General features: G+C 40.7%; 58 protein-coding genes (2 of these 58 running past the window's edge). 35 read left to right on the top strand and 23 right to left on the bottom strand.

From position 1 onward, the window contains the following. On the top strand, positions 1-631 hold the 3' portion of the coding sequence (gene araD / locus ACE2AL_RS17775; RefSeq protein ID WP_206083403.1) for an L-ribulose-5-phosphate 4-epimerase. 68 nt of this gene lie to the left of the window's left edge; 631 of the gene's 699 nt are visible here — the last part of the coding sequence; its start codon lies beyond the left edge, outside the window; its stop codon occupies positions 629-631. Between the two features lie 187 nt (positions 632-818). On the opposite strand, the gene ACE2AL_RS17770 is transcribed toward araD, so the two are convergent. The 7 genes from ACE2AL_RS17770 to ACE2AL_RS17740 form a co-directional block, all read right to left on the bottom strand. Next, positions 819-1,862: a tyrosine-protein phosphatase gene (locus ACE2AL_RS17770; RefSeq protein WP_272539339.1), complete on the bottom strand. Its 1,044-nt coding sequence runs from the start codon at positions 1,860-1,862 to the stop codon at positions 819-821. Between the two features lie 13 nt (positions 1,863-1,875). Beyond that, the gene (locus tag ACE2AL_RS17765) at positions 1,876-2,727 is read right to left on the bottom strand and encodes a PTS system mannose/fructose/sorbose family transporter subunit IID (protein WP_206083405.1); all 852 of its coding nucleotides are present in this window, start codon (positions 2,725-2,727) and stop codon (positions 1,876-1,878) included. Further along, positions 2,724-3,515 carry a PTS sugar transporter subunit IIC gene (locus ACE2AL_RS17760; protein WP_206083406.1) on the bottom strand — a complete coding sequence of 264 codons (792 nt, stop codon included), beginning with the start codon at positions 3,513-3,515 and terminating at the stop codon, positions 2,724-2,726. The genes ACE2AL_RS17765 and ACE2AL_RS17760 overlap by 4 nt, the downstream gene beginning before the upstream one ends. Positions 3,516-3,560: 45 nt before the next feature. Further along, complete coding sequence (locus ACE2AL_RS17755) at positions 3,561-4,034, bottom strand: PTS sugar transporter subunit IIB (RefSeq protein ID WP_206083407.1); 474 nt, start codon at positions 4,032-4,034, stop codon at positions 3,561-3,563. A gap of 9 nt (positions 4,035-4,043) precedes the next feature. Then, entirely contained in the window at positions 4,044-4,475 is a 432-nt protein-coding gene (locus ACE2AL_RS17750) for a PTS mannose transporter subunit IIAB (RefSeq protein ID WP_353165856.1), read from the bottom strand. A 187-nt stretch (positions 4,476-4,662) separates the two neighbouring features. Beyond that, positions 4,663-5,514, bottom strand: a complete 852-nt coding sequence (locus tag ACE2AL_RS17745; protein WP_375083735.1) for a MurR/RpiR family transcriptional regulator — start codon at positions 5,512-5,514, stop codon at positions 4,663-4,665. A gap of 192 nt (positions 5,515-5,706) precedes the next feature. Next, a complete protein-coding gene (locus tag ACE2AL_RS17740; protein ID WP_375083734.1) occupies positions 5,707-7,200 on the bottom strand; it encodes a UxaA family hydrolase in 1,494 nt (497 codons plus the stop codon). 239 nt (positions 7,201-7,439) lie between these two features. Between ACE2AL_RS17740 and exuR the strand changes: the two genes are divergently transcribed. Then, entirely contained in the window at positions 7,440-8,201 is a 762-nt protein-coding gene (gene exuR / locus ACE2AL_RS17735) for a transcriptional regulator ExuR (protein ID WP_206083411.1), read from the top strand. Here exuR and ACE2AL_RS17730 read toward each other — a convergent pair whose 3' ends face one another. The 3 genes from ACE2AL_RS17730 to ACE2AL_RS17720 all read right to left on the bottom strand — a co-directional run bounded on the left by ACE2AL_RS17730 (position 8,202) and on the right by ACE2AL_RS17720 (position 11,712). Beyond that, a complete protein-coding gene (locus ACE2AL_RS17730) occupies positions 8,202-8,936 on the bottom strand; it encodes a Crp/Fnr family transcriptional regulator (RefSeq protein WP_241016810.1) in 735 nt (244 codons plus the stop codon). It lies immediately after the preceding gene. Between the two features lie 158 nt (positions 8,937-9,094). After that, positions 9,095-10,405: an MFS transporter gene (locus ACE2AL_RS17725; protein ID WP_206083413.1), complete on the bottom strand. Its 1,311-nt coding sequence runs from the start codon at positions 10,403-10,405 to the stop codon at positions 9,095-9,097. A gap of 194 nt (positions 10,406-10,599) precedes the next feature. Next, the gene (locus tag ACE2AL_RS17720; RefSeq protein WP_206083414.1) at positions 10,600-11,712 is read right to left on the bottom strand and encodes a mandelate racemase/muconate lactonizing enzyme family protein; all 1,113 of its coding nucleotides are present in this window, start codon (positions 11,710-11,712) and stop codon (positions 10,600-10,602) included. Positions 11,713-12,053: 341 nt separating this feature from the next. Here ACE2AL_RS17720 and ACE2AL_RS17715 point away from each other — a divergent pair, with 341 nt between their 5' ends. Beyond that, positions 12,054-13,370: a polysaccharide deacetylase family protein gene (locus ACE2AL_RS17715; RefSeq protein WP_206083415.1), complete on the top strand. Its 1,317-nt coding sequence runs from the start codon at positions 12,054-12,056 to the stop codon at positions 13,368-13,370. 40 nt (positions 13,371-13,410) lie between these two features. On the opposite strand, the gene ACE2AL_RS17710 is transcribed toward ACE2AL_RS17715, so the two are convergent. From ACE2AL_RS17710 to ACE2AL_RS17670, 9 genes are all read right to left on the bottom strand, one after another. Beyond that, positions 13,411-14,514: an acyl-CoA desaturase gene (locus ACE2AL_RS17710; RefSeq protein WP_206083416.1), complete on the bottom strand. Its 1,104-nt coding sequence runs from the start codon at positions 14,512-14,514 to the stop codon at positions 13,411-13,413. Continuing rightward, a complete protein-coding gene (locus ACE2AL_RS17705; RefSeq protein ID WP_272539336.1) occupies positions 14,504-15,628 on the bottom strand; it encodes a sterol desaturase family protein in 1,125 nt (374 codons plus the stop codon). Before ACE2AL_RS17705 ends, ACE2AL_RS17710 begins: the two co-directional genes overlap by 11 nt. Further along, entirely contained in the window at positions 15,625-16,236 is a 612-nt protein-coding gene (locus ACE2AL_RS17700; RefSeq protein ID WP_206083418.1) for a phosphatase PAP2 family protein, read from the bottom strand. Before ACE2AL_RS17700 ends, ACE2AL_RS17705 begins: the two co-directional genes overlap by 4 nt. Next, positions 16,233-17,498, bottom strand: coding sequence for a F390 synthetase-related protein (locus ACE2AL_RS17695; RefSeq protein ID WP_272539377.1), 1,266 nt, complete (start codon positions 17,496-17,498; stop codon positions 16,233-16,235). Before ACE2AL_RS17695 ends, ACE2AL_RS17700 begins: the two co-directional genes overlap by 4 nt. Before the next feature lie 8 nt (positions 17,499-17,506). Next, complete coding sequence (locus ACE2AL_RS17690; RefSeq protein ID WP_206083419.1) at positions 17,507-18,310, bottom strand: MBL fold metallo-hydrolase; 804 nt, start codon at positions 18,308-18,310, stop codon at positions 17,507-17,509. Continuing rightward, positions 18,310-19,311, bottom strand: coding sequence for an NAD-dependent epimerase/dehydratase family protein (locus ACE2AL_RS17685; protein WP_375083733.1), 1,002 nt, complete (start codon positions 19,309-19,311; stop codon positions 18,310-18,312). The genes ACE2AL_RS17690 and ACE2AL_RS17685 overlap by 1 nt, the downstream gene beginning before the upstream one ends. After that, a complete protein-coding gene (locus ACE2AL_RS17680) occupies positions 19,308-20,306 on the bottom strand; it encodes a 3-oxoacyl-[acyl-carrier-protein] synthase III C-terminal domain-containing protein (protein ID WP_206083421.1) in 999 nt (332 codons plus the stop codon). Before ACE2AL_RS17680 ends, ACE2AL_RS17685 begins: the two co-directional genes overlap by 4 nt. A gap of 97 nt (positions 20,307-20,403) precedes the next feature. Beyond that, the gene (locus ACE2AL_RS17675; protein WP_353165846.1) at positions 20,404-21,288 is read right to left on the bottom strand and encodes a LysR family transcriptional regulator; all 885 of its coding nucleotides are present in this window, start codon (positions 21,286-21,288) and stop codon (positions 20,404-20,406) included. 87 nt (positions 21,289-21,375) lie between these two features. Next, positions 21,376-22,365 carry a nitrilase family protein gene (locus ACE2AL_RS17670; RefSeq protein WP_206083423.1) on the bottom strand — a complete coding sequence of 330 codons (990 nt, stop codon included), beginning with the start codon at positions 22,363-22,365 and terminating at the stop codon, positions 21,376-21,378. 1,279 nt (positions 22,366-23,644) lie between these two features. Between ACE2AL_RS17670 and ACE2AL_RS17665 the strand changes: the two genes are divergently transcribed. The 6 genes from ACE2AL_RS17665 (at position 23,645) to ACE2AL_RS17640 (ending at position 29,497) form a co-directional block, all read left to right on the top strand. Next, a complete protein-coding gene (locus ACE2AL_RS17665; protein ID WP_206083424.1) occupies positions 23,645-23,881 on the top strand; it encodes a helix-turn-helix domain-containing protein in 237 nt (78 codons plus the stop codon). A gap of 199 nt (positions 23,882-24,080) precedes the next feature. Continuing rightward, complete coding sequence (locus tag ACE2AL_RS17660) at positions 24,081-24,638, top strand: fimbrial protein (protein ID WP_206083425.1); 558 nt, start codon at positions 24,081-24,083, stop codon at positions 24,636-24,638. 83 nt (positions 24,639-24,721) lie between these two features. Then, the gene (locus ACE2AL_RS17655) at positions 24,722-27,217 is read left to right on the top strand and encodes a fimbria/pilus outer membrane usher protein (protein WP_375083732.1); all 2,496 of its coding nucleotides are present in this window, start codon (positions 24,722-24,724) and stop codon (positions 27,215-27,217) included. A gap of 10 nt (positions 27,218-27,227) precedes the next feature. Beyond that, positions 27,228-27,956 carry a molecular chaperone gene (locus ACE2AL_RS17650; protein WP_206083427.1) on the top strand — a complete coding sequence of 243 codons (729 nt, stop codon included), beginning with the start codon at positions 27,228-27,230 and terminating at the stop codon, positions 27,954-27,956. A 43-nt stretch (positions 27,957-27,999) separates the two neighbouring features. Then, positions 28,000-28,518: a fimbrial protein gene (locus ACE2AL_RS17645; RefSeq protein WP_206083428.1), complete on the top strand. Its 519-nt coding sequence runs from the start codon at positions 28,000-28,002 to the stop codon at positions 28,516-28,518. 13 nt (positions 28,519-28,531) lie between these two features. Then, the gene (locus tag ACE2AL_RS17640; protein ID WP_206083429.1) at positions 28,532-29,497 is read left to right on the top strand and encodes a fimbrial protein; all 966 of its coding nucleotides are present in this window, start codon (positions 28,532-28,534) and stop codon (positions 29,495-29,497) included. A gap of 115 nt (positions 29,498-29,612) precedes the next feature. On the opposite strand, the gene ACE2AL_RS17635 is transcribed toward ACE2AL_RS17640, so the two are convergent. Next, a complete protein-coding gene (locus ACE2AL_RS17635; protein ID WP_272539333.1) occupies positions 29,613-31,259 on the bottom strand; it encodes a fumarate hydratase in 1,647 nt (548 codons plus the stop codon). Positions 31,260-32,249: 990 nt separating this feature from the next. Here ACE2AL_RS17635 and potA point away from each other — a divergent pair. The 4 genes from potA to potD all read left to right on the top strand — a co-directional run bounded on the left by potA (position 32,250) and on the right by potD (position 36,205). Then, positions 32,250-33,359: a spermidine/putrescine ABC transporter ATP-binding protein PotA gene (gene potA / locus ACE2AL_RS17630; RefSeq protein WP_206083431.1), complete on the top strand. Its 1,110-nt coding sequence runs from the start codon at positions 32,250-32,252 to the stop codon at positions 33,357-33,359. After that, positions 33,346-34,209, top strand: coding sequence for a spermidine/putrescine ABC transporter permease PotB (gene potB, locus ACE2AL_RS17625; RefSeq protein ID WP_206083432.1), 864 nt, complete (start codon positions 33,346-33,348; stop codon positions 34,207-34,209). Before potA ends, potB begins: the two co-directional genes overlap by 14 nt. After that, positions 34,206-34,991: a spermidine/putrescine ABC transporter permease PotC gene (potC, locus tag ACE2AL_RS17620; RefSeq protein WP_206083433.1), complete on the top strand. Its 786-nt coding sequence runs from the start codon at positions 34,206-34,208 to the stop codon at positions 34,989-34,991. The genes potB and potC overlap by 4 nt, the downstream gene beginning before the upstream one ends. Positions 34,992-35,155: 164 nt before the next feature. Next, a complete protein-coding gene (potD, locus tag ACE2AL_RS17615) occupies positions 35,156-36,205 on the top strand; it encodes a spermidine/putrescine ABC transporter substrate-binding protein PotD (protein WP_206083434.1) in 1,050 nt (349 codons plus the stop codon). Between the two features lie 68 nt (positions 36,206-36,273). Here the strand turns inward: potD and ACE2AL_RS17610 are convergent, their stop codons facing one another. Then, positions 36,274-36,834, bottom strand: coding sequence for an NADPH-dependent FMN reductase (locus ACE2AL_RS17610; RefSeq protein ID WP_206083435.1), 561 nt, complete (start codon positions 36,832-36,834; stop codon positions 36,274-36,276). A gap of 306 nt (positions 36,835-37,140) precedes the next feature. Here ACE2AL_RS17610 and ACE2AL_RS17605 point away from each other — a divergent pair, with 306 nt between their 5' ends. From ACE2AL_RS17605 to ACE2AL_RS17520, 18 genes are all read left to right on the top strand, one after another. Then, positions 37,141-37,713, top strand: a complete 573-nt coding sequence (locus ACE2AL_RS17605; RefSeq protein ID WP_206083798.1) for a TetR/AcrR family transcriptional regulator — start codon at positions 37,141-37,143, stop codon at positions 37,711-37,713. A gap of 58 nt (positions 37,714-37,771) precedes the next feature. Continuing rightward, complete coding sequence (locus ACE2AL_RS17600; RefSeq protein ID WP_272573989.1) at positions 37,772-38,629, top strand: transcriptional regulator; 858 nt, start codon at positions 37,772-37,774, stop codon at positions 38,627-38,629. Continuing rightward, positions 38,626-39,144: a FidL-like protein gene (locus tag ACE2AL_RS17595; protein ID WP_206083437.1), complete on the top strand. Its 519-nt coding sequence runs from the start codon at positions 38,626-38,628 to the stop codon at positions 39,142-39,144. The genes ACE2AL_RS17600 and ACE2AL_RS17595 overlap by 4 nt, the downstream gene beginning before the upstream one ends. 616 nt (positions 39,145-39,760) lie before the next feature. After that, complete coding sequence (locus ACE2AL_RS17590) at positions 39,761-40,039, top strand: BMC domain-containing protein (protein WP_004249182.1); 279 nt, start codon at positions 39,761-39,763, stop codon at positions 40,037-40,039. A gap of 20 nt (positions 40,040-40,059) precedes the next feature. Beyond that, positions 40,060-40,344: a BMC domain-containing protein gene (locus ACE2AL_RS17585; protein ID WP_206083438.1), complete on the top strand. Its 285-nt coding sequence runs from the start codon at positions 40,060-40,062 to the stop codon at positions 40,342-40,344. A gap of 14 nt (positions 40,345-40,358) precedes the next feature. Beyond that, positions 40,359-40,637: a BMC domain-containing protein gene (locus ACE2AL_RS17580; protein WP_006658501.1), complete on the top strand. Its 279-nt coding sequence runs from the start codon at positions 40,359-40,361 to the stop codon at positions 40,635-40,637. A gap of 69 nt (positions 40,638-40,706) precedes the next feature. Then, positions 40,707-42,320 (top strand): acetaldehyde dehydrogenase (acetylating), encoded by a 1,614-nt coding sequence (locus ACE2AL_RS17575; protein WP_272539330.1) that lies wholly within the window; start codon positions 40,707-40,709, stop codon positions 42,318-42,320. Positions 42,321-42,346: 26 nt separating this feature from the next. After that, positions 42,347-42,604, top strand: a complete 258-nt coding sequence (locus ACE2AL_RS17570; protein ID WP_206083440.1) for a EutN/CcmL family microcompartment protein — start codon at positions 42,347-42,349, stop codon at positions 42,602-42,604. Positions 42,605-42,612: 8 nt separating this feature from the next. Next, the gene (locus ACE2AL_RS17565) at positions 42,613-43,743 is read left to right on the top strand and encodes a 1-propanol dehydrogenase PduQ (RefSeq protein ID WP_272539329.1); all 1,131 of its coding nucleotides are present in this window, start codon (positions 42,613-42,615) and stop codon (positions 43,741-43,743) included. A 59-nt stretch (positions 43,744-43,802) separates the two neighbouring features. Continuing rightward, positions 43,803-47,234 carry a choline trimethylamine-lyase gene (gene cutC / locus ACE2AL_RS17560; RefSeq protein ID WP_206083442.1) on the top strand — a complete coding sequence of 1,144 codons (3,432 nt, stop codon included), beginning with the start codon at positions 43,803-43,805 and terminating at the stop codon, positions 47,232-47,234. A 77-nt stretch (positions 47,235-47,311) separates the two neighbouring features. After that, positions 47,312-48,262 carry a choline TMA-lyase-activating enzyme gene (cutD, locus tag ACE2AL_RS17555; RefSeq protein ID WP_225818611.1) on the top strand — a complete coding sequence of 317 codons (951 nt, stop codon included), beginning with the start codon at positions 47,312-47,314 and terminating at the stop codon, positions 48,260-48,262. A gap of 13 nt (positions 48,263-48,275) precedes the next feature. Further along, entirely contained in the window at positions 48,276-48,692 is a 417-nt protein-coding gene (locus ACE2AL_RS17550; RefSeq protein ID WP_272539328.1) for a BMC domain-containing protein, read from the top strand. Next, a complete protein-coding gene (locus ACE2AL_RS17545; RefSeq protein ID WP_206083445.1) occupies positions 48,689-49,333 on the top strand; it encodes a phosphate propanoyltransferase in 645 nt (214 codons plus the stop codon). Before ACE2AL_RS17550 ends, ACE2AL_RS17545 begins: the two co-directional genes overlap by 4 nt. A gap of 14 nt (positions 49,334-49,347) precedes the next feature. Next, the gene (locus ACE2AL_RS17540; protein ID WP_375083731.1) at positions 49,348-50,046 is read left to right on the top strand and encodes a hypothetical protein; all 699 of its coding nucleotides are present in this window, start codon (positions 49,348-49,350) and stop codon (positions 50,044-50,046) included. A 53-nt stretch (positions 50,047-50,099) separates the two neighbouring features. Then, the gene (locus ACE2AL_RS17535; protein ID WP_206083447.1) at positions 50,100-50,525 is read left to right on the top strand and encodes a multidrug efflux SMR transporter; all 426 of its coding nucleotides are present in this window, start codon (positions 50,100-50,102) and stop codon (positions 50,523-50,525) included. Positions 50,526-50,546: 21 nt separating this feature from the next. Next, entirely contained in the window at positions 50,547-50,873 is a 327-nt protein-coding gene (locus ACE2AL_RS17530; RefSeq protein WP_206083448.1) for a multidrug efflux SMR transporter, read from the top strand. Positions 50,874-51,066: 193 nt separating this feature from the next. Beyond that, positions 51,067-51,402: a tRNA-binding protein gene (locus ACE2AL_RS17525; RefSeq protein WP_206083449.1), complete on the top strand. Its 336-nt coding sequence runs from the start codon at positions 51,067-51,069 to the stop codon at positions 51,400-51,402. Positions 51,403-51,654: 252 nt separating this feature from the next. Continuing rightward, entirely contained in the window at positions 51,655-52,356 is a 702-nt protein-coding gene (locus ACE2AL_RS17520) for an AraC family transcriptional regulator (RefSeq protein WP_206083450.1), read from the top strand. Between the two features lie 9 nt (positions 52,357-52,365). On the opposite strand, the gene ACE2AL_RS17515 is transcribed toward ACE2AL_RS17520, so the two are convergent. Continuing rightward, on the bottom strand, positions 52,366-52,734 hold the full coding sequence (locus ACE2AL_RS17515) for a DUF1992 domain-containing protein (protein ID WP_206083451.1): 369 nt from the start codon (positions 52,732-52,734) through the stop codon (positions 52,366-52,368). Positions 52,735-53,189: 455 nt separating this feature from the next. On the opposite strand from ACE2AL_RS17515, the gene ACE2AL_RS17510 reads away from it, so the two are divergent. After that, positions 53,190-54,761, top strand: a complete 1,572-nt coding sequence (locus ACE2AL_RS17510) for an AbgT family transporter (RefSeq protein WP_272539325.1) — start codon at positions 53,190-53,192, stop codon at positions 54,759-54,761. Between the two features lie 112 nt (positions 54,762-54,873). Here ACE2AL_RS17510 and ACE2AL_RS17505 read toward each other — a convergent pair whose 3' ends face one another. Next, the gene (locus ACE2AL_RS17505) at positions 54,874-55,281 is read right to left on the bottom strand and encodes a DUF2628 domain-containing protein (RefSeq protein ID WP_206083453.1); all 408 of its coding nucleotides are present in this window, start codon (positions 55,279-55,281) and stop codon (positions 54,874-54,876) included. 563 nt (positions 55,282-55,844) lie between these two features. Here ACE2AL_RS17505 and ACE2AL_RS17500 point away from each other — a divergent pair. The 3 genes from ACE2AL_RS17500 to ACE2AL_RS17490 form a co-directional block, all read left to right on the top strand. Beyond that, entirely contained in the window at positions 55,845-56,153 is a 309-nt protein-coding gene (locus ACE2AL_RS17500) for a helix-turn-helix transcriptional regulator (RefSeq protein ID WP_353167765.1), read from the top strand. Positions 56,154-56,362: 209 nt separating this feature from the next. Next, positions 56,363-56,896, top strand: a complete 534-nt coding sequence (locus tag ACE2AL_RS17495; RefSeq protein WP_375083730.1) for a fimbrial protein — start codon at positions 56,363-56,365, stop codon at positions 56,894-56,896. Positions 56,897-57,027: 131 nt separating this feature from the next. Then, positions 57,028-57,671, top strand: the 5' portion of a protein-coding gene (locus tag ACE2AL_RS17490) for a fimbria/pilus outer membrane usher protein (protein ID WP_375083729.1). 1,837 nt of this gene lie beyond the right edge of the window; only the first 644 of its 2,481 coding nucleotides appear in the window; it begins with the start codon at positions 57,028-57,030; the stop codon falls past the right edge of the window.

The following is a 57,671-nucleotide window of genomic DNA, read 5'->3' as shown; positions in this document are numbered from 1 at the left end:
GTTCACATGGGGGAACGTGAGTGGCGTTGATCGTGACGCAGGGTTAATGGTGATTAAGCCATCTGGCGTGGATTATGAAACCATGCAGGCTGAAGACATGGTCGTCGTTTCATTAGAAACGGGGAAAGTGCTCGAAGGGAAATACCGCCCTTCTTCTGACACAGACACACATTTGGCGCTTTATAAGGCATTCCCAGAAATTGGTGGCATTGTGCATACTCACTCGCGCCACGCAACTATTTGGGCACAAGCAGGGCAACCATTAAGCGCGTTAGGCACCACACACGCTGACTATTTTTATGGTGAAATTCCGTGCACGCGTTTAATGACTGAAAGCGAAATTGCCGGTGATTATGAAAGGGAAACGGGCAACGTCATCATTGAAACCTTTAGAGAAAAAGGCATTACAGCAAAAGATGTTCCTGCGGTACTAGTCAATAGCCACGGCCCGTTTGCATGGGGAACGAACCCTGATAACGCCGTGCATAATGCGGTCGTTCTGGAGGAAATTGCCTATATGAATTTATTTACTCGTCAATTACAGCCTGCGGTAGGGGCAATGCAGCAAGAATTGTTAGATAAGCATTATTTACGTAAGCACGGCAAAAATGCGTATTATGGTCAAAAGTAAATTTTCAATAATTCATATTTAATAGAATAGTTAATGATGATCTTGAGTATTTAATCATTATCGTTATTTTTTAAATAAAATAGCCACAAAGAACGATTCAGTGTGGCTATTTTGTCATTTTGTGAAAATGAAATTCCCTAGCGTTTAATCAGCTAAATTAATCAACTCTAATTTTTTAAAATAAAAATTAATCTAAATAAATAGATTTTAATTTTTTGATATCGTTATCGGTAAATTTAAGCTCATTTTTAATATAAGCTTCAACTGAGCCTGAGATTTCTTCCATTGCATTAAAGACTTCAATAATAAACGCCTCTTTGGTATCAATTAATGAAAGTAAATAATCCAAAACATTTTGGTCTTGTGTGATCTTTCGATAACCTGCCATTTTAATTTCATTGCGCGCAAGCCGATTAAAATGGGTCACCATGTAGTCTTGCACAATGGTTTCTTTGGGCACGCCTAACATTGAAAGGATCAACAACGCGCCATAACCTGTTCGGTCTTTGCCGCCTCTACAGTGTTGAATACTCGGGCTATTATGCTCATCAAGCAACACCTTAACCATTTGGTGGAAAGCAACTTTGGATTTCTCGCTGACAACAAATTGGCGATATTGCTCCAATATTTGCAACCCATCCCCGTTAACCATTTCTTTGGGAATATGGTGGATAACGCTCTCAATCAACGCTTTGTCTTCATTATCTGGCGAGGCCGCAAACTGCGCGGCAAGTTCTGCGGTTTGTGCTGTTGCATCTAAATGATAAGTTTTATCTTCACCAATATGGCAGTTGGGAAATTTATTGATTTCATTCTGGGTTCGATAATCAATAATACTTTTAATGCCGAGGTGAGAAATATAGTTTTTTGCCTGCTCACTTAAATTAAACAGGTGATTAGAGCGGTATAACATCCCCCATTTGACCTGCTTCCCTTCCGTTGTGGTATATCCCCCAAAGTCACGAAAGTTATTTAACCCTTCAATGGGTAAGGTTCGTTCAGCAAACAGTTGGCACCCACTTTCGGTTTGCAAGATAAAATAAATACGTTGTTTGGCATTAAAAGGGTCGTGCACAGTCAGTGCACTTTCCAGTTTATCGGTAATAAAATTTTCGGGGCGAATTTGTGTATTCGCCTCATCAGTCCAATATAAAGCCGCTGGTGAGCTGGGTATTTCACTGAATTTAATTTCCAGCGTGGACGCGTTAATTCGATTTACTGCGATTTCCATATATTTTCCTTAATCATCCTAAAATTCCAAACATAGAACACACCACGCCGAGAACCATAATGGCCACAATCAATGCAACTGTGTGTTTCCCCTGTAACCGACGGACTAGGAAGAAAATACCGAGTGCAAACAGTAGGGTAAGTAAGTTAGGGATAACTTTGTCAAACATCTCTTGCACTTTGATGGATTGCTCACCCACGGCAATAGTTAGCGGGGTGGAGAGTTTGACGGTAGTCGCTATCAAGGAGCCTAGGACCATCACCCCGACGACGTTCGCTATATTGGTAATACGTTGAATAATATTTGATTTTTTCGATTGCTCGATTAAATCAACCCCTTTGTTATACCCGTAATGAATAAAGAAATATTTGGTACCGATGTTGACGATGTTAAACAGTAGGAACATCAGTATCGGGCCGATAATATTACCTTGAAGTGCAAAGGCCGCACCGATACTTCCGCAGATTGGCAACCACGTAAATTTTAATAAACTGTCTCCAAGCCCTGCAAAAGGCCCCATAAGACCAGCCTTCACGGAAACAACGGCCTCTTTTTCTTCTTCAGTGGTTTTTTCTTCTAATGCCGCGGTCACACCGAGGATCAGTGCCCCCGCGTTTATTTGAGTATTAAAGAATTCAAAGTGGCGTTGCATCGCTTTAATACGTGTTTCTTGGTCGGCTTTTTCATACAGCTTATCGAGTACTGGCACCATGCAATGGGCAAAACCAATGGTTTGCAGCTTTTCATAGTTATAGGAAAATGACATGGTCTGAATTCGCCAAAACATCCCATTTAACTCTTTTTTCGTGAGTTTTTTCTGTTCAGAAGCCGTATCTGAAACAGTATCGGTAGTGATATCGGTCATAGGTCGTACTCCTCTTCTTCATTTTTCTGGGAGGTTTGAGTTGTTTTTTCTTCTGGTGCTTGGCGCATGCCATTAGCGAACGCCATGTCATACAGGACGGCGAAAGCCAGGGCGATAAAAGTAATTGGAATGATTGGCAGTTTTAAATAGGTGGTGAGCATGAATCCGAGTAGGAAAAAGAACCACATTCTGCCTTTGAGTAACATCAATAACAGGATACAAATACCGACGGCTGGGATCAGTTTAGAAGCCACGCCCATACCCGTTAGGATACTTTCTGGAACGGCATTTAAGATACTGTTGACTAAGTCACTACCGAAGTAGACGGCGATAAAACATGGAACTGCCCGAATGAAAAACCACAATGGTGTTGAAAAATAATGGACTTTCGTTAAACCGCTATAGTTACCATCGAGTATCGATTTACTGGCCCAGACGTTTAAGAAACTGGCAAACGAGCGCCAAATGATCAGTAATTGCTGACATAAAATGGAGACAGGAACGGCGAGGGCAATACCTGCTGCAATCCCACCATTTGAAGCGATACCCAGCGCAACACCAATAATTGAACCAGCAATAATATCAGGTGCAGAATATGCGCCCACATTACCAATACCCATCCACATTAACTCTAATGTGGCACTGATCGCTAACCCTTGAACCATATCGCCCATAATAATACCAGCGACAGTACCCGTTAATAGTGGGCGTCGGAGCATTTGTGGACCAACATCATCCAGCGAACAAATCCCCGCCCAAATTGCGATTAAAATGGCCTCAACCAACATAATAGGCTCCTTGCTTATTATTCAAAATAAGCATAATTAAATGAATTAATTGAGTAATGTTTTCAATTCAACAATCGGGTCTTTTGGCACCATCTGAATTTCAACGGCCACGTTATTGTTGATTAATGACTTAAAGGCTTGTTCTTCTTCAGGTGTCACTGCAACGGCGCGGGATAAATTGCGGCGTCCTTCTTGCATTCGCATTCCGCCCACATTGAGTTTTTCAAGTTTTAAGCCATTCTCAACCAGCTTGTTCACATCGACGCTGTTGGTGAAAAGCAGCATGGTGCGGCGTTTGATTTCAGCTTTTTTTAATACCTCGATAAATTTGTCAACGCCAAAAACGACCACTTTCAAATCAGGTGGTGCAGCCATGGTGAGAACAGATTGCTGTACGCTATCATTGGCAACTTTGTCATTCACGATAATGACTTGTTCAATATCGAAGTTTTTTACCCACGTGGTAATCACTTGTCCGTGGATCAGTCGGTCATCTATACGAGCAACATTAATTGGCATGGTTTACTCCTAAAGTTCGGTTTCATCTTGAATTACAGGTTTAAGTTGTTCACCTACATTAATGCAGCTGTCTGGGAACACTTCATTGATAACTTGATGAATTTCATGTAAAGGCAAATCGCGATTACTTAAAATCTCAAGGAAAGTAGGGACGTTGATCCCGCAATACAGCGCAACATCATTTTGTGTTAACACCAGTTCGCTGGCTAAGTTGCACGGTGAACCACCGAGCAGGTCAACTAAAATGAGCACACCATTGCCTTGGTTGATTCGCTGATAGGTATCGAATAATTGCTTTTTGACCTCATTAATATTGCTTTCTCTTTGGATGGATATCACGCTGATATCTTCCTGAGTGCCAATTAACATTTCTGCACACTCCAGTAGCCCTTGTGCAAAAGGGCCATGGCTTGCCAGTATGATGGGTAGTTGAGAGCTCATTTTTTCCCCTTTATATCTTGCTTTTTATTTTAGTAATAAAGTTACTTTTATATATTTATTTCTAAGTAACAATATCACAAAAAAGAGGAATGAAAAGGATTAGCCAGCAAGAAAGGGTCAGTTTTGTGAGCGAGATCGAAGTGGCGATATCGTGCCACCTCGAGAAGATGAAGAAGAGAAATAAAAATTAATTGTTGCTATTTAAGCGTGAGAAACGCTCTGCACGGGTGCTAATTTGCTTTTGGATACACTCATCATACTGATTAATAAACAAGTTAGTAATCAACATATTAATGACAGTTAGCTGTGAAATTTTTGAGCGAATAGGGATAATCCGCGAGATATTTTCGGTTGATGTGGTATGTAAAATGGTTTCTGCCAAGGAAGAGACTGAGCTTTGCCCCATCTTAGTTATGGCGATAGTTGGCACCTGTAATTCACGGGCTAATGTGAGTAACTTAATGCACTCGTGGTTTTCACCTGAATGGGAAATCACAATCACCAAGTCATTTTTATCTAATGTATTCACGATGCTAAATTGAATACTGTAGTCGAGGTGGCAATTCACGTCTTTTTTAATTTTAATGAGTTGATATTCAAACTCTTTTGCAACTAATCCACTGCTGCCTGCGCCGTAAATAACTATTTTTTTACTTTTGCTAATCAGCGCATTAGCCTGTGCAAATGCATTAAGATTCACTAAAGCACAGGTTTCTTCTATCGATGACTTTTCGATTTGGCTGACTTTAAAATTCACCGTTTCCATCGAATCATTAATATCAATATCTTCTTGTAGCAGCGTGCCGTATGATTTGTTGTTTATCGATGAAATTAAATCAATTTTTAGCTCGCTAAAGCCTTGGTAACCAAGCTTATGGCACAGGCGCAAAATAGTGGTAGTGCTGACTTTGTTTTCTTGTGCCAAAGATTGAATGCTAATACTTTGCATGTTTTTTTTATTAGCAATAATGTATTCAGCGACCTGCTTTTCCTTGGTTGATAGGCTGTCTCTGGCTTCCCTAAGTTTTAGATCTATCATCGTTCACCTTGCTAATAAATTGAAAATCGTTATCTCAGCGTGATCCTACCATATCTTAAAAATAGCGAAATGATGACTTTTCTTTATTGTGCGCAAGTGAATAACAATGGGTGATTATTTACATTTAGGAGAAAAATAATGAAAGGGTCCCTATTGCTTCACAACAGCAAAACAATAGGGATGGACTTGATATTAAAGTGTGACACCCATTTTGAAAATGGCTAATTCACGAAAATCGTTGATTTCATTTTTGGTTTGTTCGCCATTGACGATTTTTACCACAAGCTGAATAAAATCAGCCAGTAATTGATCCATGGATTTACCGTTTAACAGTGCGCCTGCGTTAAAGTCAATCCAGTGGGGTTTTTTCGCCGCTAACTCATTGTTTGTCGCAATCTTTAACGTTGGTACGAAACCGCCATACGGCGTTCCACGACCAGTGGTGAATAACACCATATGGCAGCCTGCAGCACCCAATGCACTGGTTGCAATGGCATCGTTACCTGGTGCGCTCAATAAGTTGAAGCCAGGTGTTGTCAGGCGTTCACCATATTTTAAGACGTCCATTACTTGGCTGGTTCCCGCTTTTTGCGTGCAACCAAGGGATTTTTCTTCAAGGGTTGAAATACCACCTGCTTTATTACCTGGTGATGGGTTTTCGTAAATAGGTTGGTCATGGGCGATAAAATACTGTTTGAAATCGTTGATCATTTCGACCGTTTTTTCGAAGGTTTTCTCGTCATGGCAGTGGTTCATTAAAATTTGTTCTGCGCCAAACATTTCAGGTACTTCCGTCAATACAGTCGTCCCATTATGGCTCACTAAAAAGTCAGAAAAACAGCCTAATAGTGGGTTTGCAGTGATCCCCGATAGCCCATCGGAGCCGCCACATTCGAGGCCAAATTTCACTTCACTGAGTTTGCCTGCAACACGTTTATCTTGCCTAACAATTTGATATAACTCATTAAGATGCTCAACGCCTGCTTCAATTTCATCTTCTAATTGTTGGCACACCATAAACTTAACGCGGCCTGCATCAAATTCACCGAGGGTCTCTTTAAAGGCTGCAACTTGGTTATTTTCGCAACCAAGTCCAATCACTAATACGCCCCCTGCGTTAGGGTGCTTGACCATATCTTGCAAAATTGTACGAGTGGTTAAGTGGTCATCCCCCAATTGGGAGCAGCCTAAGGTATGGTTGTATAAATACACTCCATCAATATCATCAGGGTTGCCATTTTGTTTTTGGAATCGCTCGATCATTTTGCGGGCGAGGGCATTGACACAACCCACCGTTGGGATCACCCAAATCTCATTGCGAATCGCTACTTCGCCATTGGCTCGGCGATAGAGTCGGACATCAGGATCAGCCACGGTTGCAGAAATTGCATTATGCTCAGGGTGATATTCATAATCATTTAATGCGCTAAGATTGGTCGCGGTATTATGGGTGTGCACATGCTCCCCAGTGCTAATGTCTATGGTGGCGTGGCCTATTGGCGCCCCATATTTCATGACATTTTTGCCTGTTTTAATGGCGGTTAAGGCAATTTTATGGCCGCGGCTCACATCTTCTTTCAATGTAATCGATTGATCTTCAATCGTGAATGTATCCCCAGCGAACCTATCGATTAGTGTGACGGCGACATTGTCATTAGTGTGTATTTTAATTATTTCTTTTTGCATGTTTTGCTCCCTGAGCGGTACATCGGACTGAAAAGATCAGTAGGGTAACTATCTTCAATTTTGCTGCCTAATTTTCATGCATTATACGATCTGGTTTATAACTTTAAAAGGTGTTATACCAATTTTGTGGTGAAATTATTTCTTGGCCATATTCTTGCTTCCCCATCATTGAGTTATTTCGTTATACTAAAGCCATAAAAGCATTGCCGAGTTAGGCCATACTGCAAAAGGAGAAAATCATGAGCTCAGCTGAGAGCGAACCGCGCCTGTACCAGCAAGTGGCTGCACTGGTTAAAGAACGTATTGAAAATGATGAGTACCCTGTTGGCACTAAACTACCCGCAGAAAGGCTATTGGCAGACGAAATGAATGTCAGTCGCACAGTGATCCGCGAAGCTATTATCATGTTAGAGGTGGAAGGATATGTGGATGTTAGGAAAGGCTCTGGTATACATGTTATCAGCAATCGGTCTAATAACTCTGTCAATACTGAGGGCGGCTTGGAGTTTAGCCGCTGTGGGCCGTTTGAATTATTGCAAGCAAGGCAGTTGATCGAAAGCCATATTGCGGAGTTTGCAGCGACTCAAGCCACCAAAGAAGATATTTTAAAACTGCTTGAAATTCAAAAGAATGCGCGTAAAGAGGATCGTTTTCGTGACTCAGCGTGGGATCTGGCATTTCATATGCAAATTGCGGCTTCGACCCATAACAGCGCGATGGTGGTGATTGTCGAACAAATGTGGAGCCAGCGGTTACTTAACCCGTATTGGTTAAAACTACATGAGCACATCGATAACCGCTCTATTGAAAGTTGGTGTGATGAGCACGACCAAATCTTACAAGCGTTAGCCCGTCGAGATCCAAAAGGCGCAAGGCAAGCCATGTGGCAGCATTTGGAAAATACCAAAAAGATGCTATTCAACGCCACTAGTGATGACTTTGAATTTACCATGGATCGCTATTTCTTTGCGGATAGCCCACCCGTTGACCAAAGCGACTAGCTAGTCTTCATCATCCTCTGAAATTTGCTTTAATGCGGGAAGGTTGACTAAGACAATTTTCCCGTATTTTGCATCAATCCAGCCTAATTTTTCCCATGCTACCAAGCGCTTATTGATAGTTTGGCGAGTGGTATTAATAATGGTCGCAAGGTCATCTTGAGTAAGGTATAGACTCAACTGAGTGCCTTTTTCATGGGGTTCTCCATATCCTTCCGCTAAACTCAGGAGGCGCTTTGCAAGCCTCGCCGAAACAGAAAGTAGGGCGCTGTCATTGATAATGGTGAACGCATTGCGGATTACTTTACAGAGCAGAATATTCAAAAACTGATAGAAAACAGGGTGTTTTTCCAAGATCAGAGAAAGATCTTTTGGGGAAATGGTCAGCAAGATTGTTGGGCTAATGGCTTTTGCATCGTGGGTACGCGCCGATTTATCTAACATCGCAATTTCACCAAACCAGTTGCCTGGGGACAGGTAGCGAAACACACATTCACGTCCATCGGTGGAGATCGAACTGACTTTTACTGAACCTTGGATGACCGCATACAACCCACGAGCGGGGTCGCCTTGGTAATGAACCATCTCACTATCATTATAAAAACGCAGTGTAGCGCACTCCATTAGCGCACTAATCAAATAGTTTGGTAAGTTACTGAACCAGCTATTGGTTTGTAAAACGTCTAGCACATCATCATGCGTCATAACTAACTGACTGTTTTGTACAACAATGTTCATTTGAATGCTCCCTGCATGAATCGCGAACTTTATCATGGCATTGGGTGGGGTTATGTTCAATCATGAACAACAGCAACAGGTAATTCAATGGGTTTGATCTAAAAATAGAAAATCCCGAGCCACCAAAGATGACTCGGGGGAGCTCACATCAATCGAAATTAATCTTCAAATTTCTTTTCGATGCCGAGTTTTTTTAATGTGAGGATTAATAGGCCCCCGATAAAGGCGACTAAGGCAATGAAATATAAGCCAGCTCGTGCGGATTCAAAGGTGGTTTCTGCCCAGACCCTTAAGTTTGGTGCCACAAAACCGCCTAAGTTACCTACCGAGTTAATTAAAGCGATACCCGATGCCGCTGCCGTTCCGCCTAAATAAGCCGATGGGAAGCTCCAGTACAACGGTTGCATCGCTAAGTGACCCGCAGCAGCCACACACAATGCAATGATGGCAATCACTGGGATGCTATCGAACAAGCCAGATACAGCAATCCCCGCAGCGCCTAACATAAAGGTAATTGCAGCCACTTTACGGCGTTCTTTTAAACGCTCAGAAATACGGGGTACATAATACACTGCGATAGCGGCACATAATGGTGGAATTGCTGTCACAAAGCCGACCAACACACCCACTTTGCTACCTAGCAAGGTTGCGATTTGTGTTGGTAAGAAGAAGTAAATGCCGTATCCACAGACCTGAACAGTGAACCAAATCAAGCACAGGTACAGAACGCGCATGTCTAGCAGGGCACTCAGCGCACCTTTCGGGCTGTGGCCTTTTTTCGCGTCTTCTTCTAATGCAAGTTTTGAAGCAAGGGCATTTTTTTCATCATCTGTCAGCCATTTTGCTTTTTCTGGGCGGTCATCAAGGTAGAAGAATACCCAGATCCCGACAAGAGAAGCTAATAAACCTTCCACAACAAACATCAATTGCCAGCCGTATAATCCGAAAGCAAAGGATGAGCCCTCCAAAGCAAGCAATGAGCCTGATAATGGGCCACCAATAATAAATGCTAATGGCGCACCAAACAGGAAGTAGCCAGTGACTCGAGCACGGATATTTTGTGGGAACCAGAAGGTTAAATATAAAATAACCCCAGGGAAGAAGCCTGCTTCACTCACACCGAGTAAAAAACGCAAAACAATAAACGTGGTTTCATCATGGGCAAACATCATTGCCGCAGAGATTAACCCCCACGTGACCATGATGCGTGATAACCAAACTCGCGCCCCAATGCGGTATAACAAGATATTACTCGGTACCTCAAACAATGCGTAACCGATAAAGAAAATCCCTGCGCCGAATGCATAAGCGGCGTCGCTTAACCCTGTTGTTAGCTGAAACTCTTGTTTAGCAAAGCCAATATTTGAGCGATCTAGGTAAGCTAATATGAACATTAATACCACCATTGGTATTATTTTTCGTATCGCTTTGCTGGTCGCTGATGATAAGTGGTCAATATTGGTGGACATGGTTCACCCCAGTATTTTTTATAAGGTAATAATGATGTTATCTATTCATTTTTATTACGTGTTTAGCCCACCACTGAGAAATCAGCAGAGTAGAGTATAGAGCTATTAAATAGGTAATTTAAATGAATAATTCTTGTTATATATTTCCCTTTCCTTTGCTGTGAATAATTAAAATATCAGGAAAGGGATTTTTATTATTTCACGTTAAATTTTGCTAATGCTTCTGGTTTTAACGTTGTTCCTGCGCCTGGTGCGGTTGGGGTGCTGTACACACCATCAACCACTTCCACGGGATCAACAAAGCAGTCCAGTGTCCATGGAATAAATTCCAATAATGAACAGGCAGGGTGCGCCATCACGAGATGCAACTGTGCTTGCATCATATCGCCATGGTGCGGAGTGACTGGCAGGTTAAATGCCATACCTAAGTCGGCAATTTCCCATACTGCGGTTAAACCACCACAACGAGTTGCATCGGGTTGTAAGTAGTCAACAGCGCCAGCGAGTACAAATTCTTTAAATGAATCATTGTGATACAGTAATTCACCTAAAGCGATTGGCGTATCCATATAAGCGGCTAATTGCTTATGGCTCGCCACATCATCGTGCCACAGTGGTTCTTCAAACCATTTGATATTGAAATCATTTAAACGGTGGCCATATTGTTTGGCGATGCTGATATCCCATTTACCATTTGCATCAACCATTAAGTCAATATCGTCGCCGATTGCGTTGCGAACAGCTTCGATACGTTGTAAATCTTCGCGCGGATCAGGTTTACCAATCTTCATTTTTATCGCTTTAAAGCCTTCTTCGAAGATCATTTTTTTACAGTCATCGACAAGGTCGTCTTGGCTGCGAACTAACCAGCCGCAGTCGGTATTGTATGCATTGACTTTATTATGTTTAGAACCACCAAATAATTGCCACAGAGGTTGCTGCGCGGCTTTGGCTTTTAAATCCCACAGTGCGATATCAATGGCGGAGATAGCCATTTGCATTAAACCACCACGTCCCACCCAAATATTGGTTGAGCTACGAGTAAGTTTACGGTGCAAATAACGCACTTCGTTCGGGTCTTCACCCAGTAACATTGGGCCAAAAACATCTTCAATAATGGTGGTAATTAAACGGTCTGTTGTAATATCTGCATGTGTGCCAGTGTGGCCATAGCCCACTAAACCGCACTCTGTTTTAATCATCACACCAGGCATCCCCCAGTGGGTAATGCTGTGGGTTGAATCGCCAATCAGGTCATTAGTGACCGGAACGTGCATGATAAAGGTGCTAATTTCTTTTATTTTCATTGCTATTCCCAAGTGTTGAAAAGTACTTGAAAGTCAATCTAGCAGTGAGAATTGGAATTAACTGTCAAATGATTTACAGATTGTGCCAATGCCGCGTTTTTAAATGATAAATATGAGCTAGATCTCTTTATTTTGTATGATAACTCATAAAAAAACTTAAAATTGGTATAACAACTTTATTTGGAACACTGAATTTTGAAAAGGAAAGTTTGAAAAGTGAATAACAATGTCACTAATTTATTGTTTTTAATTAAAAATAAAAATTTTTATCAAAGTATAGGGTTACTTATTGAGTAGGTTTAGAATAATTACGGTAAAATTCAGCGGATGATGGATAACAAATGTGTAAACGATTTTTTTTGCTGTTTTGCGTGTTATTTGTAAATTCAATTTCTCAATCGTTAGCGGTTGAGATAAGCAATACCGACGATTGGAAGCTTGCAGATATTCCGCCTAAATTAGTACAAACGAAAGAAAATGAAATTATTTTTTCGCTCATAGCAGGTGAAATGAGAGCAGTCGCTGAGTTAAATGCAGACCATGGTTTTTACGCTTATTCCCCTGCAGGGGACTATTGTGCGCTGCAATTCGGCAATGATTATGCCTTTGTTAAAACTAGCTCTTTTGCGAATAAAAAGCCGCGTTATGCACCAGATGCAGACCGACTCAATGATTTGCAAAACCCGATTTATGATTATTTGGTTACGCATCAAAAAACCCCAGTTTACCGAACAACCGACAGCAATAGCCCACAAATAGCTTCTTTGTGGGATAATTTGCGTTACCCTATTTTGGCTCGCATGATTAAAACCGATAAAGCGGGTGAGAAGACGGCATGGTTAACTATTCGCCTTGGAGATCGTTTAGGGTATGTGCGTTTACAGGATGTCGCATTGGATAAAGGTATTCCTATCTTAACGTATCACCATATTTTGCAAGATAGCGAAAATAAACACTTTCGCCACACCTCGACGACGACATCGGCTAAGGCATTCAGTGAGCAAATGAATTACCTGAAAAATGCGGGTTACCAAACGTTGTCCCTAGAAGATGTGGAAGATTATTTAAATCAAACGGCCAATCTGCCAGGCAAAGCCGTGGTACTCACCTTTGATGATGGTTTGAAATCGGTTTACCGCTATGCGCTGCCTATTTTAAGGCATAACCAGCAGCAAGCGACGTTATTTGTGATTTCTTCACGGATTAAAACACAGCCGCAAAAGTGGTCGGCTGACTCATTACAATTTATGAGTAAACAAGAAATTAAAGATAGCCAAGATGTATTTAACATTCAGTCCCACACACATTTTTTGCACCGTTTGGATAATCACAACTCTCCCATTTTATTTAGCCGAAAAGAACATACGATTATGTTGGATTTTAAACGATCGATGAAGATTTTGAGCCACTTCGAGCCAGATCAACGTTATTTAGCTTACCCGTTTGGTGGCTATAACGCATCGGCGATGGAAGCGGCGAAAGAGGCTGGGCTACATCTCGCGGTGACGACGATACAAGGAAAAGTGAAGCTGGGGGATAACCCATTTGCCTTAAAACGCTTATATGCGTTTCGTACCGATCCACTGGATAAATTTGCCCAAATGGTAGGTAACAGCGAACAAAACGTTGTGAACCAAAATATTATTGTTGATAAGTAGCTAGCCCTTCGTAACGCACTGAGTTTTATGCTCTGAAAACTCAGTGCTCATCGAGCTGTTTGCCTGACCCCATCTCTTTTAAGAAACGCTGCTGATACACAAACAATTCTTTGGCACTAATACAGTGGTAATCCATTGAAAACTGCTTTGCGGTTTGCTCAATAATTTTTGCCAAAGCAGGGTAATGGCGATGATTCCAGTTGGGAAATAAGTGGTGAGTCAGATGAAGGTTTAGCCCGCCTAGCCAATAGGTTAGCCAGCGTGGTGTGGTTTGCCAGTCATAAGTGGTTGAAAATGTGTGGGTATAAAAACCATGAGGCATGTTTCCTTCTTTAGGTGGGGTATAGAAGGTGGCTTTTGCCCAATGGGTGCCTAGTATTAGTACAACAAATATTAATGATGCAAACATTTGGCTGAGTACGTAGGTCAAGAGCAGCGTGCCAAGGCTGATATCGTGCAAAACGATTGCGGGGATCACAATGGCCATCACCAAATGCAGTAATTTTGCCATGATAAACGCCAATATACCTTGCTGCCCTTGATGACGCATATGGGGCGCTACGCGGGTAAAGTGAAACCTGTCCATCCAATCAAAAAACCAAATGAGTGCAGGGAATGTCATTGCTGCAATCAATGGCCAATACAGGTGTTGGGCTCGCATAAAAGGATACCAACGTTGGTAAGGGGTTTGGCGTAAAACAAAATTCTCTTCAATATCCAAATCGTAATGGCGAATATTGGTATGAGCATGGTGAAAAATAATATGCCGCACGCGCCAACACTCAGGGTCTAAGCCAAGGGGAATGGTGATCCAAAAGTTGAGCCAATAATTGGCTTTGGCGTGTTTAAAAATCGCATTGTGTGAGGCGTCGTGTACTAAATTAATGGCCAATAATAAAGCGAAGCAGACAAAACAGGGGTAAAAAACAAAAAAGGCCCAAGGTGTATCGAGTAACAGTGCCGCGAAATAACTGCCTAAACAGCACAATAGCAACACGGCGCTTTTGGCATAAAAACGTCCGTCAGCAAATCGATGATCGGCATTATCATGCAAATATTGTTTAGCCGCTTTATTCAAGGCTTTTTGGAAGTCTTGATCATGGCGGTGCTGGTAACTGAGTGGCCTAAGTGGTTTAAGCGACATTCGCCACCACTATCGGTTTTCGGCCAAACCCAACTAACATCAATAAGCTGTGCAACCACAACGCACTGGTAAAAATGACCCAGAAGGCTGTCGTCCATTTCCAAATAAATACCACACAAATCAGTAGTAAGCAGGCGATAAAAAACCAGCTCATTAACCCTGATTTTCGCCCATCAGAAATCCCTGATAATGCCACGGTTCCTAGTGCCAAAAGCACAAATAAAACGACTTGTTGCAGCGTAGTGCCTTGGTAGCCATAACCGTAAAGGTAGACATAGCCGATAACTAGGGAGAATAAGAGTAATGTTCCCATTACTAAGGCAACTTGGTTTACGCGAAATAGCGGCGTTGGTTTTTGTGCGGGTTTACTGGCACGTTTAATCATCCGCCAGAAAGGTAAGTTACTGTCAATAAAAGGGTTTTCAGAGGCTGGAGTACCTTTAATACCAAAATGATGTTCAGTTTCAGGGAGTTTGGCAAACGTACCGAACAGCTTATCCCAAAAAATAAAGCTTCCTGCAAAGTTGCGATTGGAATAATGCCCTTCTTTGACGTGATGAACGCGGTGGTGCTGCGGCGTCACCATAAATTTCTCTAACCAACCCAAGCGCGGGATCAGGGCGCTGTGGTTAAAGAACTGAATGGTATAGTGCAAAATCGACACAGTAAGGAAAACCTCAAGCGGAATGCCCATTAACGCTAATAACATAAAGAAGGGGATTGATGTGAGTGATGAATACCACGAATTTCTCACCCCTAACGACAAGTTATAATGCTCCCCTTGATGATGCACAACGTGTACTGCCCAGAGTATTCTATAAGTATGGTGCAATCGGTGGAGCCAATAGAAGCCGAAGTCCCACGCTAAGATTGTAAAAACCCAAACTAAAATTGTTGGCCAGTTTTCAACAAGGTTGAAAGAGTAGTGAGTGACCACAAACCCATAGCAAAAAATTTCTAACCCTCTAAATAACCACAACATAATATGGCCAGAGTTCAGGTTGAACACCAATTCTTGCCAGCTTACCGTACCCTTTTGTGTTTTGGCGATCACTAAGCCTTCTGCGACGACGATCGCTAACATAAAAATAATGGGAAAGGTTAATTCATTCATGAGCGTTTTCTCTCTAAGCGGTATTTTGCAGCGTGGACAACCCACAGCGCGCAACAAGCCGTTACTGCTCCAGTGACAACATCAATAAACAAGTGGCGTTTTAACACCAATACGGACACGCAGATAGCGGCGGCCCATAAACAATAAGTTAATGTGCGAAATTTATATTTTACTGACCATAATGCATTCAGTACCACAAGAGTCAATGAGACATGTAGAGAAGGTAATAAATTTTGTGGGCTATCGATATCGATCAATGCCGATAATGCATGACCAGAAAATGTTGTTAAATCATATTCATGGTACAGCATCGTGGTGGGATACAGTAAATAAACTGCGCCAGAAACCAACGCACACAATTGCATGGCGAACATTAATAAACGGGCGCGCTCAATGGGGCTGCAAAAATAGCCTAGTGGAATAAATAAAAAGAACGACAGATAAAACCAAACTGCATGTGGGGAGAATGGCACGATGTTATCAACGGCACTTGGGCTTAAGATATTGGCATTCTCAACAATTTGCCCTGTGTAGTTGTACACAATGCCAACGGTTCCCCAGCCAATCAAACAATAGGTTAAGCGCTGGAATAAGACGTTGCTTGTCATTGCGGTTCCTTGCGGGTAATGCGGCGTTTTTTGATGGAAAGTGATTGTTCAATAGGTTTAGCTAATAATTCCCAATGTAACTGCTGAATATCCACGCGTTGACTGGCTAAGTAATTTTCCAGTTGTTGATGGCAATGAGCAAGTTCTTCTTCACTACACTCGGCTTGCAAGCATAAATGGTAACCTTGTTGGGTAAGCCGAAAATCCGCAGTGAGGGGTAAATTATTCACGATGACTCTCGCACAAGGATCGGCAAAAATTGTGGTCATATTACCTTGTTGATCAGGCAGTTGCAGTAAGTCATCACAACGTCCTTCAATACGTTCAATGGCAAGTTCTGGAGAGCCACAAGGGCACGGCGCTTGTTTGACCACTAATACATCATCAAGCTGATAACGTACAATCGGCTGTGTTTGGCGGGTAAAATCGGTGATTATCGGCGAAAACCGTGTTTCATCTAGCCAATTAGGTTCAATATGCAGGAAAGACTCATTTAAGTGCAGCGTGCCATGTGAGCAGGTACAACCCAGAAAGCCTTCTGTGGCTTGGTATACCTCGCCCACTTGTGGAAAACAGCGCTTAAGCTTCTCTTTGTCTTGTTGTTCAAGAACTTCTGCCACTGAAATCACTTTGTGGGTGGTTAGCTGGATTTGCTGGTGGATAATGGCATCAGCAATGGCACACAACACTTGTGCAGGTGCGACAATAATTGAGGGTTGATAGGCTTCAAGGGCGGATAGTTGCTGCTGAAAATCAGCAAAAAGGTCGTAAAACCGTAAGGATATCCAGCGGTTATTCACGCTTTCATACAAATTATTGTTGGCACGTAAAAAGAGGGCAACTCGCTCACCGTGGAATAGTCCCTTGGGCAACATTTTAGCTAACATGCTGCCAGACCAGATACTTTGTTCCTGTGGGCTCACCACGAATATGCCGCGCCGCCCTGATGTACCAGAAGATAACCCAACGCTATAACGGCCAACTTTCGGGGCAAAATCACGCGATTGCTCACTTTTTTGTGCACATTCGAGAAGCATTTGGCTTAAGAGGCCAGCGGTATTCATTTGGTCAAAATTTTCCATCATGATGGATTTGTTCATAATAGGAAATTCATGTAGAGGGCGGTCGATATAGGCACGAAAATAAGGGCTCTTTGCCAGTATTTTGTGTTTAAATTGAGCCAAACGCTTTTGCTGGTAAGCCTCTAAATCTGTGCGGTTTTTGAATGACAAACGGCGTGCTCGCCAATAGTGCCAGAGCATCGACAATATCACTGTAAATCACCTTCATGGCAGAGCTGAATAACAATATTTTGCTTATCAATTTCATGCAATTTATTCAGTGTTTCATAATACGCTTGTTTGTCATCCATGATGATATTAGCGATAGCCATCGGGCCCCGTAGTTCACGGTAATTGGTGGGCGACCATGCCGCATCCCCTGCAAGCAGCACCCATCCTGCCTCTGTTAATACGCATAAGCCAATATGGCCTGCTGCGTGCCCTGGGAGTGGCACAATTAATAAGGTTTTTGACTTATTCACAGCAAAGCCTTCACCGAGTATTTGTAATTCACAGGGGAGGGCAACACGTTCAAAGCCTTCATAAAATACGGTTCGCTGTTCAAAGTCATCAGGTAATAAGCCGCGAACAAACGCACTTTTCAGGGCGGCAAAGCCCGTTAATGGACGTGTTTTTGCCCAACCATCACCAGAACAAATAATTGGCATCTCGGGAAAATCGCGCAGCCCTGCGATATGGTCACCGTGGAAATGGGATAAAATCACACCATTAATGTCCTTCGGTTTAAGTCCGTCGCTTGCCAGTTGATTGACTAACGCATCTTTGCTTTCGAAATAAACAGGAGTTACCGTACGATAGAACCGCATGATGCCTTTGCGTGTATGATCATAAAAATGGGTGGCATATCCCGTATCAAATAACCAACGCTGATTTTCGTCTTCAATCAACCATGCACGGGCAGGGAATTTGCAAGACTTAAAACTGGCACCTTTTAGGGCCACACAGCCTGGATGTGTGCAGTACCCAACTTCATATTGGTGAATGGTTAACATCAATTCTCCTGCTGTTTTAGCCAGTTAGCGGTTAAATGAATTCCTTGCTCCATGGAATATAACGGGTAATAACCTAGTTCTTGTTGGGCTTTTTGGTTATCAAGCGTCATGGTGAAATAAGCTGCACCGAGGCTATAACGGGTGAGAAGCGGCTCTTTTCCAGTGAGATGGCTGATGCCCTCAAGTAACACAGCAATGCTATATAACAGGGGATAAGGTGCGGAACGAATTTCACACTCGAGTTGAAGCTCATGGAAAAGTTGCTGCAATGTGTGTTTTAGTGCTTGCGGCTGTTGGTTGGTAATATTATAGGTTGCGCCGCTTTGTAACGCGTCTTTATGCGTGGCCAGTTGCATGCTGTGAACCACATTCCCCACATAGGTTAAGTCAAAATGGTTATTTCCCCCGTTAGGAAGTACTAACTTACCCTGACGAGATTTGATTTGTGCCAATAGCCTCGGCAGTAGCACGCGGTCATGAGGGCCAAACAACCCACGAGGCCGCAATAGGGTATAGCGGGTATTGGGATACTGCTTAACACATTGCTGAATAGCTGTTTCCGCTAAATATTTTGTTCTCGCATATTGATTGGCGAAATGAGTATTCTGGGTGGTTTCTGTAATATCACGTTGATGGGTGAAATTGAAATAAATGGCGGGGGTCGAAATATGAATAAAACGTGCTATTCCTAGCTCACCAGCTGCGGTGGCTAATGTGTGAGTCGCATGAAAATTAACACTTTCAAAATGTTGGCGCTTGCCCCATGGTGAAGAGAGTGCCGCACAGTGCCAAATGGCATCACAGCCAGTCATCATCTCTTTTGCTTCTTGCAAAGAGAGCTTTGCCAGTTCACAAGGGGTAAATTCAGCACCCATTGTGATTAACTGTTTTCCTGCTTGTGGATTTCGCCCGCAAGCGACAACGTCAAAACCTCGCCCCAGTAAGTACTCACTAGCATTTCGGCCAAGCCCACTTGTGGCACCTGTGACTAAGATTTTCATGGCACTAATACCATGGCACACAGAGCTAAACCTGCGGCAGTACCAATTAACATCACATGTTGTTTTTCATAAAAACGGTCGGTGATAATCGCTTCGTGCAGTGCCGATGGAATCGATGCTGCAACTTGGTTACCTCGATGGCGATAGATATCAATGAGCTGATCGGATGTCACGCCAACACGTTGACGCATGTGTTCTAACGATAAATGGCTCGCTTGGTGGGGCACGACAGTATCAATTTGCTCGAGTTGTAAGTTTGACTCGGTGAAGACCCGCTGCATAAATTCTTCAATTAAGGCAGATGCCATGCGGAAAAGTTTTTTACCTTGCATATGAAACAGGAAATCATCCTCAGTCATTCCTGAACGTGGGTTTTTCCGTGTTCCACCTGCGCGAATTTCACAAAAATCAATCCCGTCAGTGTGTGTAGTGTGAGTGTAAGAAAGAATGCCACTGGTGCCATCCCCTTTTTCAACAATCACACACGCTGCACCATCACCAAAAATGAGCGATGATTCCTTATCTTGCCAGTCGATGCCCCGTGAGGCTATGTCAGCAGAGACAATGGCTATTCGTTGGTATTGGCTTGTTGCTAACATGCCCGCAGCCACTTGTAGCGCAGTAATAAAGCTAATGCAACTGGAGTTGATATCAAAGCAGGCAATACCATCATTTAAATTTGATTGTTCAAGGATGTGGGCAGCAGAGCAAGGTAATGCCTGAACAGGGATCGCTGAGGCGTTAATCAGCATATCAATACTTTGTGGTGATAACTGATTATGCTGTAATGCATTTGCAATGGCCTGTGCAGCCAACTGTGCTTGTGAATCAGTATTATTTGCATGATAGCGATATTCGATACCTGAATGTTTCTCCACAAACCCTTTTGTTTTATTGAATTTTTCATCGAGCATAGAGGAGTAAATTTTGTTTTCAGGCAAAGCAACGCCAGACGCGATGATTTTAAGTGGAGCAATTGACCTATTAGCGGACATATATAAAGTGCCTATCTAACCAAGATAACAACAATAAATATCAGAGTTCATTTATTTAATATATAGGAATTACGGAGTTCTTCTTATTGCCTATCGCTCACGGGGTTTCATGCATTTCATCAATCAAAGTGCGGAAAGTGCGTTGCCATGCTTTGGGTAATGAAGCCTGCCAAACGACATCGATTTGCCAATTTGCTGCCTCACAGTGGTGAAGAGGAATAAAGAGGATATCTTCTTGTGCAATATATTTTGCACTGTAAGGAATAAGGCTAACGCCCACTTTGGCGGCAACCAATGCAATAAGCGTTTGTATATCGCTGGCCTCTTGTAAGGGAGAGATATGTAACTCTTCCGATTGCAGGTAACGCTGAATCTGTTGGTAAAGGCCAAGGCCACGCTCTGCACGTAACATAAGCAATGGATATTGTGTTAAATAATCCCGTATCGAATTATGTTGTGCGTATTCGCGTGATATAGCGAGGGCTAAAACTTCCGTTTTTAAGGGTTGGCTAATAATATTTGTTATTGAACCATGGGAGACACGGCGAGTAAATGCAATATCTAATTGATGAGTAAGAAGATTCTCTCTCATTATATGTGATGGCATATCGTCCAACACAATGGCAACGCTAGGTAGTTTCTCCCGTAAGTGAGCAACAAATAAAGAGGCCTCTTGAAAAGATGAGATCCCAAAACCGACATTCAAAACTTTAGGGGGCTCTTCCTTGATCGTCAATGCTTGATTCAATAATTCTTGTACGTGGTTCAGGACTAATTTTGCATGGGGTAGCAATGTAAGGCCATGCTCTGTCAGCATTGCGCCGTGGCGGCCTCGTTCAAATAGCCGTAAATTGAGTTGCTCTTCTAATAACTTAATTTGCTTTGTTAATGCAGGCTGGCTTATGCATAAGCGTGTTGAGGCTTCTTTGAAATTTTTTGTATCCGCAAGAGTAATAAAGGCGCGAAGAAGTCGGGTATCCATATTTACCTCTTACAGAAAATGATAAACGCTATAGTATCTATATAATGAATAAACCACTATAGCATTCGCTATTTTACAGGGACTGATTTATTTTTTGATAAAAGGTGTTGCTTGAGATGCGAAACGAACCTGATGAATATCTGTTTCGTAACCCATTGTAGTATTAAGAATTGTGTAGAGTTCGGGACGTCGTCCCATTAACCAACGTCTCCCATTGGAGTTGGGGAGTAAGTTAAGGTCTAAATCAGCGATGACCATGTCATTTTCAGTGGCAGTCGTTTCTTGAATAATGCGGCCATAAGGGTCGATTATCATCGCATTTCCTGTTCGAACTTCGTCGTCGTCACGGCCAACGCCATTACTAAACAGGTAAAAAACACCGTTATCATGGGCGCGTGAAGGTAGCCAGCGTAATAACCAGTTTCGACCATTTTCCCCTTGAAATGCATCGATCAGTGCTTGTCGGTCTTGTTCTCTGTTTTCCCATAAATGCAGTGGTATGCGCTTCATACCATACGGGCTACTGGAGTTTGTTCCACCCGTTTGATGAGGTGCAAGGATAATATCAGCGCCAAGTAATGCAGTAGCTCTCGGGTTTTCAATCAGATTATTATCCCAACAAATCAATATGCCGACTTTGACACCCCAGGGGGTGTCAAACACTGTGTAGTTATCACCGCTTTGAATAACTGGATGCTCAAAGGCATGCAGTTTTCGGTGCGCATATAACTGCCCGTCAGGCATGCAAGCGACCCAGGTATTATAACATTTACCATTGAGGCCTTTTTCAATGAATCCAACGCCAATAAGCATATCTAATTCGATGGCACGTTGGCGAATAGGGGCTAATGAAGGGCTGTCATGCAAGATTTCACTGAGTGCATAAACGTCTTCATCAGACAGTTTTGGGACATGCCAATACCCAGTAATACACATTTCAGGGAATATGAGCATTCTGACCTTTTTTTGTGCAGCTTGCGTAATGAAGTTGTGGATACAGGCTAAGTTGTAGTCTTTATTGCCTGCTTGGTGTTGGAATTGCACCGTTGCAGCGCGAAGTAATGGTTGTCTATTCATCAATATCTCCTTTATTAGCAAAATAAAAACACGTTATTTTGAAAAAAAATAATGAGTTATTTTTCATTTTAATAACCATTGGTTATCGAAATGGAAAAACTAGTCGAATATCGATGATTTAAATTGAGTGAAAAAGTTGAAATGCATTATATTCTTCGAAAAAAAACCTCTTATTAGGTGAAATATTCTTATATAATCTGCAGGGATAAAAAATAACTTATTGATTAGCATTTAGTTATTTAACTAAAAAGCCGTAAAAGGGCTTAATTAGCACTAAAAAAGTACTCTATTCTTGTGATTAAGCGCTTAATTTCCGTCTAGACTGAGCTGGTGAATATTGTTGTTACTAGATCATCGAAGTTTTTTTACCTAAAACAGGGTGATTAACTAAGTATAAATACCTGTTTTACACTTTTTCCGTGAGCTAATTACTCAATTATTATGTTTTATTTTTGTTACTAGAAAAAAAACGTCTAATTTCATTAATAATATTTATCACTTGGTTACAATTTGTAGCAAATGTAACTATATGTTAAATAAAAGGTATTTTAGTCGCTTGGTGTGACCACTTTACTTAAAATGGCATTATTTAATGATATCGTTAACATTCCTGCTTAAGGGCGCGATAATTTGCTAGATTTACGTATTTAAAATGAGTTACCTTCTCTTAAATCAATTTTCTTATATCTCGCACTCGTTTAATGAGTTAATGAGATTTCCTGTATATTTAATTTTCAAAAACCATAAAAATTAAAATACCATTGATAGTGGTATTTTTGATATAAACTAAAATAATGTAAATTAAAAATTAATTTACATATTTTTTATGTAAAAAAGCTTATTAATCAAGATGTCTATTTTGAATAGTAAATATTTAATCACTAAGTTAAATAATCTAAAATAAACCTATATTTATCTAAGTTACCATTGTTAATGGTAATCTATATTTACTTAAAATAAATCAAAAGGTTAGTTGTTGTTTTTCTAATTATTCTATATTAAAAAATTTAACTTTATTGAGTTGTTTTTCATTGGTCACTATTTAAATTTGAAATACTCTAATATTGATAGGTTTCTCTGGCTTTAATCTATTTTATTGATCGTTATAAACAGTTTTACTTTTATATCTTCAAATTTATAATTAACTCAAATTTCGTGTTTTAATTGATTTGCAATATTTTAATTTGCATTTCAAAAGATAAATTTTTATGTTCTAAAGGTTTTTGATCTGTAATATAGTTTAGCCGTTTAATATTTTAAGTTTGTTGGGCTATAGTTGATGATAAATGTAAATCGTATTGTAGGTAGAGAAATAAGAAAAAGAAGAAAGCATTTAGGTCTTTCTGGCATTGAGCTTGCAAATCTTGTTGGTGTAAGTCAGCAGCAGATCTCACGCTATGAAAGAGGGGAGTGCAACATTAATATCGAAAATTTGCATGTATTAGCTAGTGCTCTAGAAACAGAGATGATTTGTTTTTTTATTGACGATGTGTTCTTAAATAAAGAAAGTAATTAACTAAGAAAGTTAAGGATATTCTCATATCCAATATAAAAATAATATAAAAATAAATTCAATTAAATAAAACTAATTTATTCCTTAATTAGAGGGATAAATGTTATTTTTACTATATCCTCAGCAAAAAAATATCAACTTAATAATTGTTTTAATTATTAAGTGATTGGTACATCTGTCGTCTTTTTATAGGAAAATATAAATGAAATTAACTAAAATTGCATTAGCTACAATTATCGCTTCTTCGTTTGGTATTGCTAATGCAGCACCTGTAGACCAAGGAAGTGGTATCATCAACTTCACTGGTAAAGTTATCAATGCACCTTGTTCAATCCCAGGTGATGGTACAATTAACGTTGACCTTGGCCAAGTTGCTAATAAAGTATTAGAAACTGGTAATAAATTTAGCCAAAGCGTTCAATATAATATTCAATTAGAAAACTGTGATTTAGGTGAAGTTAAAGATGCTTCAGACACAGTTATTTTCCCTGCAGTTAGCAAAGTTAAAGTGACTTTCACTGGTACGCCAGATACAACGGCAAAAGAACTGTTAGCAAATACAGGTACTTCTAAAGGTGTTGGTGTTCGTCTGATTAATGCTGATGGCGCAACAATGAAAGTGGGTGACACAAGTGTTGAATTGCCATTAGCTGACGGCCCTAACAAATTAGCATTTAGTGCACGTGTTGAAGCAAATGGTAACAAAGTAGAAACTGGTAGCATCATTTCTCAAGCGACTTACGCTTTAAATTACCTCTAATCTATACCTTAAATAACAGGCATATTTTTGCCTGTTATTTTCCCTTTTTATTTTGATTTTTTATCTTTTTGACAGGGAACATCATGTCTTTATTGCCTCAGTTTAAAATGAATAAAATATTATTTTCTATTGTATTGGCATTTTCTTTTTCAGGAGTGTCCAATGCAGTCGAATTTAATATGAATATTATTGATGCAAAGGACAGAGACAATATTGATTTAAGTCAGTTTTCAAATCCTGATTTTATCCCTGCTGGTGAATATCTTACGGATATTACACTGAATGGTAGGAAATTAGCGGGTCAACATCTAATTAAATTTATTGAAGAGAGTAAAGATAATTCAACACTCTGTGTTACACCAGAGATGGTCACTCTTTTTGCATTAAAAAAGAAAGTTCAGGAAGAACTTCTGCAAAATAATAATAACCAGTGTGTTGAACTATCTAAAAAGCTAGATATTCACTATCGATTTGATAAAGAGAACCAGAATATCTTATTTTCTATTCCTCAAGCTTGGTTAGAATATGATGATCCGTACTGGGTTCCGCCGTCCCAATGGGAAAATGGAATCGCAGGCGCATTTCTCGACTACAACCTGTTTTTAAATTACACCTCCCCTAAAAATACCAGTGAAACATTTAGCGGTAGCAGTAATGGTACGGCTGGCGTGAACTTAGGTGCTTGGCGTTTCCGTGCAGACTATCAGTATCAATATAATCGTTCTCAAGGAAAAACGAATGAACGATTTGATTGGACTCAGCTTTATGCATTTCGTGCATTACCTGAAATGGGCGCAAAAGTTTTACTTGGGGAGTCTTATTTAAAAACAGATTTGTTTGATAGTTTCCGTTTTATTGGGGCATCTCTCTTTAGTGATAATCGTATGCTCCCTCCTTCATTGCGTGGTTATGCACCACAGGTGACGGGTATTGCTAAAACCAATGCCATGGTGATTATTTCACAAAATGGGCGTGTTATTAAACAAGCTAAAGTGGCACCTGGTCCCTTTAATATTCAAGATATTACAGAAGCAGTACAAGGTACGTTAGATGTGACCATTGAGGAAGAGGATGGCTCAAAAACGACTTATCAAGTGACGGCGGCATCATTGCCATTTTTAACGCGCCAAGGGCAGCTTCTTTATAAATTGACGATGGGGCAGTCGGATCCGTTTGGGCGTTCTCAGAAAGTCGAGCCACGGTTTATTGCGGGTGAATTATCTTATGGGTTATTTGGCAATACCTCCATTTTTGGCGGGTTAATTGCCACTGTCGATAATAATAATTATCAAGCCGTCAACCTGGGTATTGGGCAAAACATGAATGTGTTTGGGGCAATATCGCTGGATATTACGCGTACCCATGCAAATTTAGATCATTTTGGTTCTTATTCAGGAAACAGTTATCGTCTGAATTATTCGAAACGTTTCGAATCCACCAACTCACAAGTCACTTTTGCGGGCTACAAATTCTCTGAAAAAGAATTCCTAACCATGCCGCAATATATTGATGCTGCTAATGGTGTTCTTGATTTTAGGCGTGATAAAAACGTGTATACCGCTTCTTTTAACCAATACATTAGCCCATTGGATTTAACGGTTTACTTTAATGCCTCACACCATCAGTTTTGGAGCAGTGAGTCGACAACAAACTTTGGAATGAGCCTGAGTAAACTGTTTAGTGTTGGGCAGCTTAAAAATATTTCAGGAACATTGTCTCTCAATAAAATTAAATACGAAGAAACCGATGACAATCAAATTTATCTGTCATTTTCAATTCCGTTAGAAAATGGTGGATCAGTGAGCTATGACGCCCAATACGCAGATAATGATCATAACTTTGGGCAATCTGTCGCCTATTACAGCCCAAATGAGCAAAATAATTACTGGAGTATGCGAGTAGGTGGCGATCAGCATGAACTCGGGCGTGCAGAACCGAATATTAGTGGTAGCTATCAACGCTCTTCCCCATATGGCGTATTAAATGTTAACGCAACGGAAAATGTGAATTCTTATCGCGCCTTTGGTGGGAGCTGGTATGGCTCTATGACAGCCACTAAATATGGTGCTGCGATGCACCGTAATGGCACAAACAATGAACCGCGCGTCATGATTGATAGCGATAACGTTGCGGGTATTTCTATTGATAATGGCGAGTCCGTCACCAACCGCTTCGGTATCGGTGTTGCAACAAGTTTGAACAGTTTTTCAAACTCGGATGTGTACATTGATATGAATACGCTGCCCGATGATGTTGATGTGAATGACAACATTATTGGGAAAACATTAACTGAAGGCTCAATTGGTTATCAAAAAATAAAAGCGAACCAAGGGAAACGTATTTTAGCTGTGATCCGTTTGAGTAACGGTAATTATCCACCTCTGGGGACGAGTGTCATCGAAGTGAATACCTCTAGGGAAGTTGGCATTATTGCAGACAGTGGTGTCGCTTATTTGACTGGGATAGACCCAGATGAAAGTTACATTGTTAAGTGGGCAAGTGGTACAAATCAATGTCGCTTGAACTTACCGAATATGACTGAAAAGAATCAAGGTAAAGTCTTGATCCCTTGCCAATAAGGAATGATGTATGAGTAAAAAGTATGCAGTTGTTTTTGGGTTTTCATTAATCTTTGCTGGCATGCAAGTCGCCTCTGCGGCAATTAATATTGATCGCACCCGTATTATTTTTCCAGGCAAAGATAAATCGATTAGCTTAGTGATTAATAACCAAAGTAAAACAATGCCGTATTTGGCGCAATCATGGATGGAAGATGCGAAGGGGAACAAAGTTTCAGAGCCTTTTACTGTTTTGCCACCTATGCAACGTGTTGAGCCGAATGCAAAAAACCAAATTAAAATTATTAAGACTGAAGGGATTGATACATTGCCTCAGGATAGGGAATCGCTGTTTTACCTGAATGTGCGTGAAATCCCTCCTGTTTCAGATAAAGAAAATGTGGTGCAAATTGCGATTCAGAGCCGTTTAAAAATGTTTTATCGGCCACCTCAAATTGAAAATAACAGCGATAAAGTGTGGGCGAAAGAACTGAAGTTTACGCATTCTGGTAGTCAGTTGCTCATTGAAAATCCAACGAAATACTACGTCACGTTGGGTTATTTAAGCCACAACAATAAGAATAACTTTCCAGGTTTTGAGAGTGTCATGGTAGCGCCATTATCAAAAGAAAGTGTTTCTGTACCAAGTGCAAGTTTTAGCCAACTTTACGCGGGATATATGGATGACTACGGCGGAATGAAAATGTTGACGTATCAGTGTGCGGCATCGATATGCCAGCTGTCAAAAGAAAGCCAATAGGATTTTAGAGATGAGAAATTATTGCTTTTCAATAGGTTTTTTCATGCTATCCCTGTTTGGGAGTCATGCATACGCAGACAGCAGCATGATGCGAGGCGACCTCAATTTTACCGGTAATGTCGTGGCTTTGCCTTGTAAAATCACGCTTTCCTCGATGGATCAAAATATTGAATTAGGCCCAATTTCTCTTAATTATTTCAATGAGATCGGGGATAGAAGCCCTAAACATGAGATCAAATTGAAATTTGATGACTGCATTTTCCCAAAGCGGGATCGTGATGACCGGGATCCTGTCGTTAGGATCATGTTCATTTCAGAACCCACAGCGAGTACTGACCGTAATTTATTTGGTGGTAAAACAATTTTAAATGGTTATGGCATTCGTTTGCTGGATAAGCAGGGCAATACAATCCCAAATGGTGAATATCGAAATTACCCAGTTTATTTCGATGATAATCAACAGATTGTGATTTATTCCATGTTGGAAAGCTATCTTTCAAGAAGTGAATTAACAGTGGGTAATATTAAAACGCAAATTACCTTAAATATTACCTATATATAAAGGTGTATAAATTATGATACACAAGTTTATTAAGCAGTATGGGTTCTACTTTTTATTCTTATTTGTTTTTATCAGCCCAAAGACATTTGCATTGGATTGTGTTGAAAAAGGGACGGGGGTTGTGATTAAACCACCTGTTCCTGTAGGGCAACTTGCTATACCAGCGGATACCCCTGAGGGAACGATTATTTGGCAATCAGACCCACTGACCGTTACGGTATATTGCGATAACGTATTGGGAAACATGGTTGACGTTGTTCATATGTATTTTAACCCGACATCACAAAAGTTAGGGACAGGTTTGTTACTTGGAGCGAACTATCAAGGTGAACAACTTGAACACGACCAGCAAAAAGTCAGTTTAGGCACACCACCGATTAGCGGTAAGCAAAATGTCACCGTGACGGTGACGTTTACTTTATACATCAAAGTGACAGGAGTGGTTCCACCATCAGGCAACTATTTGGGGGATAACCAATTTACCGTTTTCCAATTCGATGGAAGTGGGGGGATTAATACCACTCCAGGGGCTAAAAACTTACGCTATTCTATTTCAGGGCTTCAAGGGATCCGCTTTTTAAAATGTGGCGCTGATATCAAGGTTTTTCCTGAATCTCAGCAAATTGACTTTGGCCAATTGATGATCACAGAGCTTAATCAAGGTAAAGAGTTTAAAAAGGATTTTCAGGTTCAAGCGGTAAAAAGAGGGTGCTTGGATAATTTCTCCATGAATATCAATTTTGAAACCACGGATCCACTTAATGGTGAGTATGCAATTGATTTGAAAAATGGTATGAACCTTGTGATCAAGGACGATAAAAACAGCGACATTAAGTTTAATTACTTCCAGTTTTTCGGTAGTTTACCGCAAGGAAGTACATCAGTAACACGTGATTACAGTGCGACGGTAAAGAAAACGGGCACAGTAAAAACAGGTGGCTTTCAAGCATCTACGATAGTTCGTATTAATTATTATTGATAGAACTAGGGAATAAAAAAGAGCAGGCAATATGCCAGCTCTTTTATTTTACATTGCTTATTGGCGACACTAACTAACTTCAGCTAGCGTATTCCATTGGTACAGTGCAATGGCGCTATTTTATGCATTTTTGGCAATTTGTATTCTGAACTTGCTCAAAGAAGTTATTTCCCTTGTCATCAACAAGGATAAAAGCAGGTAAACCTTCAACTTCCATTTTCCAAATCGCTTCCATACCTAATTCTGGATACTCTAAGCAATTCAAACTCTTAACATATTCTTGCGCTAAGATTGCCGCCGAACCCCCGATGCTACCTAAATAGAAACCACCGTGTTTTTTACACGCGTCAGTAACGGCTTGAGTACGGTTCCCTTTTGCGAGCATTAACATACTACCACCATGGGATTGGAACAGATCAACGTAAGGGTCCATACGGTTACCCGTTGTTGGGCCTAATGAGCCAGATACCATGTCTTCAGGTTTCTTGGCAGGTCCTGCGTAATACACCATATGGTCTTTGAAGTATTGCGGTAACTCTTCGCCGTTATCTAAACGTTCTTTGAGCTTGGTGTGCGCAATATCACGCGCGATGATCAGTGGGCCACTGAGAGAAACACGGGTCGATACAGGGTGTTTACTCAATTCCGCCAAAATATCTTTCATTGGACGGTTAAGGTCGATATGAACCACTTTTCCTTCAGTTTGGGTACGCATTGATTCAGGGATATATTGCGCTGGATTATGTTCCATTTTTTCCAGCCATAGGCCGTCTTTGGTTATTTTTGCCTTGATATTACGGTCTGCTGAGCAAGAAATGGCTAAACCGATCGGGCAAGATGCACCATGGCGAGGTAAACGTACAACGCGGACATCGTGAGCAAAGTATTTACCGCCAAACTGTGCACCAAAACCAAGATGACGAGAGGCTTCTAATAACTCATTTTCTAGCTCAATATCACGGAATGCACGGCCATATTCATTACCTGTTGTCGGCAAATTATCATAGTATTTTGCAGAGGCCAGTTTTGCTGTTTTTAGCGTTGTTTCCGCTGAAGTTCCACCAATAACAAAAGCAATATGATAAGGCGGGCAAGCCGTTGTTCCCAGATTGCGCATTTTTTCAATTAAGAAATTTTTTAGCTTAGCTGGGGTTAAGGTTGCTTTTGTTTCTTGATAAAGCGCGGATTTATTAGCAGAACCGCCACCTTTATTGACGAACAGGAAGTGGTATTCATCACCTGTGGTCGCAAAGATATCAAACTGTGCGGGCAGATTAGTGCCAGTATTCACTTCGTTAAACATATCTAGCGGGGCATTTTGAGAAAAACGTAGGTTTTCGTGTTGGAAGACGTTATAAATTCCACGAGAGAGAAACTCTTCGTCATCGCAATCCGTCCAAACTTGCTGGCCTTTTTTCCCAACCACCGCAACGGTTCCTGTATCTTGGCAGTTTGGTAAAATACCTTTTGCGGAAATTTCAGCGTTACGTAGCAACTGCAGTGCAACATATTTGTCATTTTCGCTAGCTTCTGGATCATGCAAGATAGCCGCAACTTGCTTCTGGTGTGCGGCTCTTAGGAAGAATTGCGATTCATAAATTGCCCGTTCAGCAAGCAGTGTTAATGCTTCGGGGTCAACTTTTAAAATGGGTTTCCCTGCGAATTGCTCGACGGAAACATATTTATCAGAAACATGGGTATATTCAGTTTTATCCTCAGATAGCGGATAAGGTTCTTGATAAAAAAACTCTTTATTAGCCATTTTGCTCACTCACATATTAATTTCAGTGGAATATCCAAAAAATAATCACCCGTAGGCTTGTGCTTATTCTTTAATAAATTCAGTACAAAGGAACAAAGTAAAATTTATAAGTGTAATTATGAAACAAAAATCACAAAAGAAATCACGAAAAGAAACAATTTAGGCTGAAATTATACCAATTTGGCCATTATATTCAAAGGGATGCGGTTGATAATATGATGTTGGTTAAAGTTATCGAGATAAAAACCACTTCACGATAAAAATTAGATATAAATCACATAAAATTATATTTAATGATGTTTTTCTCTTTATCATTGTAATTATGAATTATTAGTTTTTAAGTATTTCATTAGGATAAATTACATTTCAAGTTGTTTTAGTAAGTTTAAACGATTCAGTTTTTGATAATTCTATTTTAATCAGTGGGATATTTTATGAGTTTGTAGCAAGTTATATTCCTCATATCTTAATTTAAGAAATAATTAAATTTTAAATGAATTTAATTATTCATCTATTAGCGACTAACTTTGTGAATTGTAAGGTATTTAGCTTAAGGGTGGAACTTAGATGTATAAGGGAAACCTATAGATAACGGCATAGTAACAATATATATCGCTATGTTGCTTATTTTTATCAAAAAACAGTTTTATTTATTGTGAATTCATAATGAAAGGCAAACGAAGTGTCGAAAATGGCTTTCAATTTATAAAAACTGTGTTTATCATGCAGGGCTCAATGAATTTGAAAAATGGCGCTACTGGTTTTGGGCTTTGCTGGGGAAAATTATTTACTCAAAATAATTCCAGTGATATGTAGGCCGCAAATGATGGCATCTCGATGAGCATACATAAGTATGTGGTTCGAATGGCAGCGTGAAGCGAGCACCCGTATCACTTGAGGTATGAAGAGAGTAAACCTCCGACAAGCTTATACAGTCTTTAACGGTGGCGGTTCTATCTGCATTATTCCTAGGGATAGAGTGTATTATAAATGACTGAGACAACCTCTCTGACACCACTCGTCGAATTAAAATCTTTAAATAAAGGTTTTGATGGCAAACAAATTATTTCTGAACTTGACTTAACCATTCAGAACGGTGAGTTTTTGACCATTCTGGGGCCTTCTGGTTGCGGTAAAACGACGGTTTTACGTCTTATTGCTGGGCTGGAAGATGTCGATGATGGTCAAATTATTCTTGATGGTCAAGATATTACGGATATTCCAGCGGAACAACGTTTCGTGAATACCGTGTTCCAAAGCTATGCTCTTTTTCCTCATATGACGGTTTATGACAACGTCGCTTTTGGCTTACGTATGCAAAAAACGCCTGCAGCCGATATTCAAAAGCGCGTTGATCAGGCACTGCGTATGGTGCAATTGGAAGATTTTGCGCAGCGAAGGCCGAATCAACTCTCTGGCGGGCAGCAGCAGCGTGTGGCAATCGCCCGTGCCGTGGTGAATCGCCCAAAAGTCTTATTACTGGATGAATCATTGTCTGCGCTGGATTACAAACTGCGTAAGCAAATGCAGAATGAGCTAAAAGCCCTTCAGCGGAAACTGGGAATTACCTTTATTTTTGTTACCCACGACCAAGAAGAAGCCTTAGCAATGTCTGACAGGATCATCGTCATGCGTGAAGGGAAAATTGAGCAAGATGGTACACCTCGTGAAATTTATGAGGAGCCTAAAAACCTATTTGTTGCTCAGTTTATCGGTGAAATTAATATTTTTGATGCGAAAGTGTTGTATCGCATTGATGAAAAACGTATTCGTGCCAATGTTGAAGGCCATGAGTGCGATATTTTCACTGAGCTCTCAGTCAAAGAAGGGCAGCATCTTAATGTACTTTTGCGCCCTGAAGACTTACGTGTTGAAGAAGTGAATGATGCAGAAAATCATCCAGGGCTGATTGGTTACGTGCGTGAACGTAATTATAAAGGCATGACTTTGGACTCTGTGGTTGAGATGGAAGACGGCAAAATTGTCATGGTGAGCGAATTCTTTAATGAAGACGACCCCGATGTTGACCACTCCTTGAATCAAAAAGTTGCTGTAACTTGGGTGGAAAGCTGGGAGGTCGTGCTGGATGATCATTCGTAAACACAAGATCCTGCAAAATGTGATCATCACTGGGATTGTCGCTTGGCTGGTCTTGTTCGTTTTCTTGCCAAATGTCATGATCATCGGAGCCAGTTTTCTAACACGCAGTGATACCAATCTAGTGGATCTGATCTTCACATGGGATAACTACATCCGTTTATCCGATCCCATGTACGCAGAAGTGATGCTGCATTCACTGAATATGGCCTTGATCGCGACATTCTTTTGCCTTGTGATCGGCTATCCATTTGCATTTATTTTGGCGAAATTACCCAAACGCATCCAGCCACTTATGTTGTTTTTGTTGATTGTTCCGTTTTGGACGAATTCGCTGATCCGTATTTATGGTTTGAAAGTTTTTTTGAGCACCAAAGGCTATCTGAATGATTTTTTGCTGTGGATTGGGATTATTGATAAACCGATTCGTTTAATGTACACCCCAGAAGCGGTTGTGCTTGGGCTGATTTATATCTTATTACCTTTTATGGTGATGCCGCTGTATTCGAGTATTGAGAAATTGGATAAGTCATATTTAGAAGCAGCTAGGGACCTCGGCGCTAATAAATTTCAGACCTTTGTGAAAATCATCATTCCATTAACGATGCCAGGTATTATTGCAGGGTGTTTATTGGTTTTATTGCCTGCGATGGGGCTGTTTTATGTCGCCGATTTAATGGGCGGCGCGAAAAACCTCCTAATTGGTAACGTGATAAAAAGCCAGTTCCTCAATATTCGTGATTGGCCATTTGGTGCCGCAACCAGTATCTTCCTGACGGTGATGATGGGGCTGTTGCTGTATGTGTATTACCGAGCGGCTAAGCTTTTGAATAAAAAGGCGTATGAAGAATGATCGGGCGTACTTTGCGGGGTGGCTTTATGGCCATCGTCTATGCGTATCTTTATATTCCAATCATTATTTTGATTGTTAACTCCTTCAATGAATCGCGTTTTGGTATTCAGTGGCAGGGTTTCTCAACAAAATGGTATGAACTTTTAAGTAATAACGACAGCTTATTAGAAGCGGCGGGTCACTCATTAACCATGGCGGTGTTATCCGCCACATTTGCCACCGTGATTGGCACATTAACGGCGGTTGCGCTATTTCGTTACCGTTTTCGCGGCAAACCCTTTGTGGGGGGAATGTTGTTTGTAGTGATGATGTCCCCCGATATCGTGATGGCAATATCGTTATTAGTGCTGTTTATGATTTTGGGCGTTTCATTGGGTTTTTGGTCGTTGCTGTTTTCGCACATTACCTTCTGTCTGCCTTTTGTGGTGGTAACGGTATATGCGAGGTTAAAAGACTTCGATGTAAAAATGCTGGAAGCCGCACGGGATCTCGGAGCGGGTGAATTTACTATTTTACGTAAAATTATTCTGCCATTGGCGCTCCCTGCGATAGTCGCGGGTTGGCTGCTTAGCTTCACATTATCGATGGATGATGTAGTTGTGTCGTCGTTTGTGACGGGGCCAAGTTATGAAATTTTACCGTTAAAAATCTACTCAATGGTCAAAGTGGGCGTCTCCCCCGAAGTGAATGCGCTGGCAACGGTGCTACTGATTATGTCGCTGGTACTTGTTTGCTTAAGCCAATGGGTAATGCGGGATAAATACGGTAAAAAAACGCAGTAACAAATGACAGGATGGCACGGCACTCTTGTTTTGCCGTGCTTTTTAAATGCCATAAGGCGAGAGGGTGGGCTCCAATTGAGCCTATAAGATATCACCCCTAAATCATTCAAGTTACAGCTTGATGCAGGCAGGGATAAAAACACGTTGTTGAGGGAAACTCAGTCATGAAAAAATGGTCCTATCTACTGGCAGCAGGCTTAATGGCTGCAAGTATTGGCACGGCGACTGCCGCTGACGATAACAAAGACGTACTGTATTTCTATAACTGGACAGAATATGTTCCCCCTGGTTTATTAGAGCAATTTACCAAAGAAACGGGCATCAAGGTGATTTACTCCACCTATGAATCCAACGAAAGCATGTACACTAAATTGAAGACCTATAAAGATGGGGCTTATGATTTAGTTGTACCATCCACTTACTTTATTGCGAAAATGAGTAAAGAGGGGATGCTGCAAAAGATTGATCAAAGTAAATTAACCAACTTTAAAAACCTCGATCCAAATTTAATCCACAAAGAATTTGACCCAAATAATGACTATTCTGTGCCTTATATTTGGGGCGCAACAGGTATTGGCATTAATGGTGAAGCCGTTGACCCAAGCTCTGTCACATCATGGGCAGATTTTTGGAAGCCTGAATATAAAAATAGCCTATTGATGATGGATGATGCACGGGAAGTATTCCAAGTCGCATTAAACAAACTGGGTTATTCAGGCAATACCACTGACCCGAAAGAAATTGAAGAAGCCTATCAAGAGCTGCAAAAATTGCGCCCGAATATCTTAGCCTTTAACTCGGATAACCCTGCCACACCGTTTATTGAAGGGGAAGTAGATGTAGGGATGTTATGGAATGGTTCCGCATTTGTCGCAAGGCAAGCAGGCTTACCGATTGAGGTGGTGTGGCCAAAAGAAGGCGGTATCTTCTGGATGGATAGTTTAGCTATTCCTGCCAATGCGAAAAATGTTGAAGGGGCTCATAAACTGATTAACTTCTTATTACGTCCTGAAATTGCGGCACAAGTTGCTGAATCAATTGGCTATCCAACCCCTAATTTAGCCGCTAAAAAGATGTTACCTGCAGAAATTGCTAACGACCCATCTCTTTACCCAAGTGAAGAGGTATTGAAAAAAGGCGAGTGGCAAAGCGATGTTGGGAATACCAATATTCTGTACGAAGAGTATTTCCAAAAGCTAAAAGCTGGCCGTTAATGGTTTAATAAATAAAAGGCGCAATTTTATGCGCCTTTTTTGTTTCAATAAGTTGTGTACGCGATAACTTATTTACTCACAGCGTTATGGGCAACAAACTGAGCAAAGGTATCCGCCCACGGTTGTAAGAAATCTTTGCTTTTCGGTGAAATATTGCCTTGCTCATCTACCATACCGTCATACCATTTCAGGTAACATTCAGGTTGGTTCATGGTTGGCATATTCAAAAAGGCAAGGCTGTTGCGCAGGTGTTGTTGGGCAATTGCCGTGCTGATATTACCGATGGAAACACCTAAAACCCCCGCAGGAATTGCATTCCACGAGTTATCTCCCCAAGGGCGAGAGCCTTGGTCAATGGCATTTTTTAATACACCAGGAATAGAGCGGTTATATTCAGGGGTGGCAAAAATAATGCCGTCACAGGCTTTAATTTGAGATTTAAAATTGGCGACAACAGGAGGCACATTTTGGTCAGCATCTTGATTGTAGAGAGGAAGGTCGCCAATGTTGATAAATTTGAATGAGAAATTTGCAGGGAATAACTTAATGATGGCTTTAGCGACGGTTAAATTATAAGAATCCGCACGTAAGCTACCCACAATAACACCAATATTATATTGTTTTGACATGGTAAAACCTCTTCTATCGACGGTTAGTGACGAATGTGACAAATAATTTGTACTTTGTCAGAATTTTATTTTACATCCATTATTAAACATCATAACCCGAATTGGCGCAAAACTAAGTTAAATTTGAAACTAGCCAAAGCAGGGGTGCAAAATAATTTTAAATTATCAATTAATTACGGGGTTATAGCCTATCTAAAATGGATATTGTGAGTCCCATTCCACTATTTTGATTTAACCTTGAACAAAACAGGGTTACTTGATTTGGGTCAAAATGAAACATACCGACTGGTCGGTATCATCCATTACATGAACAAAACAGCGCAGCACAGAAAAAAAGATCCCGTCAAACTTCAAGTGGAGTTATTAAAAGCGGCTCGCATAATTGCGGGTAGGGACGGCATTTCTGCATTATCCCTTAATGCGGTTGCACGGGAAGCGGGTGTCAGCAAAGGGGGGCTGATGCATCATTTCCCAAGTAAGCAAGATCTTATCCATGCGCTATTTTTGCAATTACTGAGCATTATGGATGAGCGTATTAGTTTCATTATGGAAAATGACATCAATACTTATGGGCGTTTTTCCCGTGCATATTTGCACTATATTGGCGAGCTTAAAGAATCAGATGAAAGTTTTCAGCTCGCGTTATTGTCGTTGGCCATGCCAAATGAGCCTGTATTGCGCAAATGTTGGCGTAATTGGGTGCTGGGTCATTTAGCAAAAGGTGACTCGTTCGATAACAGCTATTTAGGGGCGCTAGTGCGTTATGGCGCAGACGGCTTGTGGTTGTCATCATTAACAGAGGGTGAAACGTTATCAAAACAAGAGCGTGATGCCATTGTGAGTCGTTTAACGGCGATATCGTTTGAAAAGCTACCTTAATATGGATAAGTAAACACCGAAAATACCGTCATTAATATAATAAAAACATGGGGCGCCAATGAAATATAAAATCAATGCCTTCATTATATATGATGCAGTCGATGGCACTTTGTCTTTGAAAGAAGACGAGGTGGATACGCAATTGTCTATTACCGCCAATGCACTGCTTTATTATTTTATCCAAAATAGGGGTGTGGTATCCCGTGATGATGTATTAAAAGCAGTGTGGGATGATAATGGATTAGTTTCATCCAACAGTAATTTAAACCAATATTTGAGTTTATTAAGAAAAGCATTTCGCCAGTATGGTATTGAAAATATCATTATCACGGTGGCCAGAGGGAGATTGGAATTTAATTCAGAAGTGACGCTAGAACGTTTGAATGATGCTAAAATGCACCCTGCTGAATTTATTAAAAACTTGAGTGAGATAGATGCCGCTGAAGTTGTATTATCACCCATTATTGCCCCCTCTTTAATTGAACCAGAAACAATCTCAATATCCCCCGTTAAAAGCCCTGAGCCATTAACAAAGGCAAAAAAAGAAATGTGTTGGTATTTCGCCAGTGGTGCATTTTTGCTGTGCTCTATCTTGTTATTAATTATGGCTTATTTATCAAATCAACCATCTCAACCGATTAATATGACGGTGCTGGAGCATGCTAACTGCGATGTGCTTTCAAATGAAAAAATGATTAATGGCACCGTCGCACAAAATTATGTGCAAAATTTTGACAAGGTGAGAAATAACTTAAATCTTGCCTGTGTAGAAAAAGAGCGATTTGTTTTCTTTTATGGGGATAAATTACAAACTAATGGATTAGGCCGTGTGTTTTTAGCCCACTGTGCCGTAAATGAAGACAATCCTTTTAGCTATTGCGATAACTATTTCTATTATTCTTGGAAGCCATCATGAAAATATCTGGGAAAGTATTATGTTTACTGAGTGCTTTGCTGTTTATTATGGTGGTGATTTACACACAATCGGTTTTATTTTCCAATAAACAAGATGGATTAATGGTGTGTTCTACCAAAGGCATCATGCGCTTTGAAAATATGAAAGATGAAAACGTTAATGGCAATATTCATTTCAATTTTGGTGCGAATGGAAAAGGGTCTATTGTTGTTGAAGGCTATACAGACTCTAAAGCAGGGTGGCTGTATTTACAGCGCTATGTGAAATTTAATTATACGACCAAACGGGTTTCCCCAACGGAACGCCATTATAATATTAGCCAATGGGAATCGAGCGCCTCTTCCATTGATGAATCCCCCGATGTGATTTTTGACTACTTTATGCGAGAAATGTCAGATAGCCATGATGGCTTATTTCTTAATGCCCAAAAGTTGAATGATAAAGCGTTGTTATTAAGTTCAATTAACTCTCCTCTTTATATCTGCACATTAAAACCTGGCAGTAAATTTGACTAACAAAATACAGACCTAGGGCATTCAAGTTGGCCTATCATTTTGTGTGTTTTCCCGTTCTAACCGTCTTTAACTGTCTTTGAAATGGCTTACATCTTCAGTGTTATTCATAGGCTTCTTAGTGTGAACTGCTTGCCTCAAATAAGCACACTTTCCTGAGTACCTTAATATAAAAGAGCTTCTTTATTTGCGAGTAAAGCTTATAAGCCAGTGAGCCACCCCACAGTTATCATTGTGTAAATTACCCCTTGGTATCAGCTTAATAATATCCTGTTAACAATCCTACCTGATTAATCCGTAATCTATTTTTCGTGTTTTTTATTCACCAGACAGATGCGTGAATTTTTCGTTTTTTCAGCATTGATGTGTGAATTTAGGGACTAATAAATCTAATTTTTAGTTAAATATTCTAAGTATCTTCATGTTGTGGATTTATATTTTGTTTTTATTTTTCACCTCTATAGTGAATTTGAAGCCAAAGGCTGCGTTCAATTAATCACCGCGCAGACACTGTTGGCGTAAATGATTACCTCGGTTCTTCAAGAAACATGTATTCGGACACATCAACTTAAAGAGCGCGGTAAAGAAAAATGAAGAAGGCTTCTCGGAGGAAACAACAATGGGTGATGCATTAGGTCTTATCGAAACTAAAGGTTTGGTGGCTTGCATCGAAGCGGCGGATGCAATGTGTAAAGCCGCAAACGTTGAGCTAATCGGTTATGAAAATGTGGGTTCAGGTCTCGTCACCGCAATGGTTAAAGGCGACGTTGGTGCAGTCAAGGCGGCGGTTGACTCAGGTGTTGAATCTGCTCAGCGTGTTGGTGAAGTCGTGACATCACTGGTCATTGCGCGTCCACATAACGATATCAACAAAATTGTGATTAAACATAAGGCATAACTTTTTCCGGAGGAAAAAACATGGGTGACGCATTAGGTCTTATCGAAACTCAAGGGTTAGTGGCATGTATTGAAGCGGCTGACTCGATGTGTAAAGCCGCAAATGTTGTGCTGATTGGTTATGAAAATGTTGGGTCAGGTTTAGTGACGGCAATGGTGAAGGGGGATGTCGGTGCGGTAAAAGCAGCGGTTGATTCAGGTGTTGAATCGGCTTCTCGCGTTGGCACTGTTGTGACATCTCTGGTTATTGCTCGTCCTCACAGCGATATTCAGAAAATCGTCGCCCAGTATAAAGTCTCGGAATAAAAAGGAAATTACTTATGAAAGAAGCACTTGGACTAATTGAAACTAAAGGTTTAGTGGCCTGTATTGAAGCCGCTGATGCCATGTGTAAAGCAGCCAACGTCGAACTGATTGGTTATGAAAATGTCGGTTCAGGGTTAGTAACTGCCATGGTGAAAGGCGACGTCGGTGCAGTTAACGCAGCGGTGGAATCTGGTGTTGAAGCCGCAAAACGTGTTGGCACCGTAGTGACATCACGCGTTATCGCAAGACCACATAACGATATCGGCAAAATTGCGCAGCAACATAAAGCCTAAGCTGTTGGCTGATAAGTAAATAAAACAACAAGTTAATTAGTTAATTTTGGCTCCGATACGGGGGAAGACATGGTTGCATTAGATAAAGATCTGCAATCCAGACAACTGGCAAGAGAGCTAGTTAGAAACGCGAAACAAGCGCAGAAAGTATTCGCGACTTTTTCGCAGGAAAAAATCGACAGTATCGTTAAACACATCGCGATTGAATCAGCTCTTCACGCTGAAGAGCTGGCGAAAATGGCCAATGAAGAGACAGGTTTTGGTAAGTGGCAAGACAAAGTCTTGAAAAATACCTTTGCTTCAATGCGTGTCTATGAACACATTAAAGATCTCAAAACCGTTGGCATCATTAATGATGACAAAATCAACAAAGTCATGGATGTAGGCGTTCCGTTAGGGGTGATCACGGCATTGGTGCCATCGACAAACCCAACATCGACCATCATCTACAAAACGTTGATTGCCTTAAAAGCAGGTAACGCCATTGTCTTCTCCCCGCATCCTAATGCCAAAGCCTGTAGTTTCCGTACGTTAGACATTGTTAAAAAAGCGGCATTAGAGGCTGGCGCACCCGCAGGGATCGTTGATGGTGTCACAATGTTGACCCTTGAAGCGACCAAAGAGCTGATGCACAGCAAAGATGTTTCCTTAATTTTAGCGACTGGCGGGGAGGGCATGGTGCGTGCAGCGTATGCATCGGGTACGCCAACAATCAGTGGCGGTCCGGGTAATGGCCCTGCCTTTATTGAGCGCAGCGCCAATATCAAACAAGCCGTGAATGACATTATCACCAGTAAAACGTTTGATAACGGGGTGATTTGTGCGTCAGAGCAATCAATTATCGTCGAACGTTGTATTTATAACGAAGTGCACCGCGAGCTGTTAGCGCAAGGCGCTTACTTTATGAATGAAGACGAAGCGAAGCGTATGGCGTCAATGTTATTGCGGGCAAATGGCACCATCAACCCTGAAGTGGTTGGGAAAGATGCCATTACCTTGAGCCAGCGTGCAGGGTTTAGCGTACCTGCCAATACGCGTGTGCTTATTGCCTTACAAGACACCGTTTCACCGAAAAACCCCTATTCGCGTGAAAAACTTTGCCCAATCTTAGGAATGTATATCGAAGAAGATTGGCAATCTGCTTGCCATCGTGTGGTGGATTTGCTGACTAATGAAGGCTTAGGCCACACATTGGTGATCCACACTCAAAACGAAGATGTCATTCGTCAATTCTCCCTTGAGAAACCTGTTAACCGTATTTTGATTAATACACCTGCGGCACTGGGGGGCATTGGAGCAACAACCAATATTACGCCAGCATTAACCTTAGGTTGCGGTGCAATCGGTGGCGGTTCGAGCTCAGATAACGTCGGGCCAATGAACTTACTGAACATTCGTAAAGTGGGTTATGGCGTGCGTTCTATTGATGATTTAAGGCAGCCAGCACAGCCGTGCCCAGTTGCTCAGCCTGCGGCTTCAACCACAGTGAATCAATCGCAAATCAGTATTTTAGATGATGACCGTTTTCGTCAGCCAGTGACGGCTTCTGCGCCTATTTCTCATGTAGCAGACAACCGTTTTAGCACGGCGGAAATTACGCAAGCTGTTGTTTCGCAAGGTGATATCACCGAAGAAAATGTTGAGCAAATCATTAAGGCCGTTCTCGGTCGCCTAAATAAGTAATTCATTGAAATAAGGCGGTATAAACCATGATTTTGGCAAAAGTAATCGGACATGTTGTCGCAACGCAGAAATGCCAAGAACTTAGCGGAAGCAACTTATTGATGGTCGCTGCGCTGGGGGATGATCTTGAACCGTTGAAAGACCGAACGTATGTGGCGGTAGACAGCGTCGGTGCAGGTATCAACGACATTGTGTTAGCTGAAGAGTACTTCGCGTTGAACAAAGACAAATACAAAGCCATGTCAGTGGTTGCCATTGTTGAAAAGGTTTATACCAAGGAGTAAACAACAGCATGAACCAGTTTCTCATTAAACCGCGAGTTCAATTTGGTGCTAATGCACTGGATTTTATCTCACAAATGCAAGCTCAGCAGGTTTTTATCGTGACCGATAAAGCCATGGTGAAATTTGGCTTAGCAGAGGAAGTCACTCGTCGGTTAACACACTCAGGCATTGCGTTTTCAATGTATGACGATGTCCTGCCAGACCCTGATATTTCAGCCATCGTAAAAGGCATGAAAGTCATGGACGTGCAATATCCCGATGTGGTGATTGCACTGGGTGGCGGCTCAGTGATTGATGCGGCGAAAGCGATTATTTACTCCTTATGGCACACGAAAAGCGACGCCAATCGGGCAAAACCGCAGTTTATTGCAATCCCAACAACCAGCGGCACAGGCTCTGAAGTTACCTCATTTTCAGTGATTAAGTCCCACTCTGAAAAACTGGTGCTAGTGGATGAGTTTATGTTGCCCGATGTGGCGATCCTCGACCCTGTTCTCGTGAAATCCGTGCCTGCGTCGATTACCGCAGATACAGGGATGGATGTGCTTTGCCATGCATTAGAAGCGTATGTTTCCCGCACTGCATCTGATTTTTCTGATGCGCTAGCGGAAAAAGCGGTGCAGCTGGTTTTCGGTCACTTAATTGACTGCTACCGCGAAGGTGGCAACTTGCTTGCTCGCGAAAAAATGCATAACGCCTCTTGCATCGCAGGAATGGCATTTACCAATGCTTCCCTTGGGATCACGCACAGTTTAGCCCACGCATTAGGCGGTGTATTCCACATTCCACACGGCCGAGCCAATGCGCTATTGATGGCACATGTGGTGGCATTTAATGCCGAGTTAGAAGGGCGTTGTGATAGCGAAGCCGCAAAACGTTACGCTCATCTCGCGAAAAACTTGAATTTACCCTCTTCAACAATACGTGAAGGCGTTGAAAGCTTAATTATGGCAATCAACGTATTGAAAGATGAAATGAATATGCCAAAAGGCATTCAAGCCACAGGCATTAATGAAACCGATTTTAACGCCCGTTTAGGGGAAATGGTGGGGCAAGCACTGCGTGATAGTTGCACTCCGACCAATCCACGGGATGTGAACCAAGTGCAACTTGAAACGCTATATCGGCAATCTTTTTAACAGCCGCAAGCTGTTAGGTGATGAACAACAAACTAGAACGAACATCAGGATAGGCTAACATGACTAAATATGCTCTGACCCCACGCGTAAAAATGCTGGCTGAACGCTTAAGTGCCCGCAATAGCTCAATTATTACTGAACGTGCCAACATTTTAGAAGCACTGGAAAACCAACTTTCGGGTGCACCGCAGGCAATAAAACCTGCTCAACGTTTTTATGAATTTATCCGTCATTTCCCTGCGTTTATTGCGCAAGATGAATTGATTATTGGTAGTCAATCGTCCACACCGCGTGGCGCGATTTTCTTCACTGAAAACGAAATTCACAGCAACAGTATTTACACCTTCTTAGCAGGGGATAGCACCGTTGATGCCCCTGACTATTTAGCGGTACTGAACATCGGTTTTTTAGAAATTAAATCCCAATTGGAAAACCGAGTCAGAAACATCGGTAGTGCAGTCAGTCGTAATAGTATTGATGAGGCAAATAATTGCCGCGCTGCAATTTATGCATGTGATGCAGCAATTCATTTTGCACAATCCCTCGCGTCAAAAGCGGAAAGCATGGCAGCGGTGGAATCAAACCAATATCGCCGTTTAGAACTGCAAGAAAGCGCGGCGATTTTACGTAATGTTCCTGCCAAACCTGCACAAACCTTTAAAGAAGCTTGCCAAGCATTCTATTTATTGCAGCTTATTTTACATCTGGAAAATGGCAGTTACGCGGTTAACCCAATGGGCTTCGACAAAGCGGTTTATCCGTTCTACCAACGGGACATCGAGCAAGGCCGTTTAACACCAGCCCAAGCGTATGAAGTGGTTGAAAGTTTATGGCTGAAATTGGCTGAGCTTTCTGAAGTGCGTTCGACAAAAGTGGTGGATGGCTACCCAATGTTTGATGCATTAAAAGGTGGCGTATATTTAACCGACCCTCACGTATGCATTAATGAATTATCCGCCATGATGTTATCGGCTCATGAAAATATCATGGCCGTCAATAATGGGTTAAAAGTCCGCTTATATTGCGGCCAAGCAAGCACGCAACCGCAATATTCTGCGCCGAATGCCAGCTATGTTGCACCGTCTGCACAAGCTGAGACAGAATTTAAAGTAATGGAAGGGCTGACCCCGCGTTTACAACGCCTGCGTAACCGCTATTTAGAAGCGCGCCCAAGTGTTTCTATCTACCGTGCTTTAGCCTTTACTGACGTTGTCAAAAATAACCCAGGTTTACCGCCGATTTTACTGCGTGCAAAAGCATTCCGTCGCGCATGTGAAACCGCACCAATCTTAATCCAACCAGAAGAATTAATTGTTGGGCATCCGTGTGGTAAGCCACGTGCTGGTGCATTCTCCCCAGATATCGCATGGCGCTGGGTGGTTGAAGAGCTCGACACCATGAGCACACGCCCACAAGACCCATTTGTTATCTCTGAAGAAGACAAAAAAGTCATTCGTGAAGACATTGCACCGTTCTGGGAAGGCCGTTCATTAGATGAAATCTGTGAAGCACAATACCGTGAAGCGGGTGTGTGGGAGTTTAGTGGCGAAACGTTTGTCAGTGATTTGTCTTACCACCAAATCAACGGTGGGGGTGATACATGCCCAGGCTACGATGTCTTGTTATTCACCAAAGGCATGAATGGGATCAAAGCGGATGCACAGGCGAAACTGGCTGAGCTTAGCATGGAAAACCCAGAGGATATCGACCGTATCTATTTCTACAAAGCCTCTATTGAAACTTGTGAAGGTGTTGTGTCTTACGCGCACCGTATTGCAGAACATGCTCGTGAGTTAGCCGCAAAAGAAACAGACTCAAAACGCCGTGAAGAGTTATTGACTATCGCACAAGTAAATGAAAACGTGCCAGCAAATCCGCCTGTGACCTTGCAAGAAGCCCTACAAAGCATTTGGACAGTAGAATCCCTGTTTGAAATCGAAGAAAACCAAACGGGTTTGTCTTTAGGGCGCCTCGATCAATATTGCCTGCCAATGTATGAAAACGACATCAAAACAGGCCGTTTAACACAAGACCAAGCGCTGGAAATGATGCAGGCGTTTATCATCAAATGTGCTGAATTAATGTGGATGTCCAGTGAGTTAGGCGCGAAATATTTTGCGGGTTACCAGCCGTTTATCAACTTAACAGTAGGCGGGCAAAAACGCTCGGGGGGCGATGCGTGTAATGACCTAACTTATTTAATTATGGATGCGGTGCGTTTCGTTAAGGTGTACCAGCCATCACTGGCTTGCCGTATCCATAACCAATCACCACAAAAGTACATGGAAAAAATTGTCGATGTCGTTAAAGCTGGTATGGGCTTCCCTGCCTGCCACTTCGATGACTCCCACATCAAAATGATGTTACGTAAAGGTTTTGACTTTGAAGATGCGCGTGATTATTGCTTGATGGGTTGCGTTGAACCTCAAAAATCAGGCCGAATTTATCAATGGACCTCAACAGGTTACACCCAATGGCCAATCGCGATTGAGTTTGTCTTAAATCGTGGGCGCATGGTGCTGTTTGATAGTTACCAAGGCTTAGATACAGGTGAACTGCGTGACTTGAGAACTTTTGAAGATTTTGACCGCGCAGTGAAACAACAAATCGCTCATATCGTCCGATTATCCGCGGTCGGTACGGTGATCAGCCAACGAGTACACCGTGATGTTGCACCAAAACCATTAATGTCTTTGCTGGTGGAAGGCTGTATGGAAAAAGGGAAAGACGTTGCCGCAGGTGGTGCGATGATTAACCACGGTCCAGGTTTGATTTTCTCTGGTCTTGCAACCTACGTCGATTCAATGGCAGCCATTCGTAAGCTGGTTTATGAAGACAAACGTTATACCCTTGAACAAGTACGTGATGGCCTATTAGCTAACTTTGAAGGCTATGACGAACTGCGCCGCGACTGCTTGAACGCGCCAAAATTTGGTAACGATGACAACTATGTTGACCAGTATGCGCTGGATATTACGGAGTGGACAGAGCGCGAGTGCCGCAAATACGACATGTTGTATTCCACACTTAGCCACGGAACCTTATCGATTTCGAATAATACTCCAATCGGGGAATTAACCGCAGCGAGTGCGAATGGACGTTTAGCTTGGATGCCATTATCAGATGGTATCAGTCCAACGCAAGGTGCGGATAAACAAGGCCCAACCGCCATCATTAAATCCATCAGCAAGATGAATGTGGAAACAATGAACATTGGCATGGTGCATAACTTTAAGTTCTTAAAAGGCTTGTTGGATACGCCTGAAGGCCGCCACGGCTTAATTACCTTGCTAAGAACGGCTTCTATTTTAGGAAATGGCCAAATGCAATTTAGTTATGTCGATAATGAAATGCTGAAAAAAGCGCAGCAAGAACCTGAAAAATATCGTGATTTAATCGTTAGGGTCGCAGGTTACAGTGCTTACTTCGTCGAACTCTGCAAAGAAGTTCAAGATGAAATTATTAGCCGTACTGTGATTGAGAAGTTCTAAATCGATATCGGCAGGTATGGCAACATACCTGCCACTTCATAATAAAAACGATAAATTTTTCAATGTGTTGAGGTGTGATGATGAGCGCTGCAGATATTAAAGGTCGGATATTTAATATCCAAAAATATTCCATTTATGACGGTGATGGTATACGCACGCTGATCTTTCTTAAAGGGTGCAATATTCGTTGTCCCTGGTGTGCTAACCCTGAGGGATTAAGCAGCCAGTTTCAAGTGATGTTTTCCCATGATAAATGCGTCAATTGCGGTAAGTGTGTCGATGTTTGCCCAACAGGTATTCATTACAAAACAACCAATGAGCAAGGTGAACAAATTCACCGTGTTAATCGCAGCATTGATTGTATTGGTTGTCGTAAGTGTGAAGAGGTGTGCATTGGCGGTGCGCTGGACATTATGGGCAAAGATGTCACGGTTGCCGAAATGATGGAAATCATCATGCAAGACTATGATTTTTATATTTCTTCTGGTGGTGGTGTCACGATCGGTGGTGGGGAAATGAGTCTACAAACCGATTTCGCCGTTGAACTGCTGCGTGAATGCAAAAAAATGATGATCAATACCGCGGTAGAGACCCAAGGGACAACATCATTAGCTAACTATGAAAAGCTCGCTCAAGTCGTCGATTTATTTTTGTATGACATCAAACACATCGATAGCGCACAGCATAAAAGTATCTTTGGTATTGGTAACGAAAATGTACGCCAAAACCTTGAAAGACTTATTGAATTAGGTGCAAACGTGGTGGTGCGGATGCCGTTGGTGCGTGGGTATAACGATTCGTATGACGCAATCACGGGGGCCATTGAATACGCGATGGCGCTATCCAAACGCGGCAATGTAAAACGTATCGATATTCTACCTTACCACCAGTTGGGACGCGGTAAATACGACAAACTGGACATGATTTACCCAGTAAAACAAGACCCAACCTATAGCGCAGAAGAACTCGATCAATTGGAAGCGTTCTTTAAACAGTTTGATTTTGATATTCGACTGGTTCGTCACTAAGTAGGAGAGACAGATGAAAAGTTTAGGTGTTATTGAAACGCGGGGACTGACATCCGCGATACAGGCAGCTGATGCGGCGTGTAAGGCCGCCAGTGTAGAAATTGTCGGCTATCGTAAAATTGGCTCTGGCTTAGTATCCGTTTGTTTTCAGGGGGAAATCAGCGCAGTGCGCACCGCCGTTGATCACGGTATTGAGGTGATCAGCGATAATCAATTATGCGTAGGCTCACTCGTGATTGCACGCCCTGAAGAAAGTGTAATTACAAAATTATTAACAGTAAAAAGTAAAAAGGGCGAGTTAGAAAAAAGTGTCGAACAAGCTGAAAAGCCGCAAGAAAAGCTTGTGGTTGAGGAAAAATCTGCACCAGAGGTGACGGAAAATAGTATTAAAGAGCCTAAAAATGACCTGCGCAAAGGTAAAAAATCATGATGAATGAGCAATTGATGGGCAAAATTTTGTCTCGTCTTTCAGCATACAACCCAGCGAATGGAATGCAATCTGCTATAGCAATCCCAGTGGGGGTATCTAATCGCCATGTACACCTTTCGCAGCAGGATGTCGAAGCCTTATTTGGTCAAGGTTATCAACTCACGCCGTTTAAAGATCTCAAGCAGCCAGGGCAATTTGCGGCGAAGGAATGTGTAATGGTTGTTGGGCCAAAAGGCTCAATCAGCAAAGTCAGAGTGTTAGGCCCTGTGCGCCCAAAAAGCCAGTTAGAGGTTTCGAAGGCCGATTGTTTTGCTTTAGGGATTAAAGCCCCCGTGAGGGAATCAGGGGATTTAGCCGATTCAGGTAGTGCATTGTTAATCGGCCCAGCTGGTTATGCAAACCTTGAATCTCAAGTGATTTGTGCACAACGACATATTCATATGAATACGATAGATGCCAGAGCATTAAACGTGGTGAATGGACAAAAGGTCAATATTCGTACGGAAGGTGAGCGTCGTTTAGTATTTGATGAAGTTGTTGTGCGTGTAGATGAGCGCTTTTCTCTTGAGTTTCATATTGATACTGACGAAGCCAATGCAGCGGGTCTGCGCAATAATGACAGCGTATTTATTGTTGGTTAAGGGACGGTGGCAAGGTGAATGAAAAACAGATTGAACGGATAGTTGAACAGGTATTAAGGCAACTAAACCCGCATGTTCTTGTGGTGTTATCCCCTGTAGAAGGCTACCAAAAGGCGATTTACCAACGGTTAACGCAATTTTTATCGGTTTCTTTTTCGCTCTATGCCACCCAATTAATGCCTGCAACACCTTATTTTGCACAGTGGGCAACATTGGGAACAATATTAGATAAAAATACGTTGCATCTAAATGCATTAAGAAACTACCACTGTGTATTTTTACCTTTTATTGATGCCAAGGTGGTTGGTGAAGTCGCAAACGGCTTATTTACCAGCGAAGAAAGCCAACTGATTTTGCATGCGCTTGCACAAAATATTCCTGTGCTGGCATTAAAACATCATTGCTGCCCAGAGAGTGAACTCAACCAAATTTTAGGCTTAGATAAAAATAAAAAATACAATAATATTATTAAAGAAAATATGTCGAAACTTATTTCATTAGGTGTGGAGTTTAATACACTAAATGAAATTGAAGGTAAATTATTGATAAATGATTTTAACCAAGAGTTGAAACCTAAAAATAACTATCAAAAAAATCGCTATATTACTTTAAAGGAAGTAATGAAAGACCCTGGAGGGTATATTGCGAGTAATAATAAATTAACTGATTCAGCTGTCGATTATTTAAAGTCTTTAAAGTCTTTAAAGAAATAAAACATCAAAATTAATTAAATCTAATTTTTCTATTTATTGTAGGAGTATTATCTATGTCCCCTAAAGCAAAATCATGGCTTTGGATGCTGGCGGTTATTATTTCAGAAACCTCAGCAACCTCTACATTGAAAATGTTTGATAATAGCGAAGGGACTACAAAGTCCTTATTATTAGCACTGATTGTTATACTGTATGTTGTTTGTTATTACTCACTTTCTCGAGCTGTTAAATATATCCCTGTAGGTTTAGCGTATGCAACATGGTCAGGCACTGGGATTCTTATGGTATCTACACTTGGCATGCTGTTCTATGGGCAACATCCTGATACTGCAGCAATGATCGGTATGGCGGTGATTGCAAGTGGAATTGTGATCATGAATCTGTTCTCCAAAATGGGGGCAGATGAAGAAGACACAGAAGAGCCAAATAAAGAAACGAAAGAGTCATTATTATCCACCAATAATAAAGCCGTTCATTAATTAAAATTTAAGGGGAAAATTATGTTTACTGGATTTTTATGGCTAGCACTTTCGATTGGTTCTGAAATAACTGGAACCTCAATGATTAAAAAAACCAATAGTTTTAGCAAATTAGGGCCTTCTATTTTAGTGATCATTGCCTATTGTTTATGTTATTTCGCACTGACTCGTGCAATGGGGTATATCCCTGTAGGTGTAGCTTATTCATTATGGTGTGGATTTGGTATTGTTGGTGTGACATTAGTTTCTATGATTTTATATAAACAAAAACCAGACTTTCCTGCGGTATTTGCCATGGGGTTAATTATCTCTGGTGGGATAATTATGAATACATTCTCAACAATGTAAGTCTTGTTTTATTTTTGCTCTTTATCTCGTTCATTGTTTGCCCTCAATTGTTTTTTGTTGAGGGTTATTTTTTTGCAAATCACCTGAGGTCACTGATTTTTTCTCAATATAAAATGATTGTTTGACGATAATGCCTTTGGCTTGTCCTATGCTAATTTAGTGACCAACAGTGATTTAGTTTAGGAATGGAAGTATGCAAATTATTGAGTGGGATGATTTTACCCGTGTTGAAATGCGTGTTGGCACCATTATTAGTGCAGAGCTAAATAGTAAAGCAAAGAAACCCGCATACGTGATGGAAGTTGATCTTGGTGAGCTGGGTATCAAACGCTCTAGCGCACAAATTACCGTGAATTACACCCCTGAAAGCCTAATCGGCAAGCGCATTCTCTGCGTCTGTAACTTTGAAGTAAAACGTATAGCAGGGATTAAATCTGAAGTGTTAATAACAGGGGCTCCTGATGAAAAGGGCGCTATTGTGTTAGCCGAGTTTAATTTACCACTCCCAAACGGCGCTTTACTCGCTTAATGCTCAATGCTCGTCATACTTCGTTTTATCGCGTTGTTGGCTTCACTCACTCGCCCTAGTCACATACTTTTGTATGCTCCTAGGATCTTTTGCTTGCTGCCTAGCGATAAAACGAATTATATAGAGCATTCAATTTGATATAACTTTTCGTTATATTTATTTGAATTCTCAAGTGATGACATATTGGCATCACTGCCATTTATAGGTAAAAAGGTTATACTGCTATTATCTGTATCAGTAGGAGTGTTTCCTTTGCGATTACCTGAACTGCATTTTCGACAATATTCTGACGAGGTCATTTCTCATCAACACGATGGGCAGTGGCAAGTCGTATTGTCGTTGTCAGGGCAAATGGAAATCAATATGCATCGGCAGCATTTTCAATTAGATGCAGGGAAGGGTATCGTGATCCCGCCAAGTGTGAGCCATGCGTTTAGCGGTCAAGAAGGTAATAAAAACTATGTTTTGGAAATGCCTGCAACGGCGCAGTGGGCATTGGACGAGAAAATGACCCAATTTGCTCTGACACCTTCAGCAATTGGTTTGCTTCATTGGTTACAAAGCTTTCCCCAAGCACCTGAAAATAATTTTGCGGTGGCACGTTTACTGTTGGCGCAATTAAAACCCGAAAGTCAGTGGATTGATACCGTTTCTCAGTGGATTGAGACTCGGCTACATTTGCCCATTAGTTGTGAAGATATGGCATTCGCTTTTTGTATGTCAGTCAGTACGTTACAAAGAAAAGTAAAAGCGGAAACACACTTAACGGTGATGCAATTTATTCAACAAAAGCGGATGGAAGCTGCGGGGAGTTTATTGCTCACAAATAGCAGTATAGAAACCATAGGCCTTTGTGTGGGTTATGATTCACACTCTGCATTTAGCCATGCGTTTAAGAAATACTATGGCAAAACCCCTCTTGAATATCGAACTCAAGCGATAATACCCCGTTAGAGATACCTCTCAGTTTTTGCCAATATGTGTTGAAATTGACTGTGAATATTCACCCTGTAAAAAATCGGTATTGACCCCCGCTTGCCTTAATTTTAATTCAAGCAGCGCGAGTTGTTTGCTCACATTGACATAATTAGGGTCATCAACCGACAGTCCTTGAAGTAGATGGCTCAGTGTTAGCGCGTCTTTTCTTTGCTGTAATTCAGCAGGTAAATATCCCGAATTCTTTAATAAGCGATATCCAGCCCTGAGCTCAGGCGGAACCAGGCTGTCATCTTCAAGCTGCAAAGCTTTACCTTCCCCAGCTAAATTTGAAAGTTCACCTCTACTTAGCGCTTCTTGAATATGGCGTTCAGCCCAAAGGTCGATAACTGACATGATAGAGGCTCCATGAGTTGTTTTTTACTATTATAACCTTCTATATCAATATAAATAAATTGGCAGATTATTCTTTATTAAGCTTGTTATTCCGAATTATAAGCAAGGTTTTATCGATTGTTGATAAATAAGGGTTTTACGATTTATATAAAATAAAACTGCTAAAAAATGATATTTAATTAGTGATAAATGACGAAAAAAAGCCATAGATAATATGAAAATTGTTATGTTGACCACACTTATCGAAATTAATTTACCAAAATTATTTTGGTTGTAATTATCCTCTTTGGCTAAATTAATAATATTAATAGCTAATAAAAATGAGTTAGTCCTAATCATGTTGAATTTTATGTCTGATTTGTATGAATTTTGTTGATTTAGAATTATCTATTTGTAAATAGCAAAAAGCAAAAACATTGTGTAATGTCCGTTTTTCTTGTTTATAAGGAGAAAATATGGAACAAAAAAAGCAAGAGGGAAGCCGTTTTTTACGAACGGTTGAGTGGCTAGGCAATGCTCTACCACATCCTGTTATTTTATTTATTATTTTAATTGCGATTTTATTAGTTTCCTCAGCAATTGGTCAGTACTTCGGTGTAAGTGTGCCGGACCCTCGTCCAGAAGGTGCAAAAGGGCGCGCAGAAGATGGTATTATTCATATTGTGAGTTTATTGGATGCCGAAGGGATCCGAAAAATTATTGCGAATGTCGTCACCAATTTTACAGGCTTTGCACCGTTAGGAACGGTACTAGTTGCATTATTAGGGGTAGGGATTGCTGAACGAGCAGGTTTACTTTCCGCTGCCATGCGTTTGGTTGTCACCAAAGCCCCACGAAAATTAACCACAATGGCGATCGTGTTTGCTGGGATCATGTCAAATACCGCGGCAGAGTTAGGTTATGTGGTACTTATTCCGCTCGCAGCTATCATTTTTCATTCATTAGGTCGCCACCCTTTAGCAGGCCTTGCGGCCGCATTTGCTGGGGTTTCCGGTGGTTATTCAGCAAACTTATTATTAGGTACGGTTGACCCATTATTGTCGGGTATCACTCAACAAGCAGCACAAATCATTGACCCAACCTATATCGTGGGCGCAGAAGCAAACTGGTACTTTATGTTTGCGAGTACGTTTTTAATTACTATTTTAGGTTATTTAATTACTGAAAAAATTGTTGAGCCACAATTAGGCCCATACACGGGTGGTGCTGTTGATGAGGATGAAAATAGCCTCTATGCCTCGGCAAATGTTACTCCGTTAGAGAAAAAAGCCTTATTTTGGGCATCTGTGACTTTTTGGGGATTGGCTGCAATTTTAGCGTTAATGGTAGTACCAGAAAATGGAATATTACGTAACCAAGACACTGGCTTAGTCAGTAACTCACCGTTCTTAAAAGGTATTGTGGTCTTTATTTTTGTTTTCTTTGCTGTTCCCGGTATTGTGTATGGCTATATAGCAAAAACTATGCGTTCGGATAAAGATATTGTTGATGCAATGGCGGGCGCGATGAGTACGCTAGGTTTATACCTCGTCATTATTTTCTTTGCTGCACAATTTGTTGCCTTCTTTGGCTGGACCAATATTGGGCAAGTTATCGCAGTTAAAGGTGCCAATTTCTTAAATAGTATTGACCTTCATGGTGGTGTACTGTTTATTGGCTTTATTCTTATCTGTGCATTTATTAATTTAATGATCGGCTCAGCATCAGCTCAATGGGCAGTAACCGCACCTATTTTTGTTCCTATGCTAATGTTAGCGGGTTATGCACCAGAAACCATTCAAGCTGCATATCGTATAGGCGATTCGGTCACGAATATTATCACGCCGATGATGAGCTACTTTGGTCTGATTATGGCGATTGTGGTGAAATATAAGAAAGATGCGGGGATTGGTACATTGGTTTCAATGATGTTGCCATATTCGATTATCTTCCTGATAGGCTGGTCATTGTTCTTTATTGTCTGGGTATTTGTATTAGGTATCCCAGTCGGACCTGGTTCACCAATTTATTTTACGCCAGGAAGTTAATGACTATTTAACTTTTATGGCATAAAAAGACCCCCAATAATTGGTTATCCAACTATTGGGGGCACTTTTATAACCACTTTTTTATTCGATAAATTATCAGGTAATATTTTACCTATACCATGCGGATCCCTTCGAACGGATTCCACCCATCAAGTCCCTTGGTTTCTTTTATATAATAAGCATAATTAGCAATCATCGCCCAGAGAGCTGAAATCCCGACGGAAAGGCCGGTATAAGCTCCATTAGGAATCGTACCACCAATCATAAAATCAATGACATTGAGCACCAGACCTAAACCAATAGAAATCCCCAGTAGGACTAAACCTTTTTTCCATAATCCTAAAATCAAAAAATAAATAATACCGAAGAAAAAGGCGAAGAAATTCATGCTAATGAGCAGGCGTCCACCGAAAGACTCCGCTTTCAATGCGGCTTTAAACTCTGGCGTATCGGGTGCTCCATGAGTGTCAAAAAAGTTAAAGCGCTTCTGCCATTTCTCAGAATATTGTTTTTGCTCCATTTTATCCCTCTGTGATTAACTAATAAAAATTATGTAAATGATAACGAAATATATAGAGTATGGAGGTATGAATAATCTGAATAATCACAATAGTTAAGATGTTTAGTTCAGAGCCCAATAAAACCTTAAGAAAGTTTATAGTCTTAAGGTATCTTATTTTATAAGCATAGGTTTCACCAAAACTTGGCGATATAAAATTTCATTAAAACGTAAATGTTAACATTTAGTTAATAAACAAAATTTAGCATTGATGATTTATCAGATAAAAAAACTGTATTTTTAGGATATGTGAGATAAGTAACCATATTTGATGATGGCGTTTACCCGAAAAATGACGAGTTCGCTAGATAATGTTTCATAAACCTTACTTATATTAAGTGTGGATCATATATTAATAGTCAAAAATCAGAGATTTTAATAAATAAAATTAATGTTTAGTTTTATTTATTACTCGTATGTGAGTTTGTTATTTTTATTTTATTTTATTTAATTAGTATTGCTCGCAGTTAGTTATTCTTATGTTATTCAGTATCTACTTTGTATTTTTCAGAAAGGAAATAAAAATGGCAGCTAGATATCCTATTGCCAAAATAGTAGGGAGCAGAATAAAGAAGCTTAGAAGGGAGTATGGACTAACGGGAACTGAAGTGGCAATGGCTTTGAATGTTAGTCAACAACAGTTTTCTCGTTATGAACGAGGTATTAATAGAATAGATATCGATTCATTAGTTATGATTGCAGAATTCCTTAAAGTCAGTGTACATTATTTCCTTGAAGATATAGATTTAGAGCAATCAAAAAATTGGATCTCTGAATATAATTCATTATTAAGTCATAGTTTTTATTCAAAAAATAAAAAAAATGAAGATTAGTATTTGTTTTAAGGATCTCCTTATATTTACGGTTCATGTTAGTGGTTATATTACTTCACATGTTATCGGACATCTCAAGTCATTAAAATAATGATACGAATAAAGTTAACTGAATTCTAGTTATATCAATAATTCTATTGGTATGGCTGTGTACCAACTAAGGTATTGCCTTAGTATATATTAATAATATCATGAAATAAGGGTTTAAAATGAAAAAGACGCTATTAGCATCTTCAATTATCGCATTAACATTCACTGCTGCATCAACTTCATTCGCTGCGGATGTAGGAAGTGGTACTATTGAATTTAATGGTACAGTGAATACTGGTGCTTGTACTATTGCTCCTTCTTCTGTTAACAAAGAAGTTCAATTAGGTTCTGTTCCAGCGGCATCATTACAAACAGCTGGTTCACAAGGTCCAAATGTTGATTTTACATTAGAATTAACGGATTGTATTTTGGACCCTACTGCAAGTGGTACTGATTATTCTAAAGTAACAGTTAAATTCACTGGCCAAATGGATGCAGCAGGCACTTTATGGGCAAGTACTGGTACTGCTACCAATGTTGGTGTGTTATTCCAAAATGCAAGTGGAGCAAATTTAAAAACAAATGATACTGTTGAGCAAAGCTTAAATGCAGGGACAAATATTATTAATTTATCTGCTCGTATGCAGGCATTAGGTGCAGCTACTGCCGGTTCTGTTAAATCTACAGTCGCTTACGTTTTAGATTACCAATAAGTATTAATATAAAAATATTAAAAAAATAATAAATCTTATATTTGCTGATTATGCTGTGTATAGCAATTGCTTCACAGCATTTTCAGTTATATGAGTTAATTCAATAAATCCATTATAGAATATTGCGGCTAATGAAAAAGAACAATTTTAATAAAAACATAGTGACTAGTTTAGTATCTAGTTTATTGTTTTACACTTACTATGTTAATGCGGATTCTGTTCAATTTAATGAAGACGCATTATCTATTTTGGGTAATACTAATATAGATCTAAGTGCATTTGAGAAAAATAAAATTAGTGAAGGTTCTTATTTTTCTAATGTATCGGTAAATGGTCGAAGAATTAATTATTTTGATCAAATAAATTTTTTAAAAAAAGATGAAAATATACAACCTTGTATTTCTAGAAACTTAGTAGAAGTTATTGGGTTAAAAGAAGAGTTTATTAAAGAAGTGCCTACATGGGAAAATGGTCAGTGTTATGACCTTGCATCTCAGGATAAAAACATTCAGGCTAGATTCGATGATGAAAAGCAAGAGTTAATGCTTTCAATGCCTCAAGCTTATTTTCAGTACTCTGATGAAAATTGGGTTCCGCCTATGCAGCGGGAAGTTGGGGTTAATGCACTCGTTTTGGATTACAACCTTGTTGAAAACTATATTAAATATAAGAATACTCGAGACATTAATAATTTTAGCTCATTCGGTTCTGTTGGTGCGAATGTAGGGCGTTGGCGTGTCCGCAGTAATTATCAATACCAAAAAGACTTTAATGA

Origin of the sequence: Providencia xihuensis, from assembly GCF_041953405.1 — a bacterium.
Taxonomy (GTDB): Bacteria; Pseudomonadota; Gammaproteobacteria; order Enterobacterales; family Enterobacteriaceae; genus Providencia; species Providencia vermicola.
Note: the sequence above shows the minus strand (reverse complement) of the source record. Positions and strands in the feature narration are given on the sequence as shown.

What these genes read in the sequence shown, in the direction of transcription:
- ACE2AL_RS17770 (WP_272539339.1), bottom strand. Translation starts at nt 1,862, where the DNA reads ATGGAAATCGCAGTAAATCGAATTAACGCGTCCACGCTGGAAATTAAA.
- ACE2AL_RS17765 (WP_206083405.1), bottom strand. Translation starts at nt 2,727, where the DNA reads ATGACCGATATCACTACCGATACTGTTTCAGATACGGCTTCTGAACAG.
- ACE2AL_RS17760 (WP_206083406.1), bottom strand. Translation starts at nt 3,515, where the DNA reads ATGTTGGTTGAGGCCATTTTAATCGCAATTTGGGCGGGGATTTGTTCG.
- ACE2AL_RS17755 (WP_206083407.1), bottom strand. Translation starts at nt 4,034, where the DNA reads ATGCCAATTAATGTTGCTCGTATAGATGACCGACTGATCCACGGACAA.
- ACE2AL_RS17750 (WP_353165856.1), bottom strand. Translation starts at nt 4,475, where the DNA reads ATGAGCTCTCAACTACCCATCATACTGGCAAGCCATGGCCCTTTTGCA.
- ACE2AL_RS17745 (WP_375083735.1), bottom strand. Translation starts at nt 5,514, where the DNA reads ATGATAGATCTAAAACTTAGGGAAGCCAGAGACAGCCTATCAACCAAG.
- ACE2AL_RS17740 (WP_375083734.1), bottom strand. Translation starts at nt 7,200, where the DNA reads ATGCAAAAAGAAATAATTAAAATACACACTAATGACAATGTCGCCGTC.
- exuR (WP_206083411.1), top strand. Translation starts at nt 7,440, where the DNA reads ATGAGCTCAGCTGAGAGCGAACCGCGCCTGTACCAGCAAGTGGCTGCA.
- ACE2AL_RS17730 (WP_241016810.1), bottom strand. Translation starts at nt 8,936, where the DNA reads ATGAACATTGTTGTACAAAACAGTCAGTTAGTTATGACGCATGATGAT.
- ACE2AL_RS17725 (WP_206083413.1), bottom strand. Translation starts at nt 10,405, where the DNA reads ATGTCCACCAATATTGACCACTTATCATCAGCGACCAGCAAAGCGATA.
- ACE2AL_RS17720 (WP_206083414.1), bottom strand. Translation starts at nt 11,712, where the DNA reads ATGAAAATAAAAGAAATTAGCACCTTTATCATGCACGTTCCGGTCACT.
- ACE2AL_RS17715 (WP_206083415.1), top strand. Translation starts at nt 12,054, where the DNA reads ATGTGTAAACGATTTTTTTTGCTGTTTTGCGTGTTATTTGTAAATTCA.
- ACE2AL_RS17710 (WP_206083416.1), bottom strand. Translation starts at nt 14,514, where the DNA reads ATGTCGCTTAAACCACTTAGGCCACTCAGTTACCAGCACCGCCATGAT.
- ACE2AL_RS17705 (WP_272539336.1), bottom strand. Translation starts at nt 15,628, where the DNA reads ATGAATGAATTAACCTTTCCCATTATTTTTATGTTAGCGATCGTCGTC.
- ACE2AL_RS17700 (WP_206083418.1), bottom strand. Translation starts at nt 16,236, where the DNA reads ATGACAAGCAACGTCTTATTCCAGCGCTTAACCTATTGTTTGATTGGC.
- ACE2AL_RS17695 (WP_272539377.1), bottom strand. Translation starts at nt 17,498, where the DNA reads ATGCTCTGGCACTATTGGCGAGCACGCCGTTTGTCATTCAAAAACCGC.
- ACE2AL_RS17690 (WP_206083419.1), bottom strand. Translation starts at nt 18,310, where the DNA reads ATGTTAACCATTCACCAATATGAAGTTGGGTACTGCACACATCCAGGC.
- ACE2AL_RS17685 (WP_375083733.1), bottom strand. Translation starts at nt 19,311, where the DNA reads ATGAAAATCTTAGTCACAGGTGCCACAAGTGGGCTTGGCCGAAATGCT.
- ACE2AL_RS17680 (WP_206083421.1), bottom strand. Translation starts at nt 20,306, where the DNA reads ATGTCCGCTAATAGGTCAATTGCTCCACTTAAAATCATCGCGTCTGGC.
- ACE2AL_RS17675 (WP_353165846.1), bottom strand. Translation starts at nt 21,288, where the DNA reads ATGGATACCCGACTTCTTCGCGCCTTTATTACTCTTGCGGATACAAAA.
- ACE2AL_RS17670 (WP_206083423.1), bottom strand. Translation starts at nt 22,365, where the DNA reads ATGAATAGACAACCATTACTTCGCGCTGCAACGGTGCAATTCCAACAC.
- ACE2AL_RS17665 (WP_206083424.1), top strand. Translation starts at nt 23,645, where the DNA reads ATGATAAATGTAAATCGTATTGTAGGTAGAGAAATAAGAAAAAGAAGA.
- ACE2AL_RS17660 (WP_206083425.1), top strand. Translation starts at nt 24,081, where the DNA reads ATGAAATTAACTAAAATTGCATTAGCTACAATTATCGCTTCTTCGTTT.
- ACE2AL_RS17655 (WP_375083732.1), top strand. Translation starts at nt 24,722, where the DNA reads ATGTCTTTATTGCCTCAGTTTAAAATGAATAAAATATTATTTTCTATT.
- ACE2AL_RS17650 (WP_206083427.1), top strand. Translation starts at nt 27,228, where the DNA reads ATGAGTAAAAAGTATGCAGTTGTTTTTGGGTTTTCATTAATCTTTGCT.
- ACE2AL_RS17645 (WP_206083428.1), top strand. Translation starts at nt 28,000, where the DNA reads ATGCTATCCCTGTTTGGGAGTCATGCATACGCAGACAGCAGCATGATG.
- ACE2AL_RS17640 (WP_206083429.1), top strand. Translation starts at nt 28,532, where the DNA reads ATGATACACAAGTTTATTAAGCAGTATGGGTTCTACTTTTTATTCTTA.
- ACE2AL_RS17635 (WP_272539333.1), bottom strand. Translation starts at nt 31,259, where the DNA reads ATGGCTAATAAAGAGTTTTTTTATCAAGAACCTTATCCGCTATCTGAG.
- potA (WP_206083431.1), top strand. Translation starts at nt 32,250, where the DNA reads ATGACTGAGACAACCTCTCTGACACCACTCGTCGAATTAAAATCTTTA.
- potB (WP_206083432.1), top strand. Translation starts at nt 33,346, where the DNA reads ATGATCATTCGTAAACACAAGATCCTGCAAAATGTGATCATCACTGGG.
- potC (WP_206083433.1), top strand. Translation starts at nt 34,206, where the DNA reads ATGATCGGGCGTACTTTGCGGGGTGGCTTTATGGCCATCGTCTATGCG.
- potD (WP_206083434.1), top strand. Translation starts at nt 35,156, where the DNA reads ATGAAAAAATGGTCCTATCTACTGGCAGCAGGCTTAATGGCTGCAAGT.
- ACE2AL_RS17610 (WP_206083435.1), bottom strand. Translation starts at nt 36,834, where the DNA reads ATGTCAAAACAATATAATATTGGTGTTATTGTGGGTAGCTTACGTGCG.
- ACE2AL_RS17605 (WP_206083798.1), top strand. Translation starts at nt 37,141, where the DNA reads ATGAACAAAACAGCGCAGCACAGAAAAAAAGATCCCGTCAAACTTCAA.
- ACE2AL_RS17600 (WP_272573989.1), top strand. Translation starts at nt 37,772, where the DNA reads ATGAAATATAAAATCAATGCCTTCATTATATATGATGCAGTCGATGGC.
- ACE2AL_RS17595 (WP_206083437.1), top strand. Translation starts at nt 38,626, where the DNA reads ATGAAAATATCTGGGAAAGTATTATGTTTACTGAGTGCTTTGCTGTTT.
- ACE2AL_RS17590 (WP_004249182.1), top strand. Translation starts at nt 39,761, where the DNA reads ATGGGTGATGCATTAGGTCTTATCGAAACTAAAGGTTTGGTGGCTTGC.
- ACE2AL_RS17585 (WP_206083438.1), top strand. Translation starts at nt 40,060, where the DNA reads ATGGGTGACGCATTAGGTCTTATCGAAACTCAAGGGTTAGTGGCATGT.
- ACE2AL_RS17580 (WP_006658501.1), top strand. Translation starts at nt 40,359, where the DNA reads ATGAAAGAAGCACTTGGACTAATTGAAACTAAAGGTTTAGTGGCCTGT.
- ACE2AL_RS17575 (WP_272539330.1), top strand. Translation starts at nt 40,707, where the DNA reads ATGGTTGCATTAGATAAAGATCTGCAATCCAGACAACTGGCAAGAGAG.
- ACE2AL_RS17570 (WP_206083440.1), top strand. Translation starts at nt 42,347, where the DNA reads ATGATTTTGGCAAAAGTAATCGGACATGTTGTCGCAACGCAGAAATGC.
- ACE2AL_RS17565 (WP_272539329.1), top strand. Translation starts at nt 42,613, where the DNA reads ATGAACCAGTTTCTCATTAAACCGCGAGTTCAATTTGGTGCTAATGCA.
- cutC (WP_206083442.1), top strand. Translation starts at nt 43,803, where the DNA reads ATGACTAAATATGCTCTGACCCCACGCGTAAAAATGCTGGCTGAACGC.
- cutD (WP_225818611.1), top strand. Translation starts at nt 47,312, where the DNA reads ATGATGAGCGCTGCAGATATTAAAGGTCGGATATTTAATATCCAAAAA.
- ACE2AL_RS17550 (WP_272539328.1), top strand. Translation starts at nt 48,276, where the DNA reads ATGAAAAGTTTAGGTGTTATTGAAACGCGGGGACTGACATCCGCGATA.
- ACE2AL_RS17545 (WP_206083445.1), top strand. Translation starts at nt 48,689, where the DNA reads ATGATGAATGAGCAATTGATGGGCAAAATTTTGTCTCGTCTTTCAGCA.
- ACE2AL_RS17535 (WP_206083447.1), top strand. Translation starts at nt 50,100, where the DNA reads ATGTCCCCTAAAGCAAAATCATGGCTTTGGATGCTGGCGGTTATTATT.
- ACE2AL_RS17530 (WP_206083448.1), top strand. Translation starts at nt 50,547, where the DNA reads ATGTTTACTGGATTTTTATGGCTAGCACTTTCGATTGGTTCTGAAATA.
- ACE2AL_RS17525 (WP_206083449.1), top strand. Translation starts at nt 51,067, where the DNA reads ATGCAAATTATTGAGTGGGATGATTTTACCCGTGTTGAAATGCGTGTT.
- ACE2AL_RS17515 (WP_206083451.1), bottom strand. Translation starts at nt 52,734, where the DNA reads ATGTCAGTTATCGACCTTTGGGCTGAACGCCATATTCAAGAAGCGCTA.
- ACE2AL_RS17510 (WP_272539325.1), top strand. Translation starts at nt 53,190, where the DNA reads ATGGAACAAAAAAAGCAAGAGGGAAGCCGTTTTTTACGAACGGTTGAG.
- ACE2AL_RS17505 (WP_206083453.1), bottom strand. Translation starts at nt 55,281, where the DNA reads ATGGAGCAAAAACAATATTCTGAGAAATGGCAGAAGCGCTTTAACTTT.
- ACE2AL_RS17500 (WP_353167765.1), top strand. Translation starts at nt 55,845, where the DNA reads ATGGCAGCTAGATATCCTATTGCCAAAATAGTAGGGAGCAGAATAAAG.
- ACE2AL_RS17495 (WP_375083730.1), top strand. Translation starts at nt 56,363, where the DNA reads ATGAAAAAGACGCTATTAGCATCTTCAATTATCGCATTAACATTCACT.